Source organism: Marmoricola sp. Leaf446 (assembly GCF_001424755.1).
Taxonomy (GTDB): Bacteria; Actinomycetota; Actinomycetes; order Propionibacteriales; family Nocardioidaceae; genus Marmoricola.
Map to the genome: position 1 here is coordinate 275523 of NZ_LMRF01000002.1, position 57671 is coordinate 333193.

The following is a 57671-nucleotide window of genomic DNA, read 5'->3' on the forward strand; positions in this document are numbered from 1 at the left end:
TCTCGGAGTCGTGCGCGACCCCGTCGATGTCGCGGTAGCCGACGTACTGGCCCCGGACGACGTCGGTGGGCTCGATCGGGAGCATCGAGCGGAACACCTTGTTCTTCTCCTCCGAGATCGCGAACGGCTCCAGGGCCGTGGGCGGCTCCATGGCGGTGAAGGCCATCACCTGGAAGAGGTGGGTGACGACCATGTCGCGGTAGGCGCCCGTCGACTCGTAGAAGTCCGCCCGCTGCGCGAGGCCGAGCTCCTCGGGCACGTCGATCTGGACGTGGTCGATGTTGTTGCGGTGCCAGATCGGCTCGAACAGACCGTTGGCGAAGCGGAAGGCCAGGATGTTCTGGGCCGCCTCCTTGCCCAGGAAGTGGTCGATGCGGAAGATCTGGTCCTCGTCGAAGACCTCGTGCAGCGAGCTGTTGAGCTTCTTGGCCGACTCCAGGTCGGTGCCGAAGGGCTTCTCCATCACGATGCGGCTGCGCTCGACCAGGCCGGCGTCCTTGAGCTGGTGCACGACCGGCAGCGCGGCCTTCGGCGGCACGCTGAGGTAGTGCAGCCGGCGGGGAGCCGCGTCGGCCGGGAAGTGTGACTCCGCCTCGGCGACCACCTCGGCGAGCCGAGCAGGGCCCCCGGCGCCCGCGGCCCAGTGCAGTCGCTTCGCGAACTCCTCCCAGCCCGGCGGGTCGGCCCCCTCACCGCCGTACTCCGCGATCGCCATCCGCGTGAAGTCGACGAAGGAGTCGCGGTCGTGGTCGTCCAACGACGTGCCGACGACCTGGACCTCGGTGAGCAGCCCCGACTGGAACAGGTGGAGCAGCCCGGGCAGCAGCTTGCGCTGCGCGAGGTCTCCGGTGGCACCGAAGAGGACGACGGTCGTGGGGGTCGGCATGCGCCCAGCATTCTCCGCCGCGCCCCGGATGCAAAGCGCGCGCACCGAACGGGCGGGTGGCGGGTGTCACCGCGGCGCAGGGGGGAGGTCCGGCCCCGTCGGGAACAAGACCCGGTGGCGCGCCGTTGGGACCAGTGTCTAGAGTTGAGCGAGCAGGACTCAACTTGTCTGACACGGCACCGGCAGCGAGATCGTCGGAGAGCCGCCGGGCCCACGGGGCCCGGCCCCCGAACCCCCACACGCAAGGAGCACCAACATGGCACGAGCGGTCGGCATCGACCTGGGCACGACGAACTCCGTCGTCGCCGTACTCGAAGGTGGCGAGCCCACCGTCATCGCGAACGCCGAGGGCGCGCGCACGACCCCGTCGGTCGTCGCCTTCGCCAAGTCCGGAGAGGTCCTCGTCGGTGAGGTCGCCAAGCGGCAGGCCGTCACCAACGTCGACCGCACGATCCGCTCCGTCAAGCGCCACATGGGCACGGACTGGAAGCAGAAGATCGACGACAAGGACTTCACGCCCCAGCAGATCAGCGCGTTCGTGCTGCAGAAGCTCAAGCGCGACGCGGAGGCCTACCTCGGCGAGACGGTGACCGACGCGGTCATCACCGTCCCGGCGTACTTCTCCGACGCGCAGCGCCAGGCCACCAAGGAGGCCGGCGAGATCGCGGGCCTCAACGTCAGCCGCATCGTCAACGAGCCCACCGCGGCCGCGCTGGCCTACGGCCTCGACAAGGGCGACGCCGACCAGACGATCCTCGTCTTCGACCTCGGCGGCGGCACCTTTGACGTCTCGCTGCTGGAGATCGGCGAGGGCGTCGTGGAGGTCAAGGCCACCAGCGGTGACAACCACCTCGGTGGCGACGACTGGGACCAGAAGGTCGTCGACTGGATGGTCAAGAAGTTCCAGGGCGGCAACGGCGTCGACCTGAGCAAGGACAAGATCGCGCTCCAGCGCCTCCAGGAGGCCGCGGAGAAGGCCAAGATCGAGCTGTCCTCCTCCAGCGAGACCACGATCCACCTGCCCTACATCACCCACGGCGAGTCCGGCCCGCTGCACTTCGAGGAGAAGCTCACCCGCAGCGAGTTCCAGAAGCTCACCGCCGACCTGCTCGAGCGCACCAAGACGCCGTTCCAGAACGTCCTCAAGGACGGTGGCGTCGACGTCAGCAAGATCGACCACGTGGTCCTCGTCGGCGGCTCCACCCGGATGCCGGCCGTCACCGACGTCGTCAAGAGCCTGCTCGGCGGCAAGGAGCCCAACAAGGGCGTCAACCCCGACGAGGTCGTCGCCATCGGCGCGGCCCTGCAGGCCGGCGTGCTCAAGGGCGAGGTCAAGGACGTGCTGCTCCTCGACGTCACGCCGCTGAGCCTCGGCATCGAGACCAAGGGCGGGGTGATGACCAAGCTCATCGAGCGCAACACCACCATCCCGACCAAGCGCTCGGAGATCTTCACCACCGCTGACGACAACCAGCCGTCGGTCGAGATCAAGGTCGCCCAGGGCGAGCGCCAGATGTGGGCGCAGAACCAGCCGCTCGGCAACTTCGAGCTGACCGGCCTGCCCCCGGCCCCGCGCAACGTGCCCAAGATCGAGGTCACCTTCGACATCGACGCCAACGGCATCGTGCACGTCTCGGCCAAGGACCAGGGCACCGGCAAGGAGCAGTCGATGACGATCTCCGGCGGCAGCGCGCTGTCGAAGGACGACATCGACCGGATGGTCCGCGACGCCGAGCAGTACGCCGAGGAGGACGCCAAGCGCCGCGAGGCGGTCGACGCCCGCAACCAGGCCGACTCGCTCGTCTACTCGACCGAGAAGTTCCTCGACGACAACGACGAGAAGCTGCCCGAGGACGTCAAGACCGAGGTGCGTGCCGACGTCGACGAGCTGAAGAAGCTGCTCGAGGACGAGGGCACCGACAAGGACGCCTTCAACGCGGCCATCGCCAAGCTCGGCGAGTCCAGCCAGAAGATGGGCGCGGCGATGTACGAGGCGTCGGCCCAGGAGCAGGGCGAGGGCGCACCCGCAGGCGAGCCCGGCGCTGCGGCTGACGGCGACGACGACGTCGTCGACGCCGAGATCGTCGACGACGAGCCCAAGCAGGAGGACAAGTGACCTCTTCCGACGACCGTCCGCTGGACGACGTCGGGACCCCGGCCGGGGAGCAGCCCGCTGCTCCCCGGCCCGGGGCCGGTCCTCCGGCCGACGACCCGACGACGGGCTCGCCCGCCGACTGGGCGGCCGACCCCGCCGCGGGGCCGGTGGCCGACGCCGAGGGGCTCGACCAGCCGGCGACCGGCGACCCCGTGGAGTCGCGCGACCCCAGCGAGGCCCAGCCTGGGGACCAGCCCGACGGGCCGTCCGGCGACCCGTCCGACCTGGCGGCCTCCGACGAGCTGGTGCTCGCGCAGACCGCCCTGGCCGAGCGCACCCTCGACCTGCAGCGCCTGCAGGCGGAGTTCCTCAACTACAAGCGACGCGTCGAGCGCGACCGCGACCTGGTCCGCGAGAACGCCGTCTTCACGGTGCTCAGCGGGCTGCTGCCCGTGCTCGACGACATCGACCGGGCGCGTGAGCACGGCGAGGTCGAGGGCGGCTTCAAGGCGGTGGCCGACTCGCTCGACCGCACCGTCAGCGGCCTGGGGCTGACCAAGTTCGGCGCCAAGGGCGACGAGTTCGACCCGACGCTGCACGAGGCGCTGATGCACGGTTCCAGCCCCGAGGTCGACACGACCCGGGTCGACGTGGTGGCCCAGGCGGGCTACCGCATCGGCGAGCGGGTGGTGCGCGCCGCCAAGGTGACGGTGCTCGGGCCCGAGGGCTGATCCACCGCACGACCCGCACGACCGCGACCGACGAGAGGAGGGGTGACCCGTGGCGAACCACGCCGACTGGGCGAGCAAGGACTTCTACCAGGTCCTGGGGGTGCCCAAGGACGCCGACCAGGCGACCGTGAAGAAGGCCTACCGCAAGCTGGCCCGGGAGAACCACCCCGATTCCAAGCCGGGCGACAAGGCCGCGGAGGACCGCTTCAAGCAGGTCGCGGAGGCCTACGACGTCGTCGGTGACGCCGAGCGCCGCAAGGAGTACGACGAGCTCCGCGCCGCCGTGGGCTCGGGCGGCTTCGGCGGCGGGTTCCCCGGGGGCTTCCCGGGCGGCTTCGGTGGCGGCCGCACCGGCGGCGCCGGTGGCCCCGGTGGTCAGGGCTTCGACGTCTCCGACCTCTTCGGCGACCTGTTCCGGCAGGGAGGCGGGGGCGGCGGCTTCGGTGGCGGCGCCCGGCAGACGAGCCGGGCCCGCCGCGGCAACGACGTCGAGACCGAGACGGCGATCGACTTCGCCGACGCCGTCGAGGGCACCACCATCACGATGCGGCTGCGCTCGGACGCCCCCTGCTCGACCTGCTCGGGCACCGGTGGCAAGCCCGGCACCCGGCCCCACGTCTGCGGCACCTGCGAGGGCGCCGGGGTCGTGGTCAACAGCGTCGGCGGGGCGTTCTCGATGAACGAGACCTGCCCCGAGTGCCACGGCCGCCAGCTCGTCTACGACGAGCCCTGCCCCACCTGTCTCGGCTCGGGCCGCGGCATGTCCGACCGCACCGTCTCCGCGCGCATCCCCGCCGGGGTCAAGGACGGCCAGAAGATCCGGCTCAAGGGCAAGGGCGCCGCGGGCGAGCAGGGCGGCCCAGCCGGCGACCTGCTGGTCGTGGTCAAGGTCCGTCCCCACCCGCTGTTCGGCCGCAAGGGCGACAACCTCACGCTCACCGCGCCCGTCGCCTTCGACGAGGCCGTGCTCGGTGCCGAGATCAAGGTGCCGACGCTGGGCGGGTCGCCGGTGACGCTCCGGCTGCCGCCGGGCACCCCCAACGGCCGGGTGTTCCGGGTCCGCGGCCGGGGGACGGCCCGCAAGGACGGCGCCCGGGGCGACCTGCTGGTCACCGTCGAGGTGGAGGTGCCCGGCGACCTCGACGAGGCCGGGCGCGCCGCCGTGGCGGCGTACCGCGAGGCCCGCGGTGGCCACGACCCCCGCGCCTCGCTCGAGCAGGGGAGGGCGTGACGTGCCCGCCCGCCCCCGTCGCACGCAGGTGCCCGGTCCGACCGTGCCCGTCTACGTCATCAGCGTCGCGGCCGAGCTGACCGGGCTGCACCCGCAGACGCTGCGGCAGTACGACCGCGCCGGCCTGGTCTCGCCGGGCCGCACCGGCGGCGGCGGCCGCCGCTACTCGCTGCGCGACATCGAGCTGCTCCGCGAGGTGGCCGAGCTGACCGCCTCGGGCATCGGCCTCGAGGGCGTACGCCGCATCCTCGAGCTCGAGCACCAGGTGGCGGCCCTGCGCGCCCGCAACGCCGAGCTGCGCGGCCAGGTCGGGGAGCTGCAGTCCGCGCTCCAGACCACCCTCGACACGCTGCGCGGGCACCGGCCCAACCTGCCGGCGCTGCGGCCCCCCGGCACCATCACGCCCTGGCGCTAGGGCCCCGTCGCGACGGGCTTGGGCGTCCCGGTGACCTGGCTGCCTACCAGTCGTTAACCTCGGCGACACACGACGTGCCCGCCGGGTCCGTCCGCAGCGGCGAGGAGTCCCCGGTGGAGATCGACTGGTTCTTCCAGCGGGCCGACTGGGTCCACGTGCTGACCGTCCCGGTGTTCACCGGCGTCATCGGCTTCCTGATCAACTGGTCGGGTCTGTGGATGCTGTTCTCGCCCGTGGCCTTCCGCGGGATCACCGTGCCCGGCATGCGACAGCTCTCCCGGGTGCTGCCCCGCAAGGTGCAGGAGGTCCCCGGGATCCTGCAGGGCGGGGTGGGCTGGCAGGGGATCGTGCCGGCGCGCGCGGCCAAGATGGGCAGCATCGCCGTGGACAAGGCGATCGCCAAGCTGGGCACGCCCGCGGAGTTCTACCAGCAGCTCGAGCCCGACCAGATCGCCGAGCACATCGTCACCGTCTTCGAGCCCGACCTGCCGCAGATGATCGACCAGATCATGCGACGCGAGCACCCCGCGCTGTGGCGCGACCTGCCCCGCCCGGCGCGCGAGGCCGTCGTACGCCGCGTCCAGGCGCAGCTGCCCGGCGTGGTGCACACCGTGACCGACGAGATCGGCGAGCACATCGACCAGCTGCTCGACCCCAAGATCATGGTGATCAACCACTTCCAGCGGAACCCCGCGCTGGTGGTCCGCATCTTCCGCGACTTCGGCCAGCGCGAGCTCAACCTGATGGTGGCCTTCGGGTTCGTCTTCGGCTTCGCGCTCGGGGTGCCGGTCGCGGTGCTCGACCACTGGTTCGCGCAGTGGTGGCTGCTGCCCGTCCTCGGCGTCCTGGTCGGCTGGATCACCAACGCGCTCGGGATGTGGCTGATCTTCGAGCCGCCGGAGCCCCGTCGGATCCTCGGCATCAAGGTGCACGGGCTGTTCCTGCGCCGCCAGGACCAGGCGGCCGAGGTGTACGCCCGGATCATCGCCGACGACGTCATCACCCTGGAGAACATCGGCGACTTCCTCCTCGACGGCCCCCGCGGCGACCGGACCCGGCAGATGCTCGCCTCCGCGATGCGGCCCGCGATCGACAACGCCGCCGGCCCGGTCCGCGGGGCGGTGCGCGTCGCGGTCGGTCCCCGGCAGTTCGACAACATCCGTGACGCGATGGCGCTGGAGGCCGTGGACCGCACGATCAAGCCGTTCAAGGACCCGGAGTTCAGCCGTCGCCAGGCCGACAAGATCAACGCGCTGATCGCGCAGCGCACCAAGGAGCTGCCGCCTCGGGACTTCGTGGAGATGATGCGCTCGGCGATCAAGGAGGACGAGTGGATGCTGTACGCCCACGGAGCGATCATGGGGTTCGCCGGTGGCCTGCTCCACCTCGCGCTGTTCGGGGTCGGGGGGCCGAAGTGAGCACCTCGATGGGCGGCCCCCGCGACCCGCGCCGCGGCTCGCGGCAGCCGGTGCTGCGCGAAGCGACCGAGGCGCTGCCCGGGGTGGCCCGGATCGCGGCCACGGCGGCCGCGCGCTCGACCGTGTGGTCGATCGGCGCCGGGCTGCGCTCGGGTCGGCTGCTGGTGCGGGCGGTCACCGACCCCGACACCGCCGGCGAGCTGGTGCAGGGCGTGGCCCACGACGTCGCCGAGGCCTCGCGCACGGTCAGCGACGTCGCCCGGGCGGTGTCCTCCGGCGTGCCGGTGACCAAGGCGCTGCGTGACGCCACCGCCTCGCTGGCCGAGGTGGTGATGGCCGACATCACCCCGCAGGAGCGCGAGCCCGAGCGGGAGCGGACGCTGCGCGAGCGGGGCGAGGACCTGCTCGAGCGGTCGCGCGACGTGTGGGGCAGCGAGGAGGTGCACCCGGCGTACGGCCGGATCCTGGAGGAGCTCGCTCCCGACGAGGCGCGCATCCTGCTGCTGCTCCTGCGCGGCGGTCCCCAGCCCTCCGTCGACGTCCGCACCGGCGGCCCGGTCGGCATGGTGAGCAGCGCGCTGGTGGCGCCCGGGATGTCGATGATCGGCGCCCGGGCGGGGGCCCGCTACCCCGACGAGGTGCCGGCGTACCTCAACAACCTGTTCCGGCTCGGCCTGATCTGGTTCAGCCGCGAGCAGCTCGAGGACCCGATGGAGTACCAGGTCGTCGAGGCGCAGCCCGACGTGCTGGCCGCGATGCACTCGGTGCGGTTCCCCAAGGTGGTGCGCCGCAGCATCCACCTGACCCCCTTCGGCACCGGGTTCTGCACCGCCTGCCTCGTCGACCCCACCGAGCAGGCCTCGCTGCCGACCCACGGGATCCCGCAGGACTGAGCCGGGTCGAAAGACCCTGGACAGGGCGCCACGACGACCCTCAAAGTTGAGGGGAACAGACTCAACTCTGGTGTCGTTGCACCGGTGTCGCCCCACCGGCACGGGTGGGGCCCGGACCTGTGAGGGAGAACCAAGTGGACGCGTCGAAGCTGACCTCGCGGAGCGTGGAGGTCGTCAACGCCGCCGGCACGCTGGCGGTCACCGAGGGGCACCCGCAGATCGAGCCGACCCACCTCGCCGCCGCGCTGCTGCGGCAGGACAAGGGGATCGTGCCCTCGCTGCTGGGCAAGGCGGGCGTGGACGCCGTGGCCGTCGGTCGCGCCGTCGACCAGGCGCTGGCCGGGCTGCCGCGCGCCTCCGGGTCGACGGTGTCGAACCCCGCGCCCTCGGCCGGACTGACGCGCGTGCTCGCCAAGGCGCTGGAGCTGAGCACCGGCATGGGCGACGACTACGTCGCCACCGAGCACCTGCTGCTCGCCCTGGTCGTCGTCGACACCCCCGTGCGCGGCGTGCTGCAGGGCGCGGGCGTGACCGAGGACGGGCTGCGCACGGCGATCACCGCGGTGCGCGGCGGCCGGCGGGTCACGAGCCCGGAGGCCGAGGCGACGTACGAGGCGCTGGAGAAGTACGCCGTGGACCTCACCGCCCGCGCGGAGGAGGGCCGGCTCGACCCGGTGATCGGCCGCGACGCCGAGATCCGTCGCGTCGTGCAGGTGCTGTCGCGACGCACGAAGAACAACCCGGTGCTCATCGGCGAGCCCGGCGTCGGCAAGACCGCCGTCGTCGAGGGGCTGGCCCAGCGCGTGGTCGCGGGCGACGTGCCCGACTCGCTCAAGGGCCGCCGGGTGCTCTCGCTCGACCTGGCCGCGATGGTGGCCGGCGCGAAGTACCGCGGCGAGTTCGAGGAGCGCCTCAAGGCGGTGCTCGAGGAGATCAAGTCCTCCGACGGCCAGGTGATCACCTTCATCGACGAGCTGCACACCGTGGTCGGGGCGGGCGCGAGCGGTGACTCCGCCATGGACGCCGGCAACATGCTCAAGCCGATGCTGGCCCGCGGCGAGCTGCGGCTGATCGGCGCGACGACGCTCGACGAGTACCGCGAGCGGATCGAGAAGGACCCCGCCCTCGAGCGCCGCTTCCAGCAGGTGTTCGTGGGCGAGCCCAGCGTCGAGGACACCGTGGCGATCCTGCGCGGGCTGCAGGAGAAGTACGAGGCGCACCACGGCGTCAAGATCACCGACGCCGCGCTCGTGGCGGCCGCGGTGCTCTCGGACCGCTACATCAGCGGCCGGCAGCTGCCCGACAAGGCGATCGACCTCGTCGACGAGTCGGCCTCGCGGCTGCGGATGGAGATCGAGAGCTCGCCCGTCGAGATCGACCAGCTCCGCCGTGCCGTCGACCGGATGCGGATGGAGGAGCTCGCGCTCGACCGCGAGACCGACGACGCCTCCCGCGACCGGCTGGAGCGGCTGCGCGCCGACCTCGCCGACCGCCAGGAGGAGCTGCGCGGGCTGGAGACCCGCTGGGAGGCCGAGAAGGCGGCGCTGGAGGGCTCCGGCGAGCTGCGCAAGCAGATCGACGAGCTCCGCGTCGAGGCCGAGCGGCTGCAGCGTGCCGGTGACCTGGGGGCGGCCTCGGAGGTCCTCTACGGCCGGATCCCGGTGCTGGAGAAGCAGATCGAGGAGGCCGACCGTGCCGAGGTGCCGGCCGGTGAGCGGATGGTCAACGAGGAGGTCGGGCCGCAGGAGGTGGCCGACGTCGTCGAGGCCTGGACCGGCATCCCGACCGGACGGCTGCTCGAGGGCGAGACCGCCAAGCTGCTGCGGATGGAGGACATCGTCGGCGAGCGGCTGGTCGGCCAGCGCGCCGCGGTGACGGCCGTGTCCGACGCCGTACGACGCAGCCGGGCCGGCATCGCCGACCCCGACCGCCCCACCGGGTCCTTCCTGTTCCTCGGCCCCACCGGCGTCGGCAAGACCGAGCTGGCCAAGTCGCTCGCGGACTTCCTCTTCGACGACGAGCGCGCGATCGTGCGCATCGACATGAGCGAGTACTCCGAGAAGCACTCGGTCTCGCGGCTGGTCGGCGCCCCTCCGGGCTACGTCGGCTACGACGAGGGCGGCCAGCTGACCGAGGCGGTGCGCCGTCGGCCCTACTCCGTGGTGCTGCTCGACGAGGTCGAGAAGGCCCACCCGGAGGTCTTCGACATCCTGCTGCAGGTGCTCGACGACGGCCGGCTCACCGACGGTCAGGGCCGCACGGTCGACTTCCGCAACACGCTGCTGATCCTGACCAGCAACCTCGGCTCGACCTACCTGGTGGACCCGACCCTGGAGGAGGAGAAGAAGCGCGACGCGGTGATGGCCGTGGTGCGGCAGGCCTTCAAGCCGGAGTTCCTCAACCGGCTCGACGAGGTCGTGCTGTTCGACGCGCTGGGCCGCGAGGAGCTGGCCCACATCGTCGACCTCCAGCTGAAGGCGTTCGACGCCCGGCTCGCGCCGCGTCGGATCACCGTCGGCGTCACCGAGGCGGCCCGGGCCTGGCTCACCGAGCACGGCTACGACCCGGCGTACGGCGCCCGGCCGCTGCGCCGGCTCGTCCAGACCGCCATCGGCGACCCGCTCGCCCGCCTGCTCATCAGCGGCGAGGTCGTCGACGGCCAGCACGTGGTGGTCGACACCGGCGACTCCGGCGACACCGACGGTCTGGCGCTCACGGTCGGCTGAGCGGCGGCGGGGTCGCGCGGCCGGCCCGTACGCCGCCGCGCGCCCCCGGCCGTACGCCGCCCAGCCGGTCGGCGGGTCAGGCCGCCCGGACGTGGCGGGCGGCGGCGGGGGTGCCGGGGGTGGGCCACCAGCGCCAGACGGCGGCCGACCAGGCGAGGGTCCAGGCCTGGCTGCAGACCCAGTAGACGAGCAGCGCGACGGGGACGACGCCGCCGGCGAGCAGCAGCCCGCCGGCGGAGACCAGCGGCATCACCCGCTGGGTCGTGCCCATCGCCTCGGCCAGCTCCGAGCGGGTGCCCTCGGGCGTCACCAGGGGCGGGGTGTTCTGCCGCACGAAGACCCGCTGGGTGACGTAGGACAGCAGCGCGGCCGTGCCCGCGAGCCCGGCGACGACGGCCAGGTGGCCGGCGCCCTCGCCGAGGTAGCCCGTCGAGGCGAGCGACACCCCGGCCAGCGTCGCGTCCCGGAAGGAGGAGACGAGCGGGGCGTCCAGCAGCCCCGTCGGCACGCCGCCGGCGGCGTCGCGCACCACGTGGTAGAGCCCGATCCAGACCGGCACCTGCAGCAGCAGCGGCAGGCAGCCCATCCGGGACACGCCGTGCTCGGCGCCGATCCGGCGCCGCTCGGCCATCTGCTCGCGCAGGCTGTCGGGGTCGGTGCGGCCCTTGAAGCGCTGGGCCAGCTCCTGCAGGTGCGGGCGGGCCCGGGCGTTGGCGTGCGCGAGCCGGACGCCGTGGACGGCGAGCGGCAGCACGCACAGGCGCACCACCACCACGACCACGGCGAGGCAGAGGACCCACGTGGGTCCCGAGGTGGGGTCGGCGCCGAGGGCGCGGAGCCCGGCGTGGGCACCGGCCAGGACGGCGGCGACGGCGTGCGTGAACGGGTCGAGCAGGGACATGCGGGGGCTCCTCCGAGCGGTGGGGACGGGACCGGCGTCCTCGCACCCGGGAGGGGCGCGAGGGTCAGCCGACCCCGGGCGCGCGCGGGCGGCGGGGGTGGTGCACGGGGTCGTGCACCCGGCCGCGCGTCGTGGCCCAGCCGTCGTGGGCCGTGCTCGGCGTGACGCTCCCGGCGAGCCTCACCGGGAGGAGCGAGCCCCGGCCGGCCAGCAGGCCGCCGAGGGCGAGGGCCAGGGCGGCGACCGCCGCGGGGGCCAGCTCGGAGGGCGTCGGCACGGCCAGCGCGAGTAGCAGGGCGAGCGAGGTCAGCAGCGCGACGACCACGCCGGCGACCCGTCCTCCTCGTTGCTGCACGGTCCGAGCGTACGACGTCCGCGGCCGTCCGTCCGGCCGTGACCCGGACCCCCGGGGACGGGCGGACCGGCGACGACAGCCGCGCGCTTGGCAAGATGGCCCCATGGCCGACTCCAGCACGCCCGCCCGACCCCGCCAGGTCACGACCGCGGCGGGGCTGGTGATCGGCGGGTCGCTGTTCCTGCTGGTCTCCGTCTTCGACAGCATCACGCGGCTGCGCTCGGTGGACACCCGTGACACCGTCACCGAGGCGCTGTCCTCGCCGGCCGGGGAGGGGCTGGGCCTGAGTGTGTCCCAGGCCCTGGAGCTGATGCGGGTCGGCCTCACCGTGGCGGCCGTGTGCGCGGCGGTGGCGCTGGTCGCCGGCGTCTTCGTGCTCCAGAAGCACCGCGGGGCCCGGGTCGCGCTCACCGTCGCTGCCGTGCCGCTGCTGCTCACCGCGCCGCTGACCGGCGGCCTGCTGGGCGCGCTCGTGGTGGCGGCGACCGCGGTCATCTGGTCCGGCCCCGCGCGGGACTGGTACGCCGGCCGGCCGGTCCGCGAGTCGGCCTGGGGCGGCACCCCCGCGAAGCGTTCGGACGGGTCGTCGCGCACGCCCGGCTCGCAGGACGACCGCGACCGCTCCCGCTCGGTCGACCGCCCCGGCGCCACCGGCGTCGGCGGCCCGGGGAACGGGCCGGAGTCGGTCTCGGGGTCCGGCTCCGGGTCCGGGTCGGGTGACGGCACCGGCTCGACCGCCGTCGCGACACTGCCGCGGGTCGACCCCGACGGCGGCGGCACCAGCGGCGACCGGCCGCCGGCGACGCAGGGCTTCGGCGCCCCCCGCACCGAGCAGACCCCGCCCGCGTGGCTGCCCCAGGGCCAGGGCCGGGACGCGACCGGGACCACCCGCAAGGTGCCCGCCCCGCTGTCCATCGCCTGCCTGGTGACCTGGATCTTCTCCGGCATGATCGCGGCGCTGTACACCGTCGTCACCGTGGTCGTGATCGCCTCGCCGGACGCCGTCCTCGACCCGTTGCGCGACTCACCGCAGTGGCAGCAGGCCCTGCGCGACGCCCAGCTCACCGCCGCCGACGTGGAGTCGCTGCTGCTGCCCTCGATGGTGGTCGTGCTGGTGCTCTCGATCCTCTGGGCGATCGGCGCCTGCGTGCTCGCCTACCTCGTGCGACGGGGCCACAACTGGGCCCGCTGGACGTTGATCGTCAGCGCCGGCGCGACCTTCCTGCTCGCCATCGCCGCCTTCCCGGTCGGGCTGGTCGTCCAGCTCGCCGCCGCGGTCGTCATCGGGCTGCTGCTCCACGCCGAGACCCGTGACTGGTTCGCCCGGCGCGGCCAGGCGGGCCAGACGGGCCCGGCGGGTCCGCCGCCGCCCCCGCCGGGACAGGGGCGCCCGGGCCCCTGGTGAGCCTGGTGAGCCTGGTGAGCCTGGTGAGCCTGGTGAGCCTGGTGAGCCTGGTGAGCTCGGTGAGGTTGCCGGGCCCGGGCCTCAGGCCTGCAGCCGCCCGGCCCGCAGTCGCCGCAGCCCCTCGTCGATGACGTCGCGCTCCTTGCAGAACGCCCACCGCACCAGGTGCCGCCCCTCCGCCGACCCCTTCTCGTAGAACGCCTGCGAGGGGATCGCCACCACACCGGCGCGCTCGGGGAGGGCCAGGCAGAACGCGGTCGCGTCCTCCCAGCCGAGCGAGGAGACGTCGGTCGTCGTGAAGTAGGTGCCCTGCGGCACGTGCACCTCCAGGCCGAGGTCGGCCAGCCCGGCGCAGAGGTGGTCGCGCTTGGCCGCGAGGTCGTCGCGCAGCGCCCGGTGGAAGTCCTCCTCGTGGTCCAGCGCGTGCGCCACGGCGGGCTGGAACGGCGCCCCGGAGGAGTACGACAGCCAGTTCTTGGCCCCCTCGACGGCCGCGACCAGCGCGGCCGGTCCGGTGGCCCAGCCGATCTTCCAGCCGGTGAAGGAGAAGGTCTTGCCCGAGCTGGAGATCGACACCGTGCGCTCGGCCATGCCGGGCAGCGTGGCGATGGGCACGTGCCGGTGGTCGTCGAAGACCAGGTGCTCGTAGACCTCGTCGGTCACCACCAGCAGGTCGTGGCGACGGGCGACGTCGGCCACCGCCTCGAGCTCGGTCAGCGAGAGCACGTGCCCGGTCGGGTTGTGCGGGGTGTTGAGCAGCACGAGCTTGGTCCGCGGCGTGACGGCCGCCTCCAGCTCGGCCGCGTCGAGACGGTAGTCCGGCGCCCGCAGCGTCACCGGCCGTCGTACGCCGCCCGCGAACTGCACCATCGCGCGGTAGCTGTCGTAGTAGGGCTCGAGCACGACCACCTCGTCGCCCGGGTCGACCAGGCCCAGGACCGCCGCCGCGACCGCCTCGGTGGCGCCGGTGGTCACGACGACCTCCTCGGGCGCGAGCTCGATGCCGTAGTGACGCTGCTGGTGGCGCACGACCGCGGCGACGAGGTCGGGGGAGCCGTGGCCGGGCGGGTACTGGTTGCGGCCGGCGCGCATCGCGTCGTACGCCACCTCGACGGCGGCCGCGGGGCCCGAGGCGTCCGGGAACCCCTGGCCCAGGTTGACCGAGCCGGTGCGCACGGCCAGCGCCGACATCTCGGCGAAGATCGTGGAGCCGACCCCGTCGAGGCGGCGGGCGGTCCGAGCCGAGAGCGAGGTCCGGAGGGGCGTCGAGGGCGGCGTCGGCGGCGGGGTGGGAGGCGGCGTCACCCGTCCGAACCTAGCCCGGTCCCGGACCGGTTCGCGGGATCGGGCGGGACGGGCTGGGCCGAGCCGTCATGATGGCCGCATGTCGAAGGCCTCCCGGCGCACCTCCGAGCCCACCCCCGCGGGTCGTCGGGCCGGTCGGCCCAGCCTCGTGCGCCGCGTCACCACCTGGCTCGGCGTCGCGATGATGCTGGCCGGGGTGGTCCTGCTCGGCTACGTCGGCTGGCAGTTCTGGGGCACCAACTGGACCTCCCAGCGGGCGCAGAAGGAGGTCACCTCGACCCTGCGCACGCAGTGGGAGGGCGGCGGAGAGAAGCTGCGGCCGGCGTACGTGCCGAAGGGGCGGGCCTCGGCGCTGATCCGGATCCCCAAGTTCGGCGACGACTACGTGGTGCCCGTGCTCGAGGGCACCAGCGACGCCGTCCTGGCCAAGGGCTTCGGTCACTTCGACGACACCGCCGACCCGGGCGAGAAGGGCAACTACGCCCTCGCCGCCCACCGGGTGACCCACGGCGAGCCGCTGCGCCGGATGCCCGAGCTGCGGCCCGGCGACCGCGTCGTGGTGGAGACCGTCGAGGCGACCTACACCTACCGTCTCGACACCGACCCGCGGGCGCTGGTGATCCCCTTCACCGGCGTCTGGGTCCTCGACGAGGTGCCCAAGAACCCCGAGGCCGGCGGGGCCCAGCCGAAGCAGCAGAAGGGCCAGCGGCTGATCACGCTGACCACCTGCTCGGAGCTGTTCCACACCGACGACCGGATGATCTCCTTCGGTCACCTCGTCAAGACCGAGCCCAAGACCGGCCTGTAATCTCTGGCCCCATGCCCGTCGCCTCCCCGGACCCCGACCTCGCCCGCGACGTCGACGCCGCCTGCCGACTGACGGGCGAGTTCACGCTCCGCTCCGGACAGGTCGCGACGGAGTACTTCGACAAGTACCTCTTCGAGGCCCAGCCCGCGCTGCTGGCCCGCGTCGTGGAGCAGATGCGTCCGCTGCTGCCCGAGGGCACCGAGCTGCTCGGCGGCCTCGAGCTCGGCGGCGTCCCGATCGCGACCGTGCTCTCCGCGCGCACCTCGCTCCCGGCGCTGTTCGTGCGCAAGGAGGCCAAGCGCTACGGCACCTGCAAGCTCGCCGAGGGGCCCGACGTGGCGGGGCGCCGCGTGACCCTGGTCGAGGACGTCATCACCACCGGCGGCGCCGTGCGCGACGCCACCCGTGCGCTGCGCGAGGCGGGCGCGATCGTCGAGACGGTCGTGTGCGCGATCGACCGCAGCCCCGAGGGCACCGACCCGCTGGCCGACGTCGGCCTCGAGGTGCGCCCGGTGCTGACCAAGGCTCAGCTCGACGCGGTCCACGGGTGAGCGCGCTCGGGCACGTGCTGCCCCTGGCCGCCAGCGGGTCCGAGGACCTCGGCGGGCTCGCGGGCTTCGCCGTCGACCTCATGGAGAAGCTCGGCGGCCCCGGCGCGGGGCTGGCCGTGGCGCTGGAGAACCTCTTCCCGCCCATCCCCAGCGAGATCATCCTGCCGTTCGCGGGCTTCGCCGCGAGCCGCGGCGACTTCACGCTGTGGGGCGCGATCTTCTGGACCACGCTCGGCTCGCTGGTCGGCGCCTGGGCGATGTACGGCATCGGCGCCGGCCTCGGCCGCCGCCGGATGTACGCCGTGTGGGAGCGCGTGCCGCTCGTCAAGACCGAGGACCTCGAGAAGACCGAGGCGTGGTTCGCCCGCCACGGCGGCAAGGCGGTGTTCTTCGGCCGCATGGTGCCGATCTTCCGCAGCCTGATCTCGGTGCCGGCCGGCCTGGAGCGGATGTCCTTCGCCCTGTTCACGCTCTACACGCTGCTCGGCAGCCTGGTCTGGAACAGCGTGTTCGTGATGGCGGGCTACCTGCTGGGCGAGCAGTGGGACACCGTCGGCCCCTACGTCGGCACCTTCCAGAACGTCGTGATCGCCCTCGTGGTCGCCGCCGTGGGCTTCTTCGTGGTGACCCGCGTGCGCAGCATCCGGGCCGAGAAGCGCGCGGGCGGCCCGGCGGCGTGACCGAGCCCCCGCCGTCCCGGGCGTCGCCGGACGAGCCGCGGGCGCCGTACGACCCGGTGCCGCACGGTCCCGTCGAGGTCGGCGTGGGGCCGTGGGAGGGCCCCTGGCCCGAGGGGCCGCAGTGGGACCCCGAGCTGCTGCGCGAGGGCGACCGGCGCAACGTCGTCGACCGCTACCGCTACTGGCGGCTGGAGGCGGTCGTCGCCGACCTCGACACCCGCCGCCACGACTTCCACGTGGCCATCGAGAACTGGCAGCACGACTTCAACATCGGCACCGTGGTCCGCACCGCCAACGCGTTCCTGGCCCGCGAGGTGCACGTCGTGGGCAACCGGCGCTGGAACCGGCGCGGCGCCATGGTCACCGACCGCTACCAGCACGTGCGCCACCATGCGGACGTGCCGGCCCTGGCGGCGTACCTCCACGAGCGCGGGGTGGCGTTGATGGGCGTGGACAACCTGCCCGGCTCGCGCCACCTCGAGACCTGGGAGGTGCCGCGCGAGGTCTGCTTCCTCTTCGGCCAGGAGGGTCCCGGGCTCTCCGGAGGCGCCCGGGAGGCCTGCGACGGCACCTTCTCGATCGCCCAGTTCGGCTCCACGCGCTCGATCAACGCCTCGGCCGCGGCCGCGGTGGCGATGCACGCCTGGGTGGTGCGGCACGCCGACCTCGACGCGGCCTGGCGGGGCTGACCCGTGCCCGCTCCCTGGACGTGGCTGCCGCGCCGGATCGAGGCGCTCGACCCCGAGACGGAGTACGACGAGGTGATGCGGCTGCTCGCCGAGCACCAGCTCACCCTGCCGATCGTCAACCTCACCCTGCTGGTCACCACCGCGCAGACGGCCGTGCCCCCGACCGCGGCGGCGACGCTGGTCGGCACCGGCAAGCTGCTGCACCGCGGTGAGCAGCGGTTCGCCGACGGGTCGGCCTACCTGCTGACGTGGTTCCGGCACGGCTCGTCGTCGGCGCAGACCCGGGCGTCGGTGGAGCGGCTCAACCGCTACCACCTCGGGCTGGCGCGGCAGTTCCCCGGCGCGTTCGGCGACAACGACGAGTACGTCTACACGCTGTGCGCGATCGGGACCTTCCTGCCGCGGATGCGCGAGACCCTCGGGCTGCCGCCGCAGTCGCCCGTGCTCGACGTCGCCTGGCACCACTTCCTGCGCGACCTCGGCGCGCTGTTCCGCGGCGAGCACGGGCCGGTGACCGGCCTGCCCGACGACCTCGCCGGGATGCGGCGCTTCGCCGAGGAGTTCGAGGCGCGGCCGTGGCCGGCCACCGACGAGGGCCACGAGCTGGCCCGCGGCATGGTCCAGCAGTACGCCGACCGCTTCTTCCCGCCGCCGATGCACTGGTTCGCCCGCACCCAGGCGCTGCTGCTGATGCCGCCGCGGGTGCGCGAGCTGCACCGCACGGGCGAGCCCGGCCCGGTGGCCGGCGCCGTCGTCAGGGTCCTGATGCGCTGGGTGGTCCGGGCGCAGGAGAGCTGGTGGCCGAGCCGACGACGGGCCTTCTCGGCGTACGTCGAGAGCCCGCGGGGCCGCGCCGCCCGACGTCGTCGCGAGGCCCGGATGGAGAAGGTCTACCGCCGGCGCCTGCGCCGCGGCGAGGTGGCCCCGCCGGTCCGCCTCCACGGCTGAGGGGGCTCAGCCCAGGAGCGCAGCGACCAGGGTCAGCAGGGCCATCAGCACCAGCGCCAGGGCCAGCCACGTCGCGGCGACGGCCAGGTGGTGCCACACGTCGCGGGCGGGTCCGCGGGCGGCGCCGCGGCCCACGACGAGCACCAGCACCGACAGCGCCAGCCCGATCACCGCGGCCAGCAGGTCGGGCTCGCCGACGAAGGGCAGCAGCGTCTCCAGCGAGCGGTAGATCGCGACGCCGAGGTTGGACAGGCCCGTCAGCAGCAGCGCCGCGGCGAGGACGAAGGCGACCAGCGCGCGGGACTCGCGCCCGAGGGGAGGCATGGCGGCGAGACTACGGCGTCGGACGGGTCCACTAGGGTGGAAAAACCAGTCGTCACCCGCTGCACTCACCTGCCGTCACCGCTGCCGAGGAGCCCGCCGATGCCCATCGCCACCCCCGAGAAGTACGCCGAGATGCTCGACACCGCGAAGTCGCAGGAGTTCGCCTTCCCGGCCATCAACGTCTCCTCGTCGCAGACCCTCAACGCCGCGCTGGCGGGGTTCGCCGATGCCGGGGCCGACGGCATCATCCAGATCTCGACCGGCGGCGCGGAGTACCTCTCCGGCCCGACCGTCAAGGACATGGTCACCGGCTCGGTCGCCTTCGCGGCGTACGCCCGTGAGGTGGCGAAGAAGTACCCCGTCAACATCGCGCTCCACACCGACCACTGCCCCCAGGACAAGCTCGACGGCTTCGTCCGGCCGCTGCTCGAGCTGAGCAAGGAGCGCGTCGGCCGCGGCGAGGACCCGCTGTTCCAGAGCCACATGTGGGACGGCTCCGCGGTCCCGCTCGAGGAGAACCTCCAGATCGCCCGAGAGCTCCACCAGGCCTGCCAGGACGCCCGCATCATCCTCGAGATCGAGGTCGGCGTCGTCGGCGGCGAGGAGGACGGCGTCGACAACGAGATCAACGACAAGCTCTACTCCACCCCCGAGGACGCCATCGCCACCGCGAAGGCGCTCGGCCACGGCGACCACGGCTACTTCATGACCGCGCTGACCTTCGGCAACGTGCACGGCGTCTACAAGCCCGGCAACGTCAAGCTGCGCCCCTCGGTCCTCAAGGACGCCCAGGACGCCGTGGTGCAGGAGTTCAGCCTCGACGCCGGCTCCAAGCCCTTCCACCTGGTCTTCCACGGCGGCTCCGGCTCGACGCCGGAGGAGATCGCCGAGGCGCTGTCCTACGGCGTGGTGAAGATGAACGTCGACACCGACACCCAGTACGCCTTCACCCGCCCCGTCGCCGGCCACATGCTCGCCAACTACGAGGGCGTGCTGAAGATCGACGGCGAGGTCGGCAACAAGAAGCAGTACGACCCCCGCGCCTGGGGCAAGGCCGCCGAGGCCGGCATGGCCGCCCGCGTCGTCGAGGCCTGCGAGCACCTCCGCGCCTCCGGTCGCTCCATCGGCTGACGGGGGCGGCCGCCGACGGGCGGCGGGGCGGCGCGGCGCGGCGGCGCGGCGTGGCGCGGCGTACCCCATGTAACGCGGAGTTATTGATTCTGAACAAGGGGCGTACGCCGCACTCGGGCACCACAGCGACGCGGTAGATGACTGATCGGTCGTCGACCGCACGGCGGCGTACGCCCGTCGTCCACAGGCGCCGCCGACCCCGGTTGAGCCCCGCGCTCGTGCGTCCGAGGGTGGGCGCATGCGTCCCGCACTCCGAGCCCTCGCCGCGCAGCAGGGCGGCGTCGTCAGCCGTCGTCAGTGCCTCGCGGTCGGCTACACCGAGGTCGAGCTGCGCGGGCTGACCGCCGTGCACGGGCCGTGGGTGACGGTGCGGCGCGGGGTGTACGCCGAGCGCGAGCTGTGGGAGGCCGCGACCGGGTACGACGAACGGGCTCGCCTCCACGACCGGGCCGTGCACCTGATGACCGAGACCGAGCACGTGATGAGCCACGACTCGGCGGCCCGCGCGCTGCGGCTACCACTGCTGCAGCCGCGGCACGAGCTGAGCCACCTGACGCGGCCCGGAGTCGGTGGCAGCCGCACCGAGCGCGGGGTCAAGCACCACCTGACCCGGGTGCCGCTCGGTGACACCGAGGTGGTCGACGACGTCGAGGTCACCGGGCTCGCCCGCACCGGTGTCGACGTGGCGCGGGAGCACGGGCTCGCCGCCGGCGTGGTCGCGCTCGACGCCGTGCTCGCCCGCGGAGCGTCCCGCCGTGCGCTCGAGCTCGAGACGACGGTGATGTGGTGCTGGCCCGGCGTCCGGACGGCGCGCGAGGCGGTCGCGCTGGCGGACGGTGGTGCCGAGTCGCCGGGGGAGAGCCTGACGAGGCTGCTGCTGGTCGAGCTCGGGCTGGGCCCGGTGGACACGCAGTTCCCGGTGAGCGTGGGCGGCCGCGTCTACTGGGTCGACCACCGGGTGGGGTGTCACCTGGTCGAGTTCGACGGGCAGCTCAAGGTCCGTGGGGTCGCCGACGGTGGCGTCGCGACGAGACCGGCCGAGGACGTCCTGTGGGACGAGCGGCGACGTCAGGTGGCGATCTGCGGCGAAGGACTCGGCATGTCGCGGGTCGAGTGGGCCGACCTGTTCGGCAGCCGGCGGGAGGCGACCGGCCGGCGCATCCTCGCCGAGCACGCCGTCACTCGGGAGCGGTTCGGCGACCGGCTTCCCGACCACCTGGCCGAGCGAGCCGCGCTGATCCGGCGTACGACACCGCGGCGCCGGAGTGCCTGACCTCCCATCTGGTGCGGTGCTGTCGTGCCCGAGTGCGTGGTGTGCCGCTTGTTCAGAATCAACAACTCCGCGTTACATGCGGTACGGCGCCCCGCCCCACCTTCAGCCGACGTTCAGGGGGAGCCGGGAGGATGGCGGCTCCCTGCCCCCTGGAGGTGCCCGATGCGTGTGCTCGTCGTGGACGACGAGGTGCGGCTGGCGCGCTCGCTCAAGGTGGGGCTGGTGGCGGAGGGGTTCGCGGTCGACGTCGCCCACGACGGGACCGACGGGCTGTGGCTGGCGCGCGAGCACCCGTATGACGCCATCGTGCTCGACCTGATGCTGCCGGGCATCAACGGCTACAAGGTCTGCGAGACGCTGCGCGCGGAGGAGAACTGGACGCCCGTGCTGATGCTGACGGCCAAGGACGGCGAGTGGGACCAGGTCGAGGGGCTCGACACCGGGGCCGACGACTACCTCACCAAGCCGTTCTCCTTCCCGGTCCTGGTCGCGCGGCTGCGCGCGGTGGCGCGGCGCGGCGCGCGCGAGCGGCCCACGCTGCTCGAGGCCGGCGACCTGCGGCTCGACCCGGCGGCGCGGCGGGCCTGGCGTGGTGAGGTCGAGCTCGACCTCACCACCCGGGAGTTCTCGCTGCTCGCCTTCCTGATGCGCCACCCCGGCGACGTCGTGTCCAAGCGGCAGATCCTGGACGCGGTGTGGGACGACAACTTCGAGGGCGACCCCAACATCGTCGAGGTCTACGTGCGGCACCTGCGCAACAAGCTCGACCGGCCGTTCGGCCGCGAGGCGATCGGCACGCTGCGGGGCGCGGGCTACCGGTTGGCGAGCGACGGTGGCTGAGCGCGGGCCCCGCGGGCTGGGCCGCGCCTCCGTCCGGGTCCGTACGACGCTCGCGGCCGTCCTCGTCGTCGCGGTCGCCCTCCTGGCCGGTGGCGTCGCCCTGGTGGTGCTCGTGCGCGGCGCGCTCGTCGACGGGCTGGAGTCGTCGGCCGAGCAGCGCGCGGACACCCTGGCCGCCCAGGTCGGCTCGACCGAGACGCCCGGGAGCGGCGCGGGCGACGACGAGGGCGAGGTCGACGACCTCGAGGACGAGGTGTGGCAGGTCCAGGACGGCGAGGGCCGCGTGGTCGGCTCCTCGCAGCCGCTGTCCCGGCCGCTGCCGGCGCGCGACGCCGACGCGGTGCGGCTGCCCGGCGGCGACGCGGCGTACCTCGTGGTGACCGAGAGCGCCGGCGACTACCGCGTCGTCGTGGCGGTCAGCCGCGAGGAGGTCGAGGACTCGGTCGCCGCGCTCGTGCCGCTGCTGCTGGTCGGGCTGCCGGCGCTGCTGCTGCTCGTGGGCGGCACCACCTGGGTGGTCGTGACCCGCGCGCTGCGTCCGGTGGAGCGGATCCGCCAGGAGGTCGAGCAGATCACCGGCGACCGGCTCGACCGACGGGTGCCCGAGCCGCCGTCGCGTGACGAGGTGCACCGGCTCGCGCACACCATGAACGGCATGCTCGCGCGGCTGCAGGCCGCCCAGGAGCGGCAGCGCCAGTTCGTCGGCGACGCCTCCCACGAGCTCCGCTCACCGCTCGCCGGCATCCGGCAGACCGCCGAGGTCGCGCGGGCCCACCCGGGCGCCATGCCCGAGGGCGAGCTCGCCGACGCGGTGCTGGAGGAGTCGGTGCGGATGCAGCGGCTCGTCGAGCAGCTGCTGCTGCTCACGCGGGCCGACGAGGCCGCCGTCGCGGCGCAGCGGCGCGAGGTCGACCTCGACGACCTGGTGCTCACCGAGGCCAGGCGCGTACGCCGCACCGGCCTCGACGTCGACGGCTCCGGCATCGCCACCGCCCGGGTCCGCGGCGACGAGACCGCGCTGGCGCAGGTGGTGCGCAACCTCGTCGACAACGCCGCCCGCCACGCCACCTCCCGCATCGGTCTCGGCGTGCGCGAGGACGCCGGCACCGCGGAGGTCGTCGTCGACGACGACGGCGGCGGCATCGCCCCGGCCGACCGCGACCGGGTCTTCGAGCGCTTCGTGCGGCTCGACGAGTCCCGCGCCCGCGACGACGGCGGCAGCGGCCTCGGGCTGAGCATCGTGCGCGAGATCGTGCGCGTGCACGGCGGGACGGTCGAGATCGGCACCTCGCCCTGGGGCGGCGCCCGGTTCACCGTGCGCCTCCCGGCCGCCACCTGACTGCCTGCGGGCGCTGCCTGAACGCACCTTCAGGCGCCTTCAGGGTGGGTTCAGCGACGGTGTCGCACGGTGTACCCGTCACCCCGACACCCCAGCGAGAGGAACTCCCATGAACACCCGCACCCTGCGCCGCAAGCGCGTCCTCGTCCCCGCCGTCGCCGTCGTGGCGCTCGGGGTGGGCGGCACCGTCTGGGCCGGCACCGCCAGCGCCGACCAGGTCGGCGGCAGCGAGCGGGACCGCGTCTCGGCCGCCGCGCTCCGCGTCGTCGGCGAGGGCCGCGTCACCAGCGTCGAGACCAGCGACGACCGCGGCGAGGCCTACGAGGTCGAGGTCACCCGCACCGACGGCACCGAGGTCGACGTCGCCCTCGACGACGCCCTCGCCGTGGTCGGCCGCGAGGACGACCGCACCGACGGCGACCGGGACGACCGGACCGACGACCGGAGCGACGACCGGGCCGGTGCCACCGACGACGACGGCACCACCGACCGGGACGACCGGGTGCTCGGCGCCTCCGAGCGCGACCGGGCCGCGGCGGCCGCGGAGAAGGCGGTCGGCGGCGGCACGGCGACCGACGTGGAGGCCAGCGACGACCGCGGCACGGCGTACGACGTGGAGGTCCGTGCGACCGACGGCACCGAGTGGGACGTCGACCTCGACGACGCCTTCGCCGTCGTGGACAAGCGCCAGGACCGCTGAGCCGCCGCGAGCGGACCCTCGAGGAGGCCCACCCACCCTGCGGGGCGGGTGGGCCTCCTCGCGCGTGGGAGCATCGAGCCATGACCCTTGGACGTGACCTGATGGCCGGACCCCCGCCCACCGAGCTGCCGCAGGACCCCGCGGCCACCGAGCTGGAGTCCGGCGCCCCGGCCGCCGAGGTCGTGCGCCGCCACCCCGAGTCGCCGCTGGCCTGGGCCACCCTGGCCGAGGCCGCGCTGGCCGACGGCGAGGTCGACGACGTGACGGCCTACGCCTACGCCCGCGTCGGCTACCACCGCAGCCTGGACTCCCTGCGCCGCAACGGCTGGAAGGGCCACGGCCCGGTGCCGTGGTCGCACGAGCCCAACCGCGGCTTCCTGCGGGCCCTGGCCGCGCTCACCACCGCCGCCGGCCGCATCGGCGAGGACCACGAGCAGCAGCGCTGCGCCGACTTCCTGCGCGACTCCAGCCCCGAGGCCGCCGACCAGCTCCTCTGAGCGGGCTCAGGCGGGCGGCACGACCATGGAGTACGCCGCCCGCTCCAGGTGCCACGACCGGCGCCGCTCGGGCCCGTTGATCTCGCCGTCGGCCGAGAGGTAGAAGTCCTCGCCGCTGATGGTCACCTGCGTGGCCCGGGCGGTGAGCACGTCGTCGCGCTCCTGGTGCTTGCCCAGCACCAGCTCGCCGACGTAGGCGAACCGCTCCAGCGGCCCGGTCGCCAGCGAGACCATCACGTCGAGCCGGCCGTCCTCGGGGTCGGCGTCGGGCGTCAGCTCGGTGCCGCCGCCGACGCTGGCGCCGTTGCCGATGGCGACCATGAGGGTCGGCCGGTCGACGTCGACGAGGATCTCGCCGTCGACCTCGATCCGCAGCCGGACGTACGGCGGCCGGAACGCCGCCAACGCCGCCCCGACCGGGTAGCCGAGGATGCCGATCCCGAACGGCCCCAGCCGCTTCTTCCACCGGGCACCGCGCCGGCTGGCCTGGGCGCTGGCGCCGGCGTGCACGTTGTTGACCACCACGCCGCCGAGCTCGTCGACGACGAGGTCCATCGGCCGGACCTCGCCGGTGAGCACCGTGCGCGCCGCCTCCTGGGGGTCCAGGGGGATGCCGAGCGAGCGGGCGAAGTCGTTGCCGGTGCCGAGCGGCAGCAGGCCGATCGTCCGCTTGCCGAGCTCGTGGCGCTTGTAGAGCGCCTTCACGACCGCGTGCAGGCTGCCGTCGCCGCCGGCCACCACCAGGCGGCGGCACCCCGCGCGGTGCAGCACCCCGTCGAGCTCGCCGGGGTTGGACGTGCGGGCGACCTCGACGTCGGCCTCGGCCCGCAGGACCTCGAGGGCCGCCTGCAGGGCGTCGCGCTCGCCACCGCCGGCCTCGGCGTTGGCGATCACGAGAAGGGGGTCCACGACCGAACCCTAGCCGTTGCCCGGTGGTAGCGTGGCGCGCGCAGTGAGCCCGGTCGTGGACCGGGCTCGATGCGTGCCAGGGCCCTCCCGGGGCCGGTCGACACCCGCTGATGGAGGGGTGCACACATGCCCGCGATCGTCGTGCTCGGAGCCCAGTGGGGGGACGAGGGCAAAGGCAAGGCCACCGACCTGCTGACCACCGAGGACAGCATCGACTTCTGCGTCCGCACCAGCGGCGGTCACAACGCCGGCCACACCATCGTGGTCGACGGCCAGAAGTTCGCCACCCACCTGCTGCCCAGCGGCATCCTCACCACCGACTGCACGTCGGTCATCGCCAACGGCGTGGTGGTCTCGCCCGAGGCGCTGTTCCGCGAGCTCGACGCGCTGCTCGAGCGCGACGTGGCGATCGGCCGGCTGGTGATCAGCTCCAACGCCCACGTGATCGCCTCCTACCACTCGACGATCGACAAGGTCACCGAGCGATTCCTGGGCAAGAACAAGATCGGCACGACCGGGCGCGGCATCGGCCCGGCGTACGCCGACAAGATCAACCGGGTCGGCATCCGCGTCGCCGACCTGTTCGACGAGACGATCCTGGCCGAGAAGGTCGAGGCCGCGCTCGAGGTCAAGAACCACCTGTTGACCAAGGTCTACAACCGCCGCGCGATCAGCGTGGAGGAGGTCCTCGAGGACCTGCTGTCCTACGCCGACCGGATGAAGCCGATGGTCGAGGACACCTCGCTGCTGCTCAACCGGGCCCTCGACGACGGCCGCACCGTGCTCTTCGAGGGTGCCCAGGCCACGATGCTCGACGTCGACCACGGCACCTACCCGTTCGTGACGAGCAGCAGCCCGGTGGCCGGCGGCGTCAGCACCGGCTCCGGCGTCGGGCCGACCCGCCTCGACCGCGTGATCGGGGTGATCAAGGCCTACACGACGCGGGTCGGCTCCGGCCCGTTCCCCACCGAGCTCTTCGACGAGGACGGCGAGAAGCTGTGGCGCGTCGGTGGCGAGGTCGGGGTCTCGACCGGACGCGACCGGCGCTGCGGCTGGTACGACGCCGTGGTCGCGCGCTACTCCGTGCGCGTCAACGGCCTCACCGAGCTGTTCATGACCAAGCTCGACGTGCTCTCCTCGTGGGAGCGGGTGCCGGTCTGCGTGGCCTACGAGGTCGACGGGGTGCGCCACGACGAGATGCCGCTGACCCAGAGCGAGTTCCACCGCGCCAAGCCCGTCTACGAGTACCTCGACGGCTGGGCCGACGACATCTCCGGCTGCCGGCGCTTCGAGGACCTGCCCGTCAACGCCCAGCGCTACGTCGCCGCCCTCGAGGAGATGTCCGGCGCGAAGTTCTGGGCCGTCGGCGTCGGTCCCGGACGCGAGCAGACGGTCGTCGTCAACGGCTGAGCCGCGGGTCCGCTGACTAGTCCACCGACCACCCACCGGGCGGTGCGGGGGACAACCGCGCCCGTCGCGCCTAGGTTCTCTGCCGAGGGCAGGGAGGCGGACGATGCGGTTCCGGGCCGGGGTGGGGTCCGCGCTGGGCGCGGCACTGGTGGCGTGCCTGCTGGCCGGTCTGCTGACGGTCGCCCCGGGGGTGCCCGCCCCCGCGCAGGCGGCCGGAGCGTCGTACACCAACCCGCTGCGGCCCACCGCCGGCACGCGGACGGTGACGAACTGCCCCGACCCCCACGTCTTCCGGGGCGCCGGCGGCCAGGCCCGGTCGTGGTTCATGGTCTGCACCTCCGACCCGATCGACGACCGCGACGCCGCCGCCACCCCGCGGGTCTCGCGGACGCTGCCGATGCTGCGCAGCGAGGACCTCGTGCACTGGAGGTACGTCGGTGCGGCCACCTCGGCGCGCCCGTCCTGGGCGGCACCCGGGGCGTCGCTGTGGGCCCCGGACGTCACCTGGTCGCCGACCCGCAGGCGCTACTACATGACCTTCGGCGTCACCGACGTCAAGGACCGGGTCAGCGGGCAGCCGGGCTGTGCCCGCGACCGGGCCATCGGGGTCGCGGTGGCCACCCGGCCGACCGGGCCCTGGACGCCCAGCCCGACGCCGGTCGTCGCCCCGCGCCGGCTCGGCCCGGGCTGCGACTTCGCGGCGACGATCGACCCGCACCTGCTCGAGGCCGCGGGCACCACCCCGCCGGTGCTCTACTTCGGCAGCTTCGCCGGGGGCGTCCTGGCCGCCCCGGCCGCGATGACCGCCACCGGCATGCGGCTCACCGCGCGGGCGCGAGCGGTGACGACGACGCGTCGCTTCGAGGCCCCCGACGTCGTGCGCCGCGACGGCTGGTACTACCTCACCGTCTCCACCGGCGACTGCTGCAACGGCGCCCTGTCCGGCTACGCGGTCGTCACCGCGCGCTCGCGCAGCCCCTACGGCCCGTTCCTGGACCGTGACGGCGTCTCGCTGCTGGACCGACGACCCGGGGGCACCCCCGTCCTGGCCTCCTCCGGCAACCGCTGGGTGGGCCCCGGCCACACCTCGACGTTCGTGGACCGCGGGGGGCAGTGGTGGACCGTCTACCACGCCGTGGACGAGGCCCGTCCCTTCCTCAGCGGCGGGGCGATCACCCGGCGACCGCCGATGCTCGACCCCGTCGACTGGGTCGGCGGCTGGCCCGCGGTGCGTGCCGGGCGGGGAGCCTCGTCGACGCCCGTCCCGGTCCCGGCGGCGCAGGCGGGCCAGCGCTCGGCGTACCGACCCTCCCCGGTGCTCGCCGACCCGCCCCGGGTCCTCGACGCCGACCGCTCCGACGAGCTCGACGGCGACTCGTTGTCGGACCGGTGGACGTGGGTGCGCCCGCCCGCCCCCGAGGACGTGGTGGTGGCCGGTGGTGTGCTGCGGCTGCGCACCCACCTCGACAGCCTGTACGCCGGCCGCAACGACGCCCCGCTGCTGCTCCAGGACGCCCCCGAGGGCGACTACGTCGTCGAGACCCGGGTCAGCCTGGAGCGGCCGGCCGGCGGTGCCCCGAGCGGCACCCAGGCGGGTCTCGTGGTCCACGCCGACGACGACCGCTACCTCAAGCTCGTCCACGCCGTCGCGGGGGAGATCGAGCAGGTGGGCTTCGTGCGCGAGGCCAGCCCGACCCCCCGCCGGATCGGCATCACGACGGTGGGTCCGCCCGGCACGACGACGTGGCTGCGTCTGGTGCACACCACCGTCGGGGCCGCGCAGCTCTACCGCGCCGACAGCAGCCGCGACGGGGTCACCTGGACCCGCGGTGCGACCTGGCGTGCCGACGACCTCGGCACGCCGCGCATCGGCCTGGTGGCCGGCGGGGGCGAGGGGTCGACGGCGACGTTCGACCACCTGCGGGTGTGGTCGCTGCGCCGGTAGGGTGCTCCCACGTGAAGACCCTCGTCATCGGCACCGGCGGACGTGAGCACGCGCTGGCCCTCGCGCTGTCGCGGGACCCCGGGGAGGTCGAGGTGCACGCCGCACCCGGCAACCCCGGCATCGCGGAGGTCGCGACGCTCCACGACGTCGATCCCCTGGACGGCACGGCCGTCGCCGACCTGGCCGCACGGCTGGGCGTCGACCTCGTCGTGGTCGGTCCCGAGGCGCCCCTGGTCGCCGGCGTCGCCGACGTCGTCCGCGAGCGCGGGATCGCGGTCTTCGGACCCTCCCGCGAGGCCGCCCGGATCGAGGGCTCGAAGGCGTTCGCCAAGGAGGTGATGGCCGCCGCCGACGTGCCGACCGCCCTGGCCCGGGTGTGCACCACCCCCGAGCAGGTCGCCGACGCGCTCGACGCCTTCGGGGCGCCCTACGTCGTCAAGGACGACGGCCTCGCCGCAGGCAAGGGCGTCGTGGTGACCGACGACCGCCAGGCCGCCCTCGACCACGCCGCGGGATGCGCGCAGGTGCTGGTCGAGGAGTTCCTCGACGGGCCCGAGGTCTCACTGTTCGCCCTCACCGACGGCACCACCGTCTACCCGCTCCAGCCGGCCCAGGACTTCAAGCGCCTCGGCGACGGCGACGCCGGTCCCAACACCGGCGGCATGGGCGCCTACACCCCGCTGCCGTGGGCCCCCGACGACCTCGTCGAGGAGGTCCTGGCGCGGGTGCTGCAGCCCACGGTCGACCACCTCGCCGCGAGCGGCACGCCCTTCTCCGGCCTGCTGTACGCCGGTCTCGCGCTCACCTCCCGCGGCGTGCGCGTGGTGGAGTTCAACGCCCGCTTCGGCGACCCCGAGACCCAGGCGCTGCTGCGGCTGCTCGACTCCCCGCTCGGCCCCCTGCTCCGTGCGGCCGCCGAGGGCACCCTCGGCGACGTCGACCCGCCGCGCTGGCGGCCGGGCGCGGCCGTCGCCGTGGTGATGGCCAGCCGCGGCTACCCCGCCTCGTCGCACCGGGGAGACGTGATCACGGGAGCGGACGCGCTCGACGCCCGGGAGGACGTCGACGTGGTCCACGCCGGGACCGCCCTCGATGACGACGGTCGACTGGTCACCGACGGTGGCCGCGTGCTCGCGGTGACGGCGGTCGGCGAGGACCTCGAGCAGGCGCGGGCACGGGCCTACGCAGGCGTGTCGTCCATCGACTTCCCCGGAGCCCAGTGGCGCACCGACATCGCTCGCGCCGCCGCCGAGGGCTGAGCGGGGCGACCGCCTTCCCGAGGGCTCGGGAGACCGTGGCACCTGCCACCATCTCCCGAGTCCTTCGGAGGCTCCTCAGGGTCGACGGGTGGCCGAGACCGGTCGGACCGGACTGTCGGTGGCGCGGCCTAGCTTCCGGTGCATGCCGCCGCCGACGCTCGTCTCGACCCGCGAGGCGCTCGCGGTCCTCAGGTCGGCCGGCGTGGGGGCTCGGGCCGCCGACCGGGTGCTCGCGGGAGGTCTGGCGGGAGCAGGCGTGCGCACGAGGTCGGTGCTGCTCCACGACCTGGGCCGGGTGCGACAGCTCGCCGAGCGGCCCGTCCTGGCCGGCCGCACCATCACCGAGCACTGCCCGCAGGGACTCTTCGTCGCCCGACGCGACCTGCCGCCCGAGCTGTCGCGAGCCGACCAGGAGCGGTGGTTCGCCGGCGGCTGGGGCGAGATCTCGGGATGGGTGAGGCTGCGTCTCCAGCTGGAGATCGAGCGCTGCGGGCCGCGGCCCTTCGCCGCGTGCACCGGCGGCTTCGTCACCTTCGGGGCCGAGATCACGCGGGTGAGAGTCGGTGACGGGCCGGTCGCCGCGTTCGACCTGGCGGCACCCGGGTCCTGGTTCGAGGTCTTCGACGGAGCGCGGTTGCGCACGGGGCCCGGACGACCCTGGGTCATCCACCCACCGACGCAGGTCGCGGCGGCGGCACCCGCGCGTGTGAGGATTGGGGGGTGAGTCGCCCCGCCGTCCCCAACGTCCTGGCCACCCGCTACGCCGGGGCCGATCTCGCCGAGATCTGGTCGCCCGAGCACAAGGTGGTCCTCGAGCGACAGCTGTGGATCGCGGTGCTCCGCGCCCAGAAGGACCTCGGGGTCGAGGTGCCCGACGGCGTGGTCGAGGACTACGAGGCGGTTGTCGACCAGGTCGACCTCGCCAGCATCGCCGCGCGCGAGCGGGTCACGCGTCACGACGTCAAGGCGCGCATCGAGGAGTTCTGCGCGCTGGCCGGCCACGAGCACGTCCACAAGGGCATGACCTCGCGCGACCTGACCGAGAACGTCGAGCAGCTCCAGGTCCGCTCCAGCCTGCTGCTGGTGCGGCGTCGTGTCGTGGCCACCCTCGCGCGGCTCGGCCGTCTGGCCTCGGAGCACGCCACCCTCGTCGTGGCGGGGCGCTCGCACAACGTCGCCGCCCAGGCCACCACGCTGGGCAAGCGGTTCGCCACCGTCGCCGACGAGCTGCTCGTCGCCCTCGAGCGGCTCGACGACCTCCTCGGCCGCTACCCGCTGCGCGGGATCAAGGGCCCGATGGGCACCTCGCAGGACATGCTCGACCTGCTCGACGGGTCCACCGCCGACCTGGCCGACCTCGAGCGGCGGGTGGCCACCCACCTCGGCTTCGAGCGCACCCTGACCAGCGTCGGCCAGGTCTACCCCCGCTCGCTCGACCTCGACGTCGTCAGCGCCCTGACCCAGCTGGTCTCCGGTCCCTCCAACCTCGCCACCACGATCCGGCTCATGGCCGGTCTCGAGCTGGTCACCGAGGGCTTCAAGGAGGGGCAGGTCGGCTCCTCGGCGATGCCGCACAAGATGAACAGCCGTTCCTGCGAGCGCGTCAACGGCCTCGCCGTCGTGCTCCGCGGCCACCTGTCGATGATCGGTGAGCTCGCGGGGGACCAGTGGAACGAGGGCGACGTCTCCGACTCCGTCGTACGACGGGTGGCGCTGCCCGACGCGTTCTTCGCCACCGACGGCCTGTTCCAGACCTTCCTCACCGTGCTCGACGAGTTCGGCGTCTTCCCCGCCGTCGTGCAGCGCGAGCTCGACCGCTACCTGCCCTTCCTCACCACCACCAAGGTGCTGATGGCCGCGGTCCGCGCCGGGGTGGGCCGCGAGGAGGCCCACGAGGCGATCAAGGAGCACGCCGTGGCGGTCGCGCTCGAGATGCGCCAGGGACTGGCGGCCAACGACCTCTTCGAGCGGCTGGGCGACGACCCCCGGCTCGGGCTCGACCACGCGCGCATCGCGGGTCTGGTGGCCGACCCGGTGGAGTTCACCGGCGCCGCGCGCGACCAGGTCGCCGAGGTGGTGCGCCGCGTCGAGGCCGTCGTGGCCACCGACCCCGACGCCGCGTCGTACGTCCCGGGCGCGATCCTCTGAGGGCGTCTCCGTCCGGCTCCCGGCCAAGGTCACGATGGGGTCACGTCGCACCGTGCGGGTCTGGTGGTCCGCGCGACGACGCGCATAGGTTCACCGGGTTCTGTCCCGACGGGTGAGATCCACCCGACGAGGTGCATCTCGAGGAGAACCATGAGGAAGTCCCGTACCGCGCGCGGCCTGGCCGCGGCGACCGCCGCCGTCACCACCGCGGCGCTCATCGCCACCAGCACCGCCGGTGTCGCCGAGGCCAAGCCCCAGCCGAAGACCAGCGCCAGCCAGGCCTCGAAGAAGTTCGAGAAGGCCGTCACCGTCAAGGGCGTGCAGCAGCACCTCCAGGCGCTCCAGAAGATCGCCGACGACAACGACGGCACCCGCGCCAGCGGCACCCCCGGCTACCAGGCCTCCCGCGACTACGTCGTGAAGAAGCTGCGTGCGGCGGGCTACAAGCCGACCGTCCAGCCCTTCGACTTCGCCTTCTTCCAGGAGAACTCCCCGGGCGAGCTGTCGCGCACCNGCACCGCCCAGGCCCCGGTCACCGTGGTCGACACCGCGCTGACCCGCACCGCGACGTCGACCAGCGGCTGCGAGACCGCCGACTTCGCGGGCTTCCCCGCGGGCAACATCGCGCTGCTGCAGCGCGGCACCTGCGACTTCGCGGTCAAGGCGGCCAACGCCGAGGCCGCCGGCGCCACCGCCGCGCTCATCTTCAACCGCGGCACGACCGACAACGACACCACCCTGCTGGGCACGCTCGGCGAGCCCGGCATCGGGATCCCCGTGCTCGGCCTGAGCTACGACGCGGGCGTCGAGCTGGCCAAGGCGGGCACCGAGGTGCGCGTCAAGACCGACACCGTCAGCGAGGTCCGCAAGACCTACAACGTGTTCGCCGAGACCAGCCGCGGCGACGCCGGCCGCGTCGTGATGGCCGGTGCCCACCTCGACTCGGTCCCCGAGGGGCCCGGCATCAACGACAACGGCTCCGGCTCGGGCACGATCCTCGAGGTGGCCGAGCAGCTGGCCAAGCAGAAGAACCTCAAGAAGAAGGTCCGCTTCGCCTGGTGGGGTGCCGAGGAGCTCGGCCTGCTCGGCGCCTACGACTACGTCGACGGCCTGGTCGAGAACAACCCCGAGGCGCTGAAGGACATCGAGGCCTACCTCAACTTCGACATGGTCGGCTCGCCCAACTTCGTGCGCTTCGTCTACGACGGCGACAACTCGCTGGGCACCGGCGTCGAGGGACCCGCGGGCTCCGCGCAGCTCGAGGACCTGTTCGTGAACTACTTCAAGAGCCGCAAGCTCGCCTCGGAGCCCACCGCGTTCGACGGCCGGAGCGACTACGGCCCGTTCATCGAGAACGGCGTCGCCGCCGGCGGCCTGTTCACCGGCGCGGAGGACATCAAGACCGACGAGCAGGCGCGCGTCTACGGCGGCAAGGCCGGCGTGGCGTACGACGAGTGCTACCACCAGGCCTGCGACGACATCGACAACATCAACGTCCAGGCCCTGGACCAGATGTCCGACGCGGTCGCGCATGCCGTCTACACGCTGTCGACGAGCACCGCGTCGATCAACAGCCAGGCCAAGGCGGCCAAGGGCGCCCAGCGCTCGGCCAAGTCCGTCAAGGTGACCGGCGAGGCGCACGGCCACAGCAAGCGCTGACCGGTCCGCCCGGCCAGCACGACCGGGCCCATCACCGGGCCCATCACCGGGCCCACGACCGGGCCCGCACGACCCTGGGAGGTCGGCTCCAGCCGGAGCCGGCCTCCCGGCCGGGCTCGTCCGAATTTCCACGACTTTTTCGATTTACCACCAAATCGGACAAAGCCCTCTTAGGCTCGACCTCAACGACGGGCCGCCGGGGTCCGGGTTCACGGAGGGGAACACACATGAACATCAAGACTCGAGGCGTCAAGGGCGCCCTGCTCGCCGTTACCGTCGCGCTGGCCGTCTCGGCCGTGCCCGCCGCCGGTGGTGCGGCCGACGCCGCCCCCAAGGAGGGCAACCGCGCCATCCTGAAGGCGATCCTCTGACCTCACCAGGTCCCAGCTGAGCGCGAGGGGCGTGCCGGACACCCGGCACGCCCCTTCGTCGCGTCCGGGGCCCCCGTAGTCTGGCGAGGTGGACAACATCCCGCCCGCGCCGGAGATCGAGGGCGCCACCCACCTGCACTCCGGCAAGGTCCGTGACCTCTACCGGCTCGACGACGGCGGCCTGCTGATGGTCGCCAGCGACCGGATCTCGGCCTACGACCACGTCCTGGCGACCACGATCCCCGACAAGGGCGAGATCCTCACCCGGATGTCGCTGTGGTGGTTCGACCAGCTCGCCGACCTCGTGCCCCACCACGTCGTCTCCACCGACGTCCCCGAGTCCGTCAAGGGCCGGGCGGTCGTGTGCGAGGAGCTGGCGATGTACCCCGTGGAGTGCGTGGCCCGCGGCTACCTCACCGGCTCCGGCCTGGTCGACTACCGTGCCACCGGCGCGTTGTGCGGCATCGAGCTGCCGCCCGGCCTGACCGAGTCCAGCCGCCTGCCCGAGCCGCTCTTCACGCCGGCCACCAAGGCTGCGCTGGGCGACCACGACGAGAACGTCTCCTTCGAGGCCGTCGCTGGCGACATCGGCGGCCCGGCCGCGGCCGAGCTGCGCGACCTGACGCTCGCGGTCTACGCGCGGGCCGAGGCACTGGCGCGCGAGCGCGGCATCATCCTGGCCGACACCAAGCTGGAGTTCGGCACGCGGCTCGACGCCGAGCGGGGCGAGCCCGGCACCGTCGTCCTGGGCGACGAGGTGCTCACGCCCGACTCCAGCCGCTACTGGCCGGCGGACGACTGGGAGCCGGGCCGGGTGCAGGCCTCCTTCGACAAGCAGGTCGTCCGCAACTGGCTGACCTCGGCGGAGAGCGGGTGGGACCGCAACACCGGCGAGGGGCCCCCGCCGCTGCCGCCCGAGGTGGTCGAGCGCACCCGGGCGCGCTACGTCGAGGCGTTCGAGCGGCTGACGGGGGAGCGGTTCTGATGCCCAGCACCACCTTGACGTACGACGTCCCGGTCGACGTCGCCCTGGCCTACCTCAGCGACCCGGTCAACCGGCCCGAGTGGCAGTCCTCGCTGCGACGGGTCGAGCTGGTGGACGCGGGCCCGCCCCGGGTCGGCCAGCGCTGGCGCGACCACACCGCCGTCGGGGTCGTGGCCCACATGGCCACCACGGCGCTCGACGCCGGTTCCTGGGCCGAGTCCGGGTCGTGGCGCGGCATCACCGCCGACCTCACGCTGCGCCTGGAGCCCCACGGCGCCGGGTGCCGGGTCCACGCGGAGTTCACCGTCCGTGGACGGGGGCCGTGGGCGCCCGTCGGTGCCGCCGCCGGCGCGGTCGGCCTGCCGGCGGTCCGCGCCGACCTGGCCACGGCCGGTCGCATCCTCTCCGAGCGGCACCACCCGTGATCCGCGTCCTGCTGCTGGCCCTGGCCGTCCTGATGGTGGTCGTCGGCGCGCTGTGGACCCTGCAGGGGCTCGGCTACGTGCAGGGCAGCCCGATGACCGGCGTCCGGTTCTGGTCGCTGGTCGGCCCGCTGCTCGCCGGGTTCGGCGTCGCGCTCGGCATCGTGGCGCTGCGCCGCGGCGACCGCCGCTGACCGCTCAGAGCTCGGCGTCGCGCCAGGCCACCTGCACCACGTCGACCCCGCGGTCGCGCGTGATCAGCTGGCCGCGGCCCGCGATCGACTTGCGCGGCTTGGTGGTGCCGATGAGCGCGCCCTCCTGCGGGTCGCCCGACAGCAGCAGGCCGGGCATGGCCAGCTCGCGCAGCGACTGGATGACGGGCTCGTACACCGCGCGGGCCGCGCCACCGGAGCGACGCGCCACGACGAGGTGGAGACCGACGTCGCGGGCCTGCCCGAGCACCGGCACCAGCGCGGCGAGCGGAGAGCTCGAGCCGGTGACGACGAGGTCGTAGTCGTCCACGACGACGAAGACCTCGGCGCCGGTCCACCACGACCGGTCGCGCAGCTGCTGCGGCGTGACGTCGCTGCCGGGCAGACGCGTCTGGAGGTACGCCGCGAGCTCCTTCAGGACGGGCTCCGCCTGGTTGGCGTTGGTGAGGTACTCGACCTGGTACTCCTCGGGCACCTCGCCGAGCAGGGAGCGTCGGTAGTCGACGGTGAAGACCTGCGCCTGTGCGGCGGTGCGGGTGCGCATCACCTCGTGGAGGTAGGTGCGCAGCAGCGCGCTCTTGCCCGAGCGGGAGTCGCCGAAGACCAGCAGGTGCGGCTCGCTGTCGACGTCGAGCCCGACCGGGGCGAGGTCCTTCTCGTCGATGGCGAGGTAGACGCGCTGGTCGCCGGAGCCGGAGCGACGCTCGGCCTGGGCGAGCACGTCGGCCAGCTCGATGCGCTCGGGCAGCAGCCGGAGCTTCGGGCCGGTCTGGCCCTTCCAGGCCTTGCGGGTGCGCTCGACGTAGTCCTCGACGCCGCGACCCACGCTGCGGGGGTCGGAGGTGTCGTCGACGCGGGGGAGGGCAGCGAGGAAGTGCAGCTTGCTGCCCCAGCGCTGCACGATGCCGCGCCCCGGGCGGCCGGTGGGCACCAGCTGGGCGACCTTGCGGTCGATCTCGGAGTCGAGCGGGTCGCCGAGCCGCAGCTCGAACCGGTTGCCGAACAGGTCGCGGATGGCCGCGCGGTAGTCGGCCCACCGGCTCGCGCTGGTGACGACGTGCAGGCCGAAGGTCAGGCCGCGCTGGGCGAGCACCTGGATCTGCATCTCGAGGTCGTCGAAGTCCGAGCGCAGCGTGCCCCACCCGTCGACGACCAGGAACACGTCGCCGTACCCGTCGTCGGCGGTGCCCTCGGCGCGCCGCTGACGGTAGGTCTCGATGGAGTCGATGCCCTGCTGGCGGAAGTACTTCTCGCGCTTGTCCACGATGCCGGTGACCTCGGCGAACGTACGCCGCACCACGTCGGGCTCCGACCGCGTGGCCACGCCCGCCACGTGGGGGGCGCTGGCCAGCGGCGCGAAGGTGCCGCCACCGAAGTCCAGGATGTAGAACTGCGACTCCTGCGGCGTCGTGGTGAGCGAGACGCTGGCCACCACCGTGCGCAGCAGCGTGCTCTTGCCCGAGCGCGGACCGCCGACGACGGCGATGTGGCCGCCGGAGCCGGAGAGGTCGGCCTCGAGCACGTCGCGGCGCTGCTCGCGGGGTCGGTCGACGATGCCGAGCGGCACCACGAGCCCGCCCCGGGAGCGCCAGCCCGGGGAGTGCAGCCCGAGCTCGTCGCTCTCGGTCAGGTCGCCCATCAGCTGGTCGAGGGTGTCGGGCACGTCGAGCGGCGGCAGCCACACCTGGTGGGCCTCGGGGCCCTGGCCGACCATGAGGTCGACGGCGATGTCGAGGATCGACCGGGAGTCGGCGGCCTGCGCGGCCGGCACCGGGGTGGCGTCGTGCTGCTCGTCGGTGTCGACCCGGGGCGGCAGCACGTGGGCGGTGGTGAAGGGCAGGATCGTGGTCGTCGTGCCGCCCGAGCTGCGGCCGCGACGGCTGCGGCGCGGGGGCGGGCCGGAGACGTAGGAGGCCTTGAAGCGCAGCAGCGTGGACTGGTCGGGCTTGAGGTAGCCCAGGCCGGGCACGGGCGGCAGCTCGTAGGCGTCCGGGACGCCCAGGACGGCGCGGGACTCAGCCCCGGAGAAGGTGCGCAGGCCGACGCGGTAGGACAGGTGGCTCTCGAGCCCGCGCAGCCGGCCCTCCTCCAGGCGCTGCGAGGCGAGCAGCAGGTGCAGGCCGAGCGACCGGCCGAGCCGGCCGATGGCCACGAACAGCTCGATGAAGTCGGGCTTGGCCGAGAGCATCTCGGAGAACTCGTCGACGCAGATGAACAGGCTGGGGAGCGGCTCGAGGTCGGCGCCCTCGGCCCGGGCCTTCTCGTAGTCGCGCACCGAGGCGTAGTTGCCGGCCGCCCGGAGCATCTCCTGGCGCCGCACCATCTCGCCGGACAGGGCGTCCTGCATGCGGTCGACCAGGGTGAGCTCGCCCTCGAGGTTGGTGATGACCGCCGAGACGTGGGGCGCCTCGGAGAGGCCCGCGAAGGTCGCGCCGCCCTTGAAGTCGACGAGCACCATGTTGAGGTTCTCGCTGGAGTGCGTCGCCAGCAGGCCCAGCACCAGGGTGCGGAGGAACTCCGACTTGCCCGAGCCGGTCGCGCCGATCACCAGGCCGTGGGGGCCCATGCCCTGCTGGGCCGACTCCTTGATGTCGAGGTGGATCGGGCTGCCGGCCTCGCCGACGCCGATGGGGACACGCAGCCGGTCGCGGGCCGGCCGGTGGGCCCAGGCCTTCGCGAGGTCGAGGTCGTGCACGTCGCCGAGGCCGAGGAGGTCGAGCAGCTCGGGGGTCGCGGCGCTGGGGTCCTCGCGGACGGGCCCGTCGTGCATCTCCAGCGGGGCCAGCCGGCGGGCGTACGCCTCGGCGGTGGCGGCGTCCATCTGGTCGCCGGCGGCCTTGGTGGGGGCCTCGCGCAGCCGCAGCGCCGTCATCGGCACCCGGCCGTCCTCCAGGACGGCCTGCTCCAGGTGGAGCCGCAGCCGGGTGGGGTCCTCCAGGTCGCCCCACGACGCGGGCAGGTCGAGCACGGTGATGCCCTCGAGGCCCTCCTCGGGCAGCAGGTTGTTGCCCGGGGGGAGCGCGCCGCCGTCGACGACGAGCAGCAGGTGGGGCAGCGAGTCCCGGCCCTCGCCGGAGAACCGGGGTCGATCGCGCAGCTCGGGCGGCAGCATCGAGAAGACGTCCTCGAGGGAGTCGCTCACCATCCGGCTGCGGCCGAGGGCGTCGTTCTGCTCGGGGCTGTGGGCGTGGGGCAGCCACTTGACCCAGTCCCAGGCCGCGAGGTTGTCGGGGGAGGCGAGCACGGCGACGAGCAGGTCCTGCGGGGCGTGGGCAGCGGTGGCCGAGCCGACCAGGGCCCGGGCGAGGGAGCGGACCTGCTCGGCGTCGCCGGTGAGCTCGACGCGGCTGAAGGCACCCAGGCGCAGCGCGGCGGGCAGGTCGGGCTGCACCCGGTGCACTGCGATGAGGCGGTGCAGGGCGGAGGCGGAGACGGGGTCGAGCTGGTCGATGGGCGCGGACTCCGGCGGCACCAGCTCCAGTGCCAGCGCCTGCGAGGTGACGCCGAACCGGACCTGGAGGAACTCCTCGTCGTCCTTGCCGCGCTCCCACAGCCGCGAGCGCTCCTCCGCCAGCGCCGGCAACGCGGTCGGCTCGGGGAAGCGCCAGGTCAGGCTGCGGCGCTGCTGGTCGGCGGCGTCGCGGACCTGGGTCCGCACCCCGGCCAGGTAGCGGAGGTACTCCCGGCGACCGCCGGAGACCTTGTTGTTGCGCTGCTTGCGCTGCCGGTCGATCTGGACGAAGACGAAGCCGAGGGTGGCGACCAGGAACATGCCCGAGGCGATGTAGCGGGTGGGGCCGGCCTGGCCGGCGGCGACGAACACGATGGCGCCGACGCTGCCGAGCATGGGCAGCGCCATCATCAGGGCGCCGCTGGCGCCCTCGTGGGGCTCGAGCTCCGGCGGCGGCTCGAGGTGCAGCGTGCCGCGTGGCATCTGCGGGACGTCGAGCGAACGATCGGATCCCAGAGTGGCGGTCACGGCCCTACCCCTACGCGTCGTGGAGTCGTCGGCGGGACGGGGTGACGACTTCGGCGTACGCAACTGCCCCCGTGCGGCATGATGATAGGTGCCTGTTCGGGGCCCCATGGGCAGAACATCCGCATCGGTCCGGGCGTGACGGACACACGCCAACCGCGGCCGTACGCCGACGCGCGGGGGGCTCCGTGCGGCACGGTGTCGCCGAGCAGTCACGCACACGAGAGGGCACGGGGGGCTCGCATGACCATGCAGTCGGAGGCGCCGACGCCGCAGCCGGGGACCGGGGGCGAGATTCCCCCGGTGCGCCCCACGCACGGCGCCGACCAGGCGCTGCGGCTCAGCATCCTCGGAGCCGCGGGGCGGCTCGACGTCGCCGTGCCGATGTGGCTCGACGTCGCCGCCCTCGCCCAGGAGTACGCCGACACGCTCGGCCTCCCGGTCGCACCCCGGCTCGCCCGCGCCGGTGGCCGTGACCTCGAGCCGGCCGCCACCCTCGAGGACGTGCTCGAGCAGGGCGACCTCGTCGTCGCCGCCGACGCCGCGCCCGCCGCCGTCACGACGTCGGGGGACGCCGCTCCCGTCGGCGGTCCGGCCCCGCGTCGTCCCGCCGGCCGCACCTCCGCCGCGCTGCTCGTGCTCGCCGGGGTCGCGGGCTTCGCCGCCGCCGCCGTCGGTGCCGGCCTCTCCTTCGCTGCGGACGCCCCGTCGTGGGTGCGCCCCGTGGCCGCCGCGGTCCTCCTGGTCGGCGCCCTGCTCGTGGCCGCGCCCCGTCCCGAGGTCGACACCGGGGCCGACCCGGGGGGAGACACGGGCGCCGACGGCGGCCCCGACCTCCGCACCGGCTCCCCGCGAGCCCGGCAGGACGACTGGTCGTTCCTCGCCGGTCCCGGCCTGGCCGGGGCGGCCGGCTTCGTCGCCGCGGCCTCTCCGGACGCCGGCGGGCTGCTGCTGGCGCTGGCCGTCGGCGGGCTGGCGGCGCTGGTGGTCGCAGCGCTCGCCCGCACCGGTCTCGAGGGTGCCGACGAGCACCTGGCCCGGCTGTGGCTGGCCACCGGGGGCATCGTCTGCGTGACCGCGGTCGCGTGGCTGCTGCTGGGCGCGAGCCCGCTCGCCCTCGCGGCCGTCGGCTTCGGCGCCGCCGTGGTGGCGACCCGCGTGCTCCCCAGCTTCGCCGTCGACGTCGACGACGACGTCCTCCTCGACCTCGACCGCCTGGCGGTCACGGCCTGGTCGGCCCGCGAGCAGCCGCGCAGCGGCCGCAAGCGCAACCAGGTGCGTCCGCGCATGGTCCGCGAGGTCGCCCGCCGCAGCCAGCGCACCGTCGGCACCGGTGTCGTGGTCAGCGCGGTCGCCGCCGCCGTGACGGCGCCGTTCGTGGTGCTCGGCCTCGGGGGCCAGCCCACGAGCTGGGCCCGCTGGGGCGGTGTCGCCCTGGTGCTGCTCGGGGCGTCGTCCCTGGCGCTGGTGAGCCGCAGCTTCCGCTCCTCCGGGCTGCGCACCCTGCTGGGACTGACCGCCGCGTGGCTGGTCGCGCTGACCGGCACGGCCGTCGCGACCGACCTCGGGGCCGACGCCCTGTGGTACGCCTTCGCCGCCGCGCTGGTCGTCGCGCCCGCGGTCCTCCTCGCCGCCGTGCGGCTCGGAGGAGGGTGGCGCTCGGTCTGGTGGGCCCGCGTGGGCGAGATCCTGGAGACCCTGACCGGTGTCCTCGTCCTGGCGCTGGTGCCCCTGGCCTGCGGCCTGTTCGACCTGGTCAGGACCTCGGTCGGCTGACCCGCGCCGTACGGGCCGGCCCGCGTCACCAACCGGACAAGTCGGATGTCCGCCATTGCTGGACCGATTGCGGGATATCTGGTTTGACCCGCGTCCGCCGGGGATATCTTCGCTGTGATCCGTTCCACCGTGCTCCATCGGGGGGTGCGCAGCATTCGGGGCCGGGAAGGGCTCGGAAACCCGGAGGGACGAACGAAAGGGGGCTGGCTGACATGGCCGGCGAGGTAACCAAGCAAGATCAGTCACTCAACCGCGGGGCCCAGATGGTGGCGTCCGCCAAGGGTGACCTCGACCAGCAGCTCACCGGGCTGCGGGGCAAGCTCTCCAGCATCGGCGCCCAGTGGCGCGGCTCAGGCTCGTCGGCGTTCCAGCAGACGATGCAGCGCTGGGACGAGAGCGCCCGCAAGATCACCTCGGCGCTCGACGAGTTCGAGGCCAACCTGAAGTCCTCGGAGCAGACCTACAACGCCAGCGACGAGCAGCAGTCCTCCACCTTCAGCAAGCTGTCCGGCCGTCTCGGCTGACCCAGACCAGATCACAGGAGCAGGGACATGAACGCAGGAGAGCTCAAGGTCAACTTCGGCGGCCTCGACACGGCCGCCGCCGACATCATGGGATCGGCCAACCAGATCGAGGGTCGGCTCGACACCCTCGAGTCCGAGCTGGCGCCGCTGCGCGCCGACTGGACCGGTTCGGCGTCGGAGTCCTACCAGGCCGCCAAGGCCAAGTGGGACGCCGGTATGGCCGACATGAAGCAGCTGCTCGCCGACATCGGCAACGCGGTGACGCAGTCCAACAGCGACTACCAGTCCACCGAGAGCGCCAACGCCTCTCGCTGGGGCTGAGCGGCACCAGCAGCACCAGCACCACCAGCAGCACCTGGGTGGGTCGGGCGTACGTCGTCCGGCCCACTCGGCAGCCATGTCAGCACGATCAGGGGGATCACACGATGGTCATGGTTCACGACGGCGGCGGCGGGGGCGGCCGCCAGGTCCTGATGCTCCTCGACGAGATCGAGGCCATCGCGCGTCAGACGATGGGGGCGATGCAGTCCGACGCCAACGCGCAGACCTCCACCTTCCGCAACGGCAACCTCGCACCCGGCGCCTTCAACGGCCTCGAGCAGGGCCTGGAGTTCCAGGCCCAGGAGCAGGCGGCCCAGCAGGTCTTCGTCGCCACGATCGAGAAGGTGATGACCGACCTGGAGACCTTCGGCCAGACGCTGATGGCCAACGTGGCCAACTTCCGGCAGGTCGACCAGTCCAACGCCGACACCATCACCGCCATGCAGGCCGACGAGCAGGCCGCCACGAGCGTGATGGACAACGTCAACCAGGAGTACTCCGCGCCCGACCACACCTTCGCGTCGCAGGAGACCTTCCAGGATCAGGTCACGGGCAACGAGGCGCTCGACGTCGAGCAGGACGAGACCACGCAGGTCCCGCTCGACGGCGGGGTCGACCCCGAGGTCGACGCCGACCGGGGCGACGGGTCGCGCGGCGACGGTCAGGGCGAGGGCGTCTCGTTCGAATGAGCATCCGCGCCGTCCTCGCCGCCGCGCTGGGGTCGACGCTCCTGGTGGGGAGCGTCGGCGCACCGGCGCTCGCCCGGCCCGCGGCGGACGGGGTCGCCCCGTCCGCGAAGCGCGAGCCGGCCCCGCGCCAGTGGTGGTACGACGCGATGCGCCTCGACCAGGCCCACCGCACGACCACCGGGAAGGGCGCCCAGGTCGCGATCATCGACACCGCCCTGGACACCAGCGTGCCCGAGCTGCGCGGGGCCGACGTCTCGCTGGGCACCGACTGCTTCGGCAAGAAGAGCAGGCCCGTGACCGGCATGGCCTCGGACCACGGGACCGCGATGACGGTCGGCGTCGTCGGTCAGGGCAACGGCGGCGTGCTGGGGGTCGCCCCGGACGCCACCGTGCGCTTCTACGGGATCGACCCCGACCCCGAGCGGCAGGGCTTCGAGTGCGACTCGGTCCTGATCGCCAAGCAGATCCGCAAGGCCGTGGACGAGGGCGCCGACGTGATCAGCATGTCGCTGGGAGCCGGTGACCAGACCGAGGAGCTCGCCCACGCCCGGGACAAGGGCGTGGTCGTGGTGATGGCCGCCGGCGCGCGCACCGAGGACAGCACCGCCATGGCGCTGCCGGCCGGGCTGCGGGGCTCGTTCGCCGTGCTGGCGGGCGGCAGCGACGGCCTCCCGTGGAGCGAGAACCCCGTCGGGCTGGCCGACCTCGACGCCTGGCCCACCATCACCGCACCCGGGATCGAGACACAGCTCGGCGGTGTCGTCGAGGGCCGTGGGTGGGTGCAGGGCGAGCCACGCACCGGCACGTCCGGCGCCACGGCGATCACCGCAGGCTCGTTCGCGCTGCTGAGGTCGCGCTATCCCGAGGCGACCGGCAACCAGCTGGTGCAGACGGTCATCCACCAGGTCGGCGGCAACGACTCGGGCGACCTCAGCTGGACCATGAAGGCGGGCTACGGCGGCCTGTCCGTCGTGCGAGCGCTGGAGACCGACCCGGCCGGCTACCCCGACGAGTACCCGCTGCTGCAGGAGAACCCGAAGGCCGTCATCGCGGCCTACCCCGCCAACGTCTACCAGGACCCCGCGGAGAAGTCGGGGTCCGAGCAGACGACCGGGTCCGGGGACGAGCCCGACGGGACCTCGACCGCGAGCGGCGCCGACCAGTCCGCTGCGGCCGACGGTGCGTCCTCCGACGAGGGCGGCGTGCCGTTCCTGCCCATCGCCGGCGGCGCGGCGCTGCTGCTGGCCCTCGCCGGTGGGCTGGTGGCGTGGCAGCGCCGTACGCGTCGCCCAGCCGCTTCGCCCGACGCCAGCACGACCCGATCCACTCCGTCCGCACCGACCAGGGGGTAGCACGACATGGGACCGAAGGAAGCCGAGCTCAAGAAGGCGCTCGACAGCAACCCCGACGCCCTGCTCAACGCCGAGCAGCGCTGGCAGAGCGCCAGCGAGGGCCTGATCGCGGTGGCCGAGGCCCTGCGGTCGCGACGCAGCGAGCTCCAGGTCGCCTGGCCCTCGGGCGAGGACGGCGTGGCGGCCACGGCCGCCTTCGAGAAGCTGGCCAGCCACGTCGAGGACAACGCCGACCGGCTGCAGCGCGGCGCGGACGCCTGCCGGGCCGCGTGGCGGGCCATGGACCAGGCGGCCAAGGACTTCCACAGCCTGCCCGAGCCGCCCGCCGGGTCGGCCGCGCTCGGCCCCGACGCCACGCCCCAGCAGACGAAGGCGGCGGACGAGGCCCGGACCGAGGGCCAGGCGGCCCGCGAGGCCGAGGCCGCGAAGTACGTCGGCCAGATGAACACCCGCTTCAGCACCGCCCAGTCCCGGATGGCCGAGGCGGCGCCGTACGACGCGGGCGTGAGCCAGCCCCCGCCGCCCTCGGGCACCGACCAGTCCTACTCGGGCAACGGCGGCGGTTCCTACGCCGCCCCGGGCAGCGGCGGCACCGGTCCCTACTCCACGAGCACCAGCGGCACCTTCGCCGGCTCGGCCGTGGGCATCTCCATGCTCGGCGGCCGCCCGGTCCTCGGTGGCACCGTGCGCCCGGGCAACGGCCAGGGCGTCGGCGGTGACGGCGCGACGGCCGACGGCGTCGTCGGCGGAACGGTCCCGGGCGCCGGGACCGGCGGTGCGGGCGGGTCGGGCGCGACCGGCGGCTCCGTCGCCGGCGGCAGCGCGGGGCTCGGCGGCGGCACGGGCGGCGCCATGGGCGCCGGTGGTGCGGCCGCGATCCTCGGTGGCGGCAAGGGACTGCTCGGCAAGGTCGGCGGCGCCGGGGCCGCCGGCCGTGGCGCCGGCGCGGCCGGCGCCTCGGCCCGGGCCGCAGGCGGGGCCGCCTCGGCCAAGGGCGGCACCATCGGCGGCCGGTCCGCCGGTGCTGCCGCGTCCAAGGGCGTCCTCGGTGGTCGCAGCGCCGCCACCGCGGGCGGGGCGGGCCAGACGGCCGGCGGCCGCAGCGGTGTTGCCGGCGGCCAGCAGGCGGGAGGCCGCAGCGCAGGCGGTCAGCAGGCCGGTGGCCGCGGCGGCGCGGCCGGGGGTCAGCAGGCCGGTGGCCGCAGCGCGGGCGGCCAGCAGGCCGGTGGTCGGAGCGCAGGGAGCTCGGGCGGCCGTTCGGGTGGCGCAGCCGGACGCTCCGCGGGTGCCGCGGGTCGACCGACCTCCGGCGGCATGCAGGCCGGTGGTCGCAGTGCGGCGGCCGGCAGCAACGCGCAGGCCGGCAGCGGCGCGACCGGCAGGTCGGGCACCGCAGCCGGGTCCAGGTCCGCCGCGCCGGGGAGCAACGCGGCCGGCGCCCGCAACGGCGGCGCCGGTGCCCGCGGCACTGGTCCCGGCTCGACCGGCCAGGCCGGGCGTGGCGCCCAGCGTGGTTCCGACGAGAAGGCGGACACGCGCAGGTCCATGGTCATGGCCGAGGACTGGCTCGACGACGACGACGTCGCGCCCGACGTCCTGCAGTAGTCCGCCCCGCCCCGGGTCGACGCTGCTCCGTCCGCGCCGACCCGGGGTAGCGCATCCCTGGGTCCGCCGTGCGGCGGATGTCCGTCAGGGGATCCGCAGTTTGCCGCTTCGGGTGAGGCGGGTCCGTTTGTGCCGATATCGTCGTCCCGTCCCGGTGACCGCGTCCGACTGCTCGTCGTGCGCCGGCCCGGGGCGTCCAGTCCAGATCGACCCGGGGGTGCTCCATGACGCAGGTCGCCGTGCCTGAGGGCGGTGTCGCGGGCGGCGGGCTGCTGCGCCTGACGGTCGTCGTCGGCGAGCGTCGCCACGACCTCGCGCTCCCGGGGCAGCTCCCCGTCGCCGAGCTCGTGCCCGAGCTCGCCCGGACCCTCAACCTGCTCGACGCGGAGTCGGTGTACGCCGGCTACGACCTCGTCGCCGCCGACGGTCGCCGTCTCGAGGGTGACCTGGGGCTGTTCGCGCAAGGGGTCGACCCGGGCAGCGTGCTGACCCTGACCGCCGGCGTCGACAAGCCCGCGCCGCGGGTCTACGACGACGTCGTGGAGGCGATGGCCGACGCCGTCGAGGCCGACATGCGTCCCTGGGACCCCGCCACCGGGCGGCGTACCGCCCTGGGAGCCGCGGCGCTCGTGCTCGGGCTGGGCGCCCTCGCGCTGGGCCTGCAGCGTCCCGACCTCGTCGCCGGTGCCGCGGCCGGCGTCTCCGGTCTCGTCCTCGTCGTCGCCGCCGTGGTGCTCGCCCGGGTGCGGGCCGAGCACGAGACGGCCGTGATGCTCGCCTGGGCCGGTGTCGTGTTCGCCGCCGTCGGTGGCGTCACCGCCGCCCCGGCCGGTCCGGTGCTGGGCCTGCCGGCCGCCGTCGGTGCCGGCGCCGCCCTCGCCGTGAGCCTGGTGGCGGTGTTCGGCCTGACCGAGCACCGTGCGTCCCTCGTGCCCGCGGCCGCCGTCAGTGCCGGTCTCGGCGTCGCCAACGGCGTCGTCGCCGCCACCACCTTCGGCGCGCAGGCCGTGCACACCGTGCTCCTGGTCGTCGTGGTCCTCGCCGGCAGCGCCGTCCCGTGGGTGGCGCTCTCCTCGACCAGCACCCGGGTCCCGCAGGCCCAGGACCACGCCCAGCTCACCGCGGAGGCGTTCCCGGTGGACGCGGGGGCCGTGCGCCGCGACGCCAAGATCGGCCACGAGGTGCTGCTGGCGGTCACGGCGACCGTGGGCCTGCTGCTCGTGCTGACCGCGCCGATGGCGGTCTCGCTGGGCGTGACCGGCACCTTCGTCGCGGTCTGCGCCTGCGTGGTGCTGCTGCTGCGGACGCGTCAGTACCGGGTGGGACCCGAGGTCGTGACCGGCCTTGGCTGCGCGGTCGCCGGCTTCGCCTCGCTCTGCGTCGGCATCGTGCTGTTCCAGCGCTCCTGGCTCCCGGTGCTGGCCGTCGTGCTGGCCGTCACCGCCGTGGTCCTGCTCGTCACCACCCTGGTCCCGCGACCGCCCTCGGTCCGCTGGGGTCGGCTCGGCGACGTCGCCGAGCTGACCGCGCTGGTGGCGATGATCCCGCTGGTGGTGGTCGCGGTCGGCGTCGTGGCGGCGGTGACCTCGTGACCGCCCGTCCCAGACCTGCCTCGCCCGGCTCGACGTAGCCCCGGCCCGCGCCTACTGTTCGTCACGTTTTGCATCTGTACGCACCGCACATCGGGGGAGAACCACACATGACCGACCGATCCACCACGCGTGTCGAGGCGCCCGCCCGGCGCCCGCGACGCACCCGCCGCGCCCGGCAGTCCCTGGCCGTGACCCTGATGGCCGTCGGCCTCGTCGTGGGGGCGTTCGCCGCTCCCTCGATGGCCGAGGACGCCGGTCTCGAGACCCAGGCCGCGAGCACGCTCGACGCGGCCGCGCAGGACGTCCTTCCCGCGGCCGATGGCCTCCCCGGGCTGCCGCCCGGTCAGGATGGCGAGAACCCGGGCCAGGGTGGCGACAACGAGCCGGGCCCGGGTGGGGACACCCCGGGCAACGGTTGCCCCGGCGACCTCTACGAGGGCAACGACACCTGTGACCTGATCGAGGTCACGTGTGACAGCAATTCTGAGCTGGATCCTCTTACGGGTGTGTGCCAGATCATTTCGACGGATCCCGACGATGACGAGGACGGGGAGACCCCCAACCCGAACCCCAACCCGAACCCGAACCCCAACCCGAACCCGAACCCGAACCCGAACCCGAACCCGAACCCGAACCCCAACCCGAACCCCACCCCGGGCACTCCCCAGACGCCGGAAACCCCGCAGACGCCGGGCACCCCCAGCGCCCAGCCCGGGGGCTACAGCGGCCCCGCTGCCTCGCCCGGCAGCCTCAGCAACCCCCTCGGCGTGGCCGAGGGCAGCGTGCCCGGTGCCGAGGCTGCTGCGCCGGTGACCTCGTGCAGCGACTCCGTCATCTGCCAGTCGGCCCCGGCCGCGACCTCGGCGGGCACGGCGACGACCGGCCTGCCCGAGACGGGTGCGGCCGAGAACAGCCGTCAGCTGCTCGCCGTCGGTGTCGGCCTGCTGCTGGCCGGTGGCCTGCTGCTCAAGCCCGGCCGCCGTGGCCGTCACCGCCTCGTCGGCGCGTGACGGACAGCGACACCGCGCACCAGCACCGCCCGTGACGTGACGCCGGGGCCCTCGGGCCCCGGCGTCACCCACGGCGCAGCACCTGCACCACCTGCAGCGACGACCAGACCGAGGGGAGGGCGGGGACGCCATGTCGAGCAAGCGTGACCTGGTGGAGGCCCACGGCTACAACCGCCGTCGTCTCGTCACCGCGTTCGTCAGCGGCGCACCGGGCGGCCGTGAGGTCGAGCCCGTTCGCTACGGCCGCACCATCATCGGCGGCATCGTGCTCGCCCTCATGGTGGTGGCCGGGGCCGCGGTGAGCGGGTTCCTCCAGAAGCCCCCTCCCAAGGACTGGGACCAGGCGGGCCTGGTGATCGGCAAGGACAGCGGATCCCGCTTCTACGCCTACCAGGGCTCGCTCTACCCCATCATCAACATCGCCTCCGCCCGGCTGCTCCTGGAGCCCGGCACCAAGCCGGTGACGATCGCGGACGACGTGATCGCCGGCAAGAAGGCCGGGGCGACCATCGGCATCGCCGGCGCCCCCGAGGTCCTCCCCACTCCGAGCGAGCTCGTCGACCAGGGCTGGACCGCCTGCACCAACTCCGGTGGTGGCATCCGCGTCAGCCTGACCGACCAGCCGCTCTCGCGCCCCGCCGACGGTGCGGCCCTGCTGGTGGAATCCGAGGGCAGGAGCTTCCTCGTCGCGGGCGAGCGACGGTTCGCCGTGCCCACGGGCTCGGCCGGCCAGCAGGTGCTGCGCTCGCTCGGCCTCGACGGGATCGCGCCCGTGCAGGTGTCCGGGCTCTGGCTCGGCCTCGTGCCCGAGGGCAGCGAGCTCGGCACCGAGACGCTGCCCGGCTACGGCAAGGCGGTGGACACCGGCGTCGAGGGGCTCGACCGGGTCGGGACCCCCGTCGAGGTGGGCGACCTGCACTTCGTGGTCAGCGAGCGGGGCACCCTGCTGCGCACCACCGAGTTCGCCGACCTCGTCTACCGCGCGTTCCAGCAGCCGGTCGAGAAGCAGCTGGCCGAGCTCGAGCAGCTCGACACCACGTCCGGCTCGGCCGGGCACCCCGGCGACTGGCCCGAGTCCGCGGTGACGCCGTACAGCCAGTCCACGACGCCCTGCCTGCGGATGGACAGCGGCGAGGAGCAGGCACCGGTGGTCCGGCTCGCCGAGGTCACCGACGACAGCGCCCTGTCCGACAGCACCGAGCTGGTCCGCAACGTCTCGCTCCGCAGCGGCGCCGTGGTCCGCGCGGTCAGCGGCGCCAACGTCATCGACCAGGGTGCGGTCTACCTGGTCGACGGGAGCGGCACCAGCTACGCCGTCGGCAGCCGTTCGGACGGCAGCGGGCTGGTCTCGCTCGGCTACGGCGACTACGCACCGCGGCCGGTCCCGGCCTCGTGGATGGACCTGTTCGCGCCCGGCCCGCAGCTCAGCCCCGAGGCGGCCTCGAAGCGGCCGGCGACCGTGAGCCAGTCGTGACCCCCGGCGCCCGCCGTCGTGCCGGGTCGCTGGCCGTGGCCGCGGTGCTCGCGACGGCCCTGTCGCTCGGTGTCGGCGCGACGACGAGCCCGGCAGCGGCGGCGGAGTGCGAGATCGGCAAGACGCAGTACTTCGACGGCCAGTCGCAGAACCTCGTGCGCCTCGGCATCCCCCAGACCTGGCAGCTGGCCCAGGGCAAGGGGGTGGTGGTCGCCGTCGTCGACTCGGGCGTGAACGACGACAACGCCCACTTCCCCGACGGCGTGCTGCTGCCGGGGACGTCCTTCGTCGCCGGGGACACCGACGGCACCGGCCGTACCGACGCGCTCGGGCACGGGACCGCGGTGGCCGGCATCATCGCGGCGCGCGCCCTGCCCCGGTCCTTCGGGTCGGGCATGATCGGCGCCGCTCCGGCCGCCCAGATCCTCCCGGTGCGGGTCTTCACCCGCGACCAGGACGTGCAGCCGGGGGAGACGCCGCTGACCGGCGACAACATCGCCCGTGGGATCCGCTGGGCGGTCGAGAACGGCGCCGACGTCATCAACGTCTCGCTGAGCGCCCCCAGCACCAACACCTCCCTCGCCGAGATCAAGTCGGCCCTCGCGCTCGCCGAGAAGCGCGACGTCGTGGTGGTCGCGTCCTCGGGCGACTCCGACGGCACCGAGCGCGTCGAGCAGCGCTTCCCCGCCGCGGGTCGCAACGTCATCGGGGTCGCTGCGACCAACGCCCAGGGGTTCGTCGACGACTACTCCGTGCACGGCGAGGCCGTCGACGTGGCGGCCCCCGGGGCCAACGTGCTGGTCACCTTCCACGGCAACGGCGACTGCCAGACCGGCCCGGACGTGGCGCTGACCAGCTGGGCCGCGCCCTTCGTCGCCGCCCTGGCGGCGCAGCTGCGCGAGCGCTTCCCGAAGGACTCCGCGGAGCAGATCGCCTACCGCATCCTCTCCACCGCCGAGCGCCCGGTGGCCGGGCAGCGCGACGACGACCAGGGATGGGGCGTGATCCGGCCCTACGAGGCCCTCACCGCCACCTTCGACACCCGTCGTGCCGGGCCGGCCGCCCCCGACCAGGAGAAGACCGAGGCGGTCGCGCTCGAGCCCACCGGAGCCCGGCCGATGCAGGCCACCACCGATCCACTCGACCCCGCGCGGCGCGAGGTGCTCTGGTGGCTGATCGGCGGCGGCGGCCTGGCGGCCCTCGCCCTGGTCTCCCGGCCGCTGGTGGCCCGCGCCCGGCGCGACTGACCCCGCTCGTCGCCCGCCGGGCCGTGACAGGGCTCGGTCCGTCCCCGACCAGCCGGACGCAGGCGTCGGCCGGGAGCCGGGCGCCGATAGACTCGGCGCGCCGTACGCCCACCGCCTGCAGAAGGATGCGCCCCGTGGCCCGAGTCGTCGTCGACGTCATGCCCAAGCCCGAGATCCTCGACCCCCAGGGCAAGGCGGTGCAGGGGGCACTGCCCCGGCTCGGCTTCAGCGGCGTGGTCGACGTGCGCCAGGGCAAGCGGTTCGAGCTCGAGCTCGACGGCGAGGCCACCGAGGCGGTGCTCGCCGAGGTGCACCAGATGGCGCAGACGCTGCTCTCCAACCCGGTGATCGAGGACTACGACGTGCGGGTGCTGCCGTGAGGGTCGGCGTCGTCACGTTCCCGGGCTCGCTCGACGACGTCGACGCGCAGCGCGCGGTCCGCCTCGCCGGCGCCGAGCCGGTCGCGCTCTGGCACGGCGACCACGACCTCGCCGGGGTCGACGCGGTGGTGCTGCCGGGCGGCTTCTCCTACGGCGACTACCTGCGCGCGGGGGCGATCGCCCGGTTCGCGCCGGTGATGACCGAGGTCGTCGACGCGGCGCGGGGCGGGATGCCGGTGCTCGGCATCTGCAACGGCTTCCAGATCCTGTGCGAGTCCCACCTGCTGCCGGGTGCGCTGATCCGCAACGACCACCGCAGGTTCGGCTGCCTCGACCAGCGCGTCGTGGTCGAGAACGCCCGCACCGCCTGGACCACCTCGTACGCCGAGGGCCAGCAGCTCACCATCGTGCTGAAGAACGGCGAGGGCTCCTTCGTCGCCGACGAGCACACGCTGGACGCCCTCGAGGCCGAGGGTCGGGTCGTCGCCCGCTACGTCGGCGAGAACCCCAACGGGTCGCAGCGCGGGATCGCGGGGGTCACCAACGAGGCGGGCAACGTCGTGGGGCTGATGCCCCACCCCGAGCACGCGGTCGAGGACCTCACGGGTCCCGGCACCGACGGGCTCGGCTTCTTCACCAGCGTGCTGGGCGCGCTCGCGTCCCGCTGAGCCGGCCGGGTCGGGTCAGAGCCGACCCCGCTCCAGCGCGGTCCAGGTCGCGGTCGAGACGACCCTGGTGGCGCTCACGCCGACGGCCCGCTGGTAGGTGCCGACCGCGGCGGCCGTGCGAGCGTCGTACCGGCCGGTGACGACCAGCGCGGAGCTCGTCGCCGCGTTGAGGGCGCGCTGCACCCGGACGACGTCGGCCCCGGTCGCGCCGGTGCGCAGCGCCCGACGGCTGTTGCCGGTGACGTGCAGGCTCACCCAGTCGCTGCGGCTGGCCCAGGTGCGGACCGGGTGGGCGACCCGGCGCTGGAACGCGTTCAGGGCCGTCGTGGTCGGGGTGTTCCAGGTGCCGGTGACGGCGTAGGGGTACAGCCGGCGCTGCTTGAGCAGGCACTGCAGCGCGACGAGGTGGTCGGTGCGCCCCGGCCCCGTGCGGGTGTACGCCGGGAGGCTGATCGTCGACGGCGAGCACCTCGCGTCGGCCAGGTCGGTGCCGGTGTAGCGGGGGCCCGGGGTCGTGGGGACCGGGGCGGGCGCCGGTGAGGGGCCGGGCGCCGGGCTCGGCGCCGGGCTAGGTGACGGGAGCGGGGAGGGCGTGGGCGTGGTGGCCCCGGGCAGGCGGGGGGTGCGGAAGTCGACCCAGTTGCTGTCGATCGTGATCGTCACCCCGCCCCAGGTCTCGCGGTGGTCGCCGCGGTACTGCTTGGCCCGGGCGTGGTCGGTCCACCCGGTGGTGCGCACCCACCGGGAGGTGGTGTCGGCCTTGCCGTCCCAGTCGGCGATCCAGATCTGGTCGGGCATCGCGATCGGGTTGCCGACGCGGACGCGGGCGTCGTCGAGCAGCCTGATGCCCGAGGCGGCGCTGGAGTAGTAGCCCGAGGCGTAGCCCAGGCGGTGCAGCTCGCGGGTCCAGGCGTCCATGAACCACAGCGCCGACTGCGTGCAGGCGGTCGAGGAGGTCGTGCTGAACGCCTCGAGGTCGTAGAAGATCGTGCTGCCCCGGACGATGCCGAGCGTGCCGGCGCGGCCGACCGCGCTGCGGGCCTCGGCGGCGCCCTGGGCGCGGGCGGCGGCGTACGTGCCGGTCGTGCTGGGGTTGATCGTCGGGTCGATGCTGCGTCCGTAGCGCGGGAAGCGGGTCGAGCACGACGCCTGCGGACCGAGCGTGATCGGCATCAGGTGCCAGCCGTCGGCCAGCTGGCTGGTCACCCACGACGGGGTGAGGTTCGCCTGGCGCTGGCAGGCGCGCGAGGCGCCGGAGATGTAGATGCCCACGGCGCGGTAGGGCGAGCTGCGTCGCCACGCGCGCATCGCGGTCTGGCTCGGCGCCTCGCACTGGTCGAAGCCCTTGCCGGTGAAGTCCCCGGGCGTCACCGGGTTCGCGGCGTACGACGGAGCGGGCGCGACGGCGAGGACACCGCCGGCCAGCGCGCCCACGACCAGCCCGGCGCCGGTGCGGTGGAGCCAGGTGCGCAGCCGGGAGGTCGTCCGGTGGCCGGGCAGACGCATGAGGTTCTCCAGAATGTCGGGATTTGCCCGTCACCCTAGTCACGTTCGTCCCAGCCGTAACACGCTCGCGAGAACTACAGGACCGTAGTTCCCGGGGCGGGTCTCAGGGGGTGCGCACCCGGATCTCCTCGCCCAGCTCGGCGCCTCCGAGGAGCTCCAGCCCGTCGCCGGACCAGAAGTTGCCGGGGTCGTAGTAGTTGGTGGGGCGGTCGGGGTCCAGCAGTCCCATGGCGGTGTAGGTCCGGGCCACGACCTCGGCGCAGTAGGTCGTCTCCAGCCCGGCGTCGTGGTGGACGCGACCTCGCGCCCACCGCCCCGCCAGCGCGGCCGTCGCCGGGAACGGCGTGCCGTCGAGCTGCGAGATGGTGCGCAGCACGGCGTCCTCCTGCGCCCGGCTGACCGGCGCGTCCAGCTGGCGCAGCCACGCCCGCTGCTCGTAGCGGCCGCACCACTGCTGCACCGCCTCGCGCAGGTCGTGCAGCTGCACCCCACGGTGGTGGCTGCCGGTCCAGACGTCGCGCAGGCCCTTGCCGAGCTCGGCATGCCACATCAGCGGCGGCATGTCGTCGAGCACGACCGCCATCCCGACGTGGTTGACCGGTGCGTTGGTCAGCACCCGGATGGCCTGGTCGGCGGCCGACCGGCCGCGGAAGAGCCACAGGTCCCCGGTCCGGGTGAGGTCGACGGCGTCGTCCAGACTCAGGCTCGTGACGGTGTGCATCGAGGAGGTCCTCCGGTGAAGTTCTCGTGGTGGAAGCTGCTGGGCCTGGCGGGGGTGGGTGGCGTCGCCGCGACCGGCGCCATCATCGCGCGCGACCAGCGCCAGCGGGCGCAGCTCTCGCCCGACGACGTGCGGGCGCGGCTGCACGAGCGGCTGGCCGAGGCCGACGACGGGACGGGCGGCGGGACGGGCGGCGGGACGGGCGGCGGGGGCAGGGGTCCGGCCCCGGTAGATTGACGCCGTGCCCGAGACGACCTCGCCCGAGCCCGACCGTCCCTCCGACCCCGGTCTCGACGCTGGTCCCCAGACGGGCCTCGACACCGTGGCGGTCGCCGCGGCCGACCCCGAGCGCGAGCAGCCCTGGTCGACGCTGGGCCTGACCGCCGACGAGTACGCCCGGATCCGCGAGATCCTCGGTCGCCGGCCCACCTCCTCGGAGCTGGCGATGTACTCCGTGATGTGGAGCGAGCACTGCTCCTACAAGTCCTCCAAGGTGCACCTCAAGCAGTTCTCGGAGATCCCGCAGGAGACCCGGGCGGGCCGGATGCTCGCCGGCATCGGCGAGAACGCCGGGGTCATCGACATCGGCCAGGGCTACGCCGTCACCTTCAAGGTCGAGAGCCACAACCACCCGTCGTACGTCGAGCCGCACCAGGGCGCCGCCACCGGCGTCGGCGGCATCGTCCGCGACATCCTGGCTATGGGCGCCCGCCCGGTCGCGGTGATGGACCCGCTGCGCTTCGGTCCGCTGCACGAGCCCGACACCCACCGGGTGCTGCCCGGGATCGTCTCCGGGGTGGGTGGCTACGGCAACTGCCTCGGCCTGCCCAACATCGGCGGCGAGGCCGTCTTCGACCCGACCTACCTCGGCAACCCGCTCGTCAACGCGCTCTGCGTCGGCGTGCTGCGCCACGAGGACCTGCACCTCGCCAAGGCGACCGGCGCCGGCAACCAGGTGGTCCTGTACGGCGCCCGCACCGGCGGCGACGGCATCGGCGGCGCCTCGATCCTGGCCTCGGAGACCTTCGACGCGACCAAGCCGTCCAAGCGCCCCGCCGTCCAGGTCGGCGACCCTTTCATGGAGAAGCTGCTCATCGAGTGCACGCTCGAGCTGTTCGCCGCGGGCGTGGTCGCCGGCATCCAGGACTTCGGCGCGGCCGGCATCTCCTGCGCCACCAGCGAGCTCGCGGCCGCCGGTGACGGCGGCATGCACGTCGAGCTCGACCGGGTGCCGCTGCGCGACTCCTCGCTGGCCCCGGAGGAGATCCTGATGAGCGAGAGCCAGGAGCGGATGATGGCGGTGGTCGAGCCCGCCGACGTCGAGCGCTTCCTGGAGATCTGCGGCAAGTGGGACGTCGAGGCCACCGTGGTCGGCGAGGTCACCGGCGAGGGCCGGCTGGTCATCGACTGGCACGGCGAGACGGTGGTCGACGTCGACCCGCGCACGGTCGCCCACGAGGGCCCGGTCTACGAGCGTCCCTACGCCCGCCCCGACTCCCAGGACGTGCTCCAGGCCGACGGGGCCGAGGCGCTGCCGCGCCCGACCACGCCCGACGAGCTCCGCGAGACGCTGCTGCGGCTCGTGGCCAGCCCCAACCTGTGCGACAAGTCGTGGATCACCGACCAGTACGACCGCTACGTCCGCGGCAACACCGTGCTCTCCCAGCCCAGCGACAGCGGCATGGTGCGCATCGACGACGAGACCGGTCTCGGGGTCGCGCTCTCGACCGACTGCAACGGCCGCTTCGCCCGCCTCGACCCGTACGCCGGGGCGCAGCTCGCGCTCGCCGAGAGCTATCGCAACGTCTCCACCGGCGGCGCCACCCCGGTCGCGATCTCGGACTGCCTCAACTTCGGCTCCCCCGAGGACCCGGCCGTGATGTGGCAGCTGGCCGAGGCCTGCCGCGGCCTCAAGGACGCCTGCCTCGAGCTGGGCGTGCCCGTCACCGGCGGCAACGTCAGCCTCTACAACCAGACCGGCGACACCGCCATCCTCCCCACCCCGGTCGTCGCCGTGCTGGGCGTCATCGACGACGTCGCCCGGCGCACCCCGACCGGCTTCGGTCGCGCCGGCGACCGGGTGCTGCTGCTGGGGGAGAGCCGCGAGGAGCTGTCGGGCTCGGAGTGGGCGCACGTCGTCCACGGCCACCTCGGCGGGCTGCCGCCGCGCGTCGACCTCGCCGCCGAGCGGGCGCTGAGCGAGGTGCTGGTCGGCTCGGCCGCGCTGCTCACCTCGGCCCACGACGTCTCCGACGGCGGTCTCGCGCAGACGTTGGTGGAGTCCGCGCTGCGCCACCACGTCGGTGTCGAGGTCACGCTCGACGGCGTCCACGCCGACGTCTTCGTCGCGCTGTTCGCCGAGTCGGCGGCCCGCGCGGTCGTCACCGTCGACCCGGCCGACGAGGAGGCGCTCGTCGCGGCGGCCCGCGAGGCGGGCGTGCCGGTGACGGCGATCGGGACCACGGGCGGCACGACCGTGTCGGTGGCCGGCGCGTTCGACGTACCCCTGGACGAGCTGCACCAGGCCTGGGTCGCGACCCTGCCGCTCGCCCTGGGCTGAGAGGGCCCGACCCGGGGGTTGGTGCCCGTCGCGTGGTCCGGTCCGTCACAGTGGTGGGACGACGAGGTGCGAGCCGTCCGAGGCCGCGACCCGTCGCCGCCGACCTGGAGGACACCATCACCACGCGCGCACTCGCCCTGATCCCGGGCCTCGCCCTGGCCCTGACCCTGACCGCCTGCGGCGGCTCCGACAGCGGGTCCGACAGCGGGTCCGAGGGTGGCTCGGCCTCCGGCTCCTCCTCGGAGTCGGCGTCGGCGTCGCCCGAGGCCGCCGAGGCCACCGGGGAGGACTACGCCGCCCTGTTCACCGCCCTGACCGAGCAGCAGGGCAAGGTGCAGCAGCCGGGCTCGGCCGAGGAGTTCAACGCGCAGGCCGACTTCCCCGACGGGGTCTCCGTCGCCGACTTCGACCCGCAGGCGCAGACGATCTGCGTCCAGGACGAGAACAAGGGCATCTCCGGCACCTTCACCGGGGCCGGCGACGTCGGCGTCGTGCTCTCCGACGGGGTGTGCGGCAAGGGCGAGGAGGTCTCCAAGCTGGTCCCGGACCCGGCGAACCAGGACAAGGTCAAGATCGAGGGCGACCAGGAGATCGGTCAGCCGGTCGCCGACGTCTTCGCCCAGCAGTCCGGCTCCTGACCCGGGCCCCGCGCCCGACGGAGACCCGTCACGCACGACGGCCCCGGGACCGTGAGGTCCCGGGGCCGTCGTGCGTCACCTGCGGCTCAGAACGAGGCGAGGCGGGTGCGCAGCTGCTGCGAGGGCTTCTGCTGCTCGCCCTGCTGGGCGCCCATGACGATCAGGGTGCCG

General features: G+C 73.9%; 53 protein-coding genes and 2 pseudogenes (1 of these 55 only partly in view). 45 read left to right on the top strand and 10 right to left on the bottom strand.

The genetic code is table 11. The annotated features are described in order from the left end of the window. Positions 1-886, bottom strand: a pseudogene (locus ASG49_RS19310) (glucose-6-phosphate dehydrogenase); the annotation flags it as partial. Between the two features lie 256 nt (positions 887-1142). On the opposite strand from ASG49_RS19310, the gene dnaK reads away from it, so the two are divergent. The 7 genes from dnaK (at position 1143) to clpB (ending at position 10395) form a co-directional block, all read left to right on the top strand. Continuing rightward, positions 1143-3002, top strand: coding sequence for a molecular chaperone DnaK (gene dnaK / locus ASG49_RS09350; RefSeq protein ID WP_056540650.1), 1860 nt, complete (start codon positions 1143-1145; stop codon positions 3000-3002). Next, entirely contained in the window at positions 2999-3712 is a 714-nt protein-coding gene (gene grpE, locus ASG49_RS09355) for a nucleotide exchange factor GrpE (protein ID WP_235562000.1), read from the top strand. Before dnaK ends, grpE begins: the two co-directional genes overlap by 4 nt. 49 nt (positions 3713-3761) lie before the next feature. Then, positions 3762-4943, top strand: coding sequence for a molecular chaperone DnaJ (dnaJ, locus tag ASG49_RS09360; protein WP_056540653.1), 1182 nt, complete (start codon positions 3762-3764; stop codon positions 4941-4943). 1 nt (position 4944) lies between these two features. After that, on the top strand, positions 4945-5358 hold the full coding sequence (locus ASG49_RS09365; protein ID WP_056540656.1) for a heat shock protein transcriptional repressor HspR: 414 nt from the start codon (positions 4945-4947) through the stop codon (positions 5356-5358). Positions 5359-5471: 113 nt separating this feature from the next. Beyond that, entirely contained in the window at positions 5472-6776 is a 1305-nt protein-coding gene (locus ASG49_RS09370; protein ID WP_056541244.1) for a DUF445 domain-containing protein, read from the top strand. Beyond that, positions 6773-7669 carry an Abi-alpha family protein gene (locus tag ASG49_RS19085; protein WP_235562001.1) on the top strand — a complete coding sequence of 299 codons (897 nt, stop codon included), beginning with the start codon at positions 6773-6775 and terminating at the stop codon, positions 7667-7669. Before ASG49_RS09370 ends, ASG49_RS19085 begins: the two co-directional genes overlap by 4 nt. Positions 7670-7803: 134 nt before the next feature. After that, the gene (clpB, locus tag ASG49_RS09380; protein ID WP_056540659.1) at positions 7804-10395 is read left to right on the top strand and encodes an ATP-dependent chaperone ClpB; all 2592 of its coding nucleotides are present in this window, start codon (positions 7804-7806) and stop codon (positions 10393-10395) included. A 76-nt stretch (positions 10396-10471) separates the two neighbouring features. On the opposite strand, the gene yidC is transcribed toward clpB, so the two are convergent. Together yidC and ASG49_RS09390 are read right to left on the bottom strand one after the other, a co-directional pair. After that, positions 10472-11296 carry a membrane protein insertase YidC gene (gene yidC / locus ASG49_RS09385; RefSeq protein WP_056540662.1) on the bottom strand — a complete coding sequence of 275 codons (825 nt, stop codon included), beginning with the start codon at positions 11294-11296 and terminating at the stop codon, positions 10472-10474. A 64-nt stretch (positions 11297-11360) separates the two neighbouring features. Continuing rightward, positions 11361-11651: a hypothetical protein gene (locus tag ASG49_RS09390; protein ID WP_156384261.1), complete on the bottom strand. Its 291-nt coding sequence runs from the start codon at positions 11649-11651 to the stop codon at positions 11361-11363. Positions 11652-11754: 103 nt separating this feature from the next. Between ASG49_RS09390 and ASG49_RS09395 the strand changes: the two genes are divergently transcribed. Next, the gene (locus tag ASG49_RS09395) at positions 11755-13056 is read left to right on the top strand and encodes a hypothetical protein (protein WP_056540668.1); all 1302 of its coding nucleotides are present in this window, start codon (positions 11755-11757) and stop codon (positions 13054-13056) included. A gap of 81 nt (positions 13057-13137) precedes the next feature. Here ASG49_RS09395 and ASG49_RS09400 read toward each other — a convergent pair whose 3' ends face one another. Beyond that, positions 13138-14361, bottom strand: a complete 1224-nt coding sequence (locus ASG49_RS09400) for a pyridoxal phosphate-dependent aminotransferase (RefSeq protein WP_082533981.1) — start codon at positions 14359-14361, stop codon at positions 13138-13140. A gap of 79 nt (positions 14362-14440) precedes the next feature. On the opposite strand from ASG49_RS09400, the gene ASG49_RS09405 reads away from it, so the two are divergent. Genes ASG49_RS09405 through ASG49_RS09425 form a run of 5 tightly spaced genes read left to right on the top strand, consistent with a single transcriptional unit; the run spans position 14441 to position 18037 of the window. Continuing rightward, positions 14441-15169, top strand: coding sequence for a class E sortase (locus ASG49_RS09405; protein WP_056540671.1), 729 nt, complete (start codon positions 14441-14443; stop codon positions 15167-15169). A gap of 11 nt (positions 15170-15180) precedes the next feature. Continuing rightward, positions 15181-15720, top strand: a complete 540-nt coding sequence (pyrE, locus tag ASG49_RS09410) for an orotate phosphoribosyltransferase (protein WP_056540674.1) — start codon at positions 15181-15183, stop codon at positions 15718-15720. Beyond that, the gene (locus tag ASG49_RS09415; protein WP_235562002.1) at positions 15717-16400 is read left to right on the top strand and encodes a DedA family protein; all 684 of its coding nucleotides are present in this window, start codon (positions 15717-15719) and stop codon (positions 16398-16400) included. Before pyrE ends, ASG49_RS09415 begins: the two co-directional genes overlap by 4 nt. A gap of 56 nt (positions 16401-16456) precedes the next feature. Further along, entirely contained in the window at positions 16457-17089 is a 633-nt protein-coding gene (locus tag ASG49_RS09420) for a TrmH family RNA methyltransferase (RefSeq protein ID WP_056541256.1), read from the top strand. Between the two features lie 3 nt (positions 17090-17092). Then, positions 17093-18037, top strand: coding sequence for a hypothetical protein (locus ASG49_RS09425; RefSeq protein ID WP_056540677.1), 945 nt, complete (start codon positions 17093-17095; stop codon positions 18035-18037). Positions 18038-18043: 6 nt separating this feature from the next. Here ASG49_RS09425 and ASG49_RS09430 read toward each other — a convergent pair whose 3' ends face one another. Then, complete coding sequence (locus ASG49_RS09430) at positions 18044-18361, bottom strand: hypothetical protein (RefSeq protein WP_056540680.1); 318 nt, start codon at positions 18359-18361, stop codon at positions 18044-18046. 99 nt (positions 18362-18460) lie between these two features. Between ASG49_RS09430 and fbaA the strand changes: the two genes are divergently transcribed. The 6 genes from fbaA to ASG49_RS09460 all read left to right on the top strand — a co-directional run bounded on the left by fbaA (position 18461) and on the right by ASG49_RS09460 (position 24141). Next, a complete protein-coding gene (gene fbaA / locus ASG49_RS09435) occupies positions 18461-19492 on the top strand; it encodes a class II fructose-bisphosphate aldolase (protein ID WP_056540683.1) in 1032 nt (343 codons plus the stop codon). A 238-nt stretch (positions 19493-19730) separates the two neighbouring features. After that, positions 19731-20765 carry a hypothetical protein gene (locus ASG49_RS09440; RefSeq protein ID WP_056540684.1) on the top strand — a complete coding sequence of 345 codons (1035 nt, stop codon included), beginning with the start codon at positions 19731-19733 and terminating at the stop codon, positions 20763-20765. A gap of 162 nt (positions 20766-20927) precedes the next feature. Next, positions 20928-21605 (top strand): response regulator transcription factor, encoded by a 678-nt coding sequence (locus ASG49_RS09445; protein ID WP_056540687.1) that lies wholly within the window; start codon positions 20928-20930, stop codon positions 21603-21605. A gap of 520 nt (positions 21606-22125) precedes the next feature. Further along, positions 22126-22944: a sensor histidine kinase gene (locus tag ASG49_RS19580; protein ID WP_369814217.1), complete on the top strand. Its 819-nt coding sequence runs from the start codon at positions 22126-22128 to the stop codon at positions 22942-22944. A gap of 109 nt (positions 22945-23053) precedes the next feature. After that, positions 23054-23644, top strand: coding sequence for a PepSY domain-containing protein (locus tag ASG49_RS09455; RefSeq protein WP_056540690.1), 591 nt, complete (start codon positions 23054-23056; stop codon positions 23642-23644). An 80-nt stretch (positions 23645-23724) separates the two neighbouring features. After that, positions 23725-24141: a DUF3151 domain-containing protein gene (locus ASG49_RS09460; RefSeq protein ID WP_056540693.1), complete on the top strand. Its 417-nt coding sequence runs from the start codon at positions 23725-23727 to the stop codon at positions 24139-24141. A gap of 6 nt (positions 24142-24147) precedes the next feature. On the opposite strand, the gene ASG49_RS09465 is transcribed toward ASG49_RS09460, so the two are convergent. Beyond that, a complete protein-coding gene (locus tag ASG49_RS09465) occupies positions 24148-25050 on the bottom strand; it encodes a diacylglycerol kinase family protein (protein WP_235562003.1) in 903 nt (300 codons plus the stop codon). A 126-nt stretch (positions 25051-25176) separates the two neighbouring features. On the opposite strand from ASG49_RS09465, the gene ASG49_RS09470 reads away from it, so the two are divergent. The 11 genes and pseudogenes from ASG49_RS09470 (at position 25177) to ASG49_RS09510 (ending at position 35443) form a co-directional block, all read left to right on the top strand. Beyond that, a complete protein-coding gene (locus ASG49_RS09470) occupies positions 25177-26460 on the top strand; it encodes an adenylosuccinate synthase (RefSeq protein WP_056540698.1) in 1284 nt (427 codons plus the stop codon). Positions 26461-26563: 103 nt separating this feature from the next. Then, positions 26564-28405, top strand: coding sequence for a family 43 glycosylhydrolase (locus ASG49_RS09475; protein WP_056540701.1), 1842 nt, complete (start codon positions 26564-26566; stop codon positions 28403-28405). A gap of 11 nt (positions 28406-28416) precedes the next feature. Then, on the top strand, positions 28417-29664 hold the full coding sequence (purD, locus tag ASG49_RS09480) for a phosphoribosylamine--glycine ligase (protein WP_056540705.1): 1248 nt from the start codon (positions 28417-28419) through the stop codon (positions 29662-29664). 142 nt (positions 29665-29806) lie between these two features. Continuing rightward, positions 29807-30388, top strand: a complete 582-nt coding sequence (locus ASG49_RS09485) for a hypothetical protein (protein WP_056540711.1) — start codon at positions 29807-29809, stop codon at positions 30386-30388. Further along, a complete protein-coding gene (gene purB, locus ASG49_RS09490; protein ID WP_056540714.1) occupies positions 30385-31812 on the top strand; it encodes an adenylosuccinate lyase in 1428 nt (475 codons plus the stop codon). The genes ASG49_RS09485 and purB overlap by 4 nt, the downstream gene beginning before the upstream one ends. A 150-nt stretch (positions 31813-31962) precedes the next feature. Then, a pseudogene (locus tag ASG49_RS19315) lies at positions 31963-32325 on the top strand (hypothetical protein); the annotation flags it as partial. A gap of 24 nt (positions 32326-32349) precedes the next feature. Continuing rightward, positions 32350-33471 carry a M28 family metallopeptidase gene (locus tag ASG49_RS19585; RefSeq protein ID WP_369814218.1) on the top strand — a complete coding sequence of 374 codons (1122 nt, stop codon included), beginning with the start codon at positions 32350-32352 and terminating at the stop codon, positions 33469-33471. Positions 33472-33698: 227 nt separating this feature from the next. Further along, entirely contained in the window at positions 33699-33842 is a 144-nt protein-coding gene (locus ASG49_RS18590; protein WP_156384262.1) for a hypothetical protein, read from the top strand. Between the two features lie 88 nt (positions 33843-33930). Continuing rightward, positions 33931-34827 carry a phosphoribosylaminoimidazolesuccinocarboxamide synthase gene (locus tag ASG49_RS09500; protein WP_056540720.1) on the top strand — a complete coding sequence of 299 codons (897 nt, stop codon included), beginning with the start codon at positions 33931-33933 and terminating at the stop codon, positions 34825-34827. Further along, on the top strand, positions 34827-35252 hold the full coding sequence (locus ASG49_RS09505; protein WP_056540723.1) for an SRPBCC family protein: 426 nt from the start codon (positions 34827-34829) through the stop codon (positions 35250-35252). The genes ASG49_RS09500 and ASG49_RS09505 overlap by 1 nt, the downstream gene beginning before the upstream one ends. Further along, complete coding sequence (locus ASG49_RS09510; protein WP_056540725.1) at positions 35249-35443, top strand: hypothetical protein; 195 nt, start codon at positions 35249-35251, stop codon at positions 35441-35443. Before ASG49_RS09505 ends, ASG49_RS09510 begins: the two co-directional genes overlap by 4 nt. A 4-nt stretch (positions 35444-35447) precedes the next feature. Here the strand turns inward: ASG49_RS09510 and eccCa are convergent, their stop codons facing one another. Further along, positions 35448-39440, bottom strand: a complete 3993-nt coding sequence (gene eccCa / locus ASG49_RS09515) for a type VII secretion protein EccCa (protein ID WP_235562004.1) — start codon at positions 39438-39440, stop codon at positions 35448-35450. A 300-nt stretch (positions 39441-39740) separates the two neighbouring features. On the opposite strand from eccCa, the gene ASG49_RS09520 reads away from it, so the two are divergent. From ASG49_RS09520 to purQ, 12 genes are all read left to right on the top strand, one after another. Beyond that, complete coding sequence (locus tag ASG49_RS09520) at positions 39741-41213, top strand: hypothetical protein (RefSeq protein WP_156384263.1); 1473 nt, start codon at positions 39741-39743, stop codon at positions 41211-41213. Positions 41214-41425: 212 nt separating this feature from the next. After that, positions 41426-41737, top strand: a complete 312-nt coding sequence (locus ASG49_RS09525; RefSeq protein WP_056540734.1) for a WXG100 family type VII secretion target — start codon at positions 41426-41428, stop codon at positions 41735-41737. Positions 41738-41764: 27 nt separating this feature from the next. Continuing rightward, entirely contained in the window at positions 41765-42058 is a 294-nt protein-coding gene (locus ASG49_RS09530) for a WXG100 family type VII secretion target (protein WP_056540738.1), read from the top strand. Positions 42059-42162: 104 nt separating this feature from the next. Then, the gene (locus ASG49_RS09535) at positions 42163-42747 is read left to right on the top strand and encodes a hypothetical protein (RefSeq protein ID WP_056540740.1); all 585 of its coding nucleotides are present in this window, start codon (positions 42163-42165) and stop codon (positions 42745-42747) included. Then, positions 42744-44099: a S8 family serine peptidase gene (locus ASG49_RS09540; protein WP_056540742.1), complete on the top strand. Its 1356-nt coding sequence runs from the start codon at positions 42744-42746 to the stop codon at positions 44097-44099. Before ASG49_RS09535 ends, ASG49_RS09540 begins: the two co-directional genes overlap by 4 nt. A 6-nt stretch (positions 44100-44105) precedes the next feature. Then, positions 44106-45704, top strand: a complete 1599-nt coding sequence (locus ASG49_RS09545) for a hypothetical protein (protein WP_056540745.1) — start codon at positions 44106-44108, stop codon at positions 45702-45704. A 224-nt stretch (positions 45705-45928) separates the two neighbouring features. Then, the gene (gene eccD, locus ASG49_RS09550) at positions 45929-47296 is read left to right on the top strand and encodes a type VII secretion integral membrane protein EccD (protein ID WP_082533984.1); all 1368 of its coding nucleotides are present in this window, start codon (positions 45929-45931) and stop codon (positions 47294-47296) included. A 188-nt stretch (positions 47297-47484) separates the two neighbouring features. After that, the gene (locus ASG49_RS09555) at positions 47485-48306 is read left to right on the top strand and encodes an LPXTG cell wall anchor domain-containing protein (protein ID WP_156384264.1); all 822 of its coding nucleotides are present in this window, start codon (positions 47485-47487) and stop codon (positions 48304-48306) included. 130 nt (positions 48307-48436) lie between these two features. Then, positions 48437-49780, top strand: a complete 1344-nt coding sequence (gene eccB, locus ASG49_RS09560; protein WP_056540750.1) for a type VII secretion protein EccB — start codon at positions 48437-48439, stop codon at positions 49778-49780. Beyond that, complete coding sequence (locus tag ASG49_RS09565) at positions 49777-51027, top strand: S8 family serine peptidase (RefSeq protein ID WP_056540754.1); 1251 nt, start codon at positions 49777-49779, stop codon at positions 51025-51027. Before eccB ends, ASG49_RS09565 begins: the two co-directional genes overlap by 4 nt. Positions 51028-51161: 134 nt before the next feature. Beyond that, positions 51162-51407: a phosphoribosylformylglycinamidine synthase subunit PurS gene (gene purS, locus ASG49_RS09570; RefSeq protein WP_056540756.1), complete on the top strand. Its 246-nt coding sequence runs from the start codon at positions 51162-51164 to the stop codon at positions 51405-51407. Then, the gene (purQ, locus tag ASG49_RS09575) at positions 51404-52075 is read left to right on the top strand and encodes a phosphoribosylformylglycinamidine synthase subunit PurQ (protein ID WP_056540759.1); all 672 of its coding nucleotides are present in this window, start codon (positions 51404-51406) and stop codon (positions 52073-52075) included. The genes purS and purQ overlap by 4 nt, the downstream gene beginning before the upstream one ends. Before the next feature lie 15 nt (positions 52076-52090). Here the strand turns inward: purQ and ASG49_RS09580 are convergent, their stop codons facing one another. Together ASG49_RS09580 and ASG49_RS09585 are read right to left on the bottom strand one after the other, a co-directional pair. Next, on the bottom strand, positions 52091-53581 hold the full coding sequence (locus ASG49_RS09580; RefSeq protein ID WP_056540762.1) for a glycoside hydrolase domain-containing protein: 1491 nt from the start codon (positions 53579-53581) through the stop codon (positions 52091-52093). A 103-nt stretch (positions 53582-53684) separates the two neighbouring features. Continuing rightward, positions 53685-54302, bottom strand: coding sequence for a hypothetical protein (locus ASG49_RS09585; protein WP_056540765.1), 618 nt, complete (start codon positions 54300-54302; stop codon positions 53685-53687). A gap of 15 nt (positions 54303-54317) precedes the next feature. Here ASG49_RS09585 and ASG49_RS09590 point away from each other — a divergent pair, with 15 nt between their 5' ends. The 3 genes from ASG49_RS09590 to ASG49_RS09600 all read left to right on the top strand — a co-directional run bounded on the left by ASG49_RS09590 (position 54318) and on the right by ASG49_RS09600 (position 57500). Beyond that, positions 54318-54539, top strand: coding sequence for a hypothetical protein (locus ASG49_RS09590; protein ID WP_056540768.1), 222 nt, complete (start codon positions 54318-54320; stop codon positions 54537-54539). A gap of 85 nt (positions 54540-54624) precedes the next feature. Continuing rightward, a complete protein-coding gene (gene purL, locus ASG49_RS09595; protein ID WP_056541267.1) occupies positions 54625-56862 on the top strand; it encodes a phosphoribosylformylglycinamidine synthase subunit PurL in 2238 nt (745 codons plus the stop codon). A 53-nt stretch (positions 56863-56915) separates the two neighbouring features. Further along, positions 56916-57500 carry a hypothetical protein gene (locus ASG49_RS09600; protein ID WP_056540770.1) on the top strand — a complete coding sequence of 195 codons (585 nt, stop codon included), beginning with the start codon at positions 56916-56918 and terminating at the stop codon, positions 57498-57500. Between the two features lie 86 nt (positions 57501-57586). Here the strand turns inward: ASG49_RS09600 and ASG49_RS09605 are convergent, their stop codons facing one another. Beyond that, positions 57587-57671, bottom strand: partial view of a hypothetical protein gene (locus ASG49_RS09605; protein WP_056540775.1) — the 3' portion only. Its footprint extends 461 nt past the window's final position; only the last 85 of its 546 coding nucleotides appear in the window; its start codon lies beyond the right edge, outside the window; it ends in the stop codon at positions 57587-57589.

What these genes read in the sequence shown, in the direction of transcription:
- dnaK (WP_056540650.1), top strand. Translation starts at nt 1,143, where the DNA reads ATGGCACGAGCGGTCGGCATCGACCTGGGCACGACGAACTCCGTCGTC.
- yidC (WP_056540662.1), bottom strand. Translation starts at nt 11,296, where the DNA reads ATGTCCCTGCTCGACCCGTTCACGCACGCCGTCGCCGCCGTCCTGGCC.
- ASG49_RS09395 (WP_056540668.1), top strand. Translation starts at nt 11,755, where the DNA reads ATGGCCGACTCCAGCACGCCCGCCCGACCCCGCCAGGTCACGACCGCG.
- ASG49_RS09405 (WP_056540671.1), top strand. Translation starts at nt 14,441, where the DNA reads ATGTCGAAGGCCTCCCGGCGCACCTCCGAGCCCACCCCCGCGGGTCGT.
- pyrE (WP_056540674.1), top strand. Translation starts at nt 15,181, where the DNA reads ATGCCCGTCGCCTCCCCGGACCCCGACCTCGCCCGCGACGTCGACGCC.
- ASG49_RS09430 (WP_056540680.1), bottom strand. Translation starts at nt 18,361, where the DNA reads ATGCCTCCCCTCGGGCGCGAGTCCCGCGCGCTGGTCGCCTTCGTCCTC.
- fbaA (WP_056540683.1), top strand. Translation starts at nt 18,461, where the DNA reads ATGCCCATCGCCACCCCCGAGAAGTACGCCGAGATGCTCGACACCGCG.
- ASG49_RS09440 (WP_056540684.1), top strand. Translation starts at nt 19,731, where the DNA reads ATGCGTCCCGCACTCCGAGCCCTCGCCGCGCAGCAGGGCGGCGTCGTC.
- ASG49_RS09445 (WP_056540687.1), top strand. Translation starts at nt 20,928, where the DNA reads ATGCGTGTGCTCGTCGTGGACGACGAGGTGCGGCTGGCGCGCTCGCTC.
- ASG49_RS09455 (WP_056540690.1), top strand. Translation starts at nt 23,054, where the DNA reads ATGAACACCCGCACCCTGCGCCGCAAGCGCGTCCTCGTCCCCGCCGTC.
- ASG49_RS09460 (WP_056540693.1), top strand. Translation starts at nt 23,725, where the DNA reads ATGACCCTTGGACGTGACCTGATGGCCGGACCCCCGCCCACCGAGCTG.
- ASG49_RS09470 (WP_056540698.1), top strand. Translation starts at nt 25,177, where the DNA reads ATGCCCGCGATCGTCGTGCTCGGAGCCCAGTGGGGGGACGAGGGCAAA.
- ASG49_RS09475 (WP_056540701.1), top strand. Translation starts at nt 26,564, where the DNA reads ATGCGGTTCCGGGCCGGGGTGGGGTCCGCGCTGGGCGCGGCACTGGTG.
- ASG49_RS09485 (WP_056540711.1), top strand. Translation starts at nt 29,807, where the DNA reads ATGCCGCCGCCGACGCTCGTCTCGACCCGCGAGGCGCTCGCGGTCCTC.
- ASG49_RS18590 (WP_156384262.1), top strand. Translation starts at nt 33,699, where the DNA reads ATGAACATCAAGACTCGAGGCGTCAAGGGCGCCCTGCTCGCCGTTACC.
- ASG49_RS09505 (WP_056540723.1), top strand. Translation starts at nt 34,827, where the DNA reads ATGCCCAGCACCACCTTGACGTACGACGTCCCGGTCGACGTCGCCCTG.
- ASG49_RS09525 (WP_056540734.1), top strand. Translation starts at nt 41,426, where the DNA reads ATGGCCGGCGAGGTAACCAAGCAAGATCAGTCACTCAACCGCGGGGCC.
- ASG49_RS09530 (WP_056540738.1), top strand. Translation starts at nt 41,765, where the DNA reads ATGAACGCAGGAGAGCTCAAGGTCAACTTCGGCGGCCTCGACACGGCC.
- ASG49_RS09535 (WP_056540740.1), top strand. Translation starts at nt 42,163, where the DNA reads ATGGTCATGGTTCACGACGGCGGCGGCGGGGGCGGCCGCCAGGTCCTG.
- ASG49_RS09540 (WP_056540742.1), top strand. Translation starts at nt 42,744, where the DNA reads ATGAGCATCCGCGCCGTCCTCGCCGCCGCGCTGGGGTCGACGCTCCTG.
- ASG49_RS09545 (WP_056540745.1), top strand. Translation starts at nt 44,106, where the DNA reads ATGGGACCGAAGGAAGCCGAGCTCAAGAAGGCGCTCGACAGCAACCCC.
- eccD (WP_082533984.1), top strand. Translation starts at nt 45,929, where the DNA reads ATGACGCAGGTCGCCGTGCCTGAGGGCGGTGTCGCGGGCGGCGGGCTG.
- eccB (WP_056540750.1), top strand. Translation starts at nt 48,437, where the DNA reads ATGTCGAGCAAGCGTGACCTGGTGGAGGCCCACGGCTACAACCGCCGT.
- ASG49_RS09580 (WP_056540762.1), bottom strand. Translation starts at nt 53,581, where the DNA reads ATGCGTCTGCCCGGCCACCGGACGACCTCCCGGCTGCGCACCTGGCTC.
- ASG49_RS09585 (WP_056540765.1), bottom strand. Translation starts at nt 54,302, where the DNA reads ATGCACACCGTCACGAGCCTGAGTCTGGACGACGCCGTCGACCTCACC.